Source organism: Pseudomonas sp. L5B5 (assembly GCF_020520285.1).
Lineage (GTDB): Bacteria > Pseudomonadota > Gammaproteobacteria > Pseudomonadales > Pseudomonadaceae > Aquipseudomonas.
This window is the reverse complement of record NZ_CP084742.1, coordinates 4986886-5043253: the sequence shown is the minus strand read 5'-3', so window position 1 is coordinate 5043253 and position 56368 is coordinate 4986886. Positions and strand designations below refer to the sequence as shown.

Genomic DNA, 56368 nt, shown 5'->3' with positions numbered 1-56368 from the left:
TCATGCTCAGGCTGAAGCTGGGCCGGTTGTCGGCCACCACCACTCCGTTGCGGTCGTAGATCAACCCACGGGCCGGCGGCAGGGACTGGACATGAACCCGATTGCTCTCGGATTTCGTGGAGTGGATCTCGTACTGGATCACTTGCAGGTAATACAGCCGAGCAATCAGCACGCCGATCAGGCAGACCACCAAAATGGCGCCGAACACCACCCGGTTACGTACCAGGCGGGCGTCTTTTTCATGGTCCTTGATTCGGATCGGCTGAGACATGAGGGGCGCGGGCTACTTGTGATAAGGGTGGCCGGACAGCACGGTCCAGGCACGATACAGCTGTTCGCCGATGAGGATCCGCACCAGCGGGTGCGGCAAGGTCAGCGGCGATAACGACCAGCGCTGGTCCGCCCGCGCACAGACTTCCGGCGCCAGCCCTTCCGGGCCGCCAACCATGAAGTTCACGGTGCGCGAATCGAGGCGCCAGCGATCCAGCTCCACCGCCAGTTGCTCGGTACTCCAGGGCTTGCCGTGAACCTCGAGGGTGACGACACGCTCGTTATGCCCGACCTTGGCCAGCATGGCCTCGCCCTCCTGACGGATGAAGCGGGCCACGTCAGCATTCTTGCCCCGGGTGTTGAGCGGTATCTCCACCAGTTCAAGCGCCAGCTCGGATGGCAGACGCTTGGCATACTCATGCCAACCCTCTTCCACCCACTTGGGCATGCGTGAACCGACAGCAATCAGACGCAGGCGCACAGCCGTCCCTTATTGCTGGTCTTTGTTGAGCTTGGTGAAGTGCTCGTGGCCATGCTCCGGGCTGTGATGCTTGCCATCGGCCGCACGGCTCTGTTCGGCGCCCTGCCACAGACGCTCCAGGTCGTAGAACTGACGAGCCGAGGCGGTCATCATGTGCACGATCACGTCGTCCAGGTCCAGCAGCACCCAGTCGCTGTCGCCCTTGCCTTCTTCACCCAGCGGACGCACGCCCTGGGCCTTGACCATTTCGCGGACCTTTTCCAGCATCGCGCCGATCTGGCGATTGGAGGTACCGGTGGCGATGATCATGTAGTCAGTGATGCTTTGCTTGTCGCGAACATCGATCACCAGGACGTCCTGGGCCTTGACGTCTTCCAGCGCGGCAACAGCCACCTTGACCAGATCTTCGCCTTTCATTACTTGGTTAGTCATATAAAACTCGTTCAGCTCGTATGTTTGGAGCGCCGCTCAGCACAGGCCGGCAGCGTTCCTTCAGTTCGGCGCACGGTAAAGTCCGTGTGCATCGATATAGGCCAGGACCGCGTCAGGCACCAGGAAACGTACCGACTTACCGCTGGCCAGCAGTTGACGGATCTGGGTGGCGGACACCGCAAGCGGCGTCTGCCAGACGAATGCAATGTGTCCCCCCGGCCCTTGCAGGGCCAGCGGGTCGCTCACCGAGCGCGCCGCCAGCAGGTTGCGCAAGGCATCCGGCGGTTCGCTGTCGGCATCCGGGCGTTGCAGCACCAGGATGTGGCAATGCTGGAGCAATTCTTCCCAACGATGCCAGGTGGGCAGGCCGCAAAACGCGTCCCATCCCAGTAACAGAAACAACTGGTCATCCGCGGCCAGCTCGGCCCGCATCTGCTCCAGAGTGTCGATGGTGTAGGACGGCTTGTCCCGTTTCAGCTCACGGTCGTCCACCACCAGGGGTGAAACGCCCGCCACCGCACATTCGACCATCGCCAGACGATCGAGCGCCGACACCTGCGGTGTATCCCGATGGGGCGGCCGGGCACTGGGTGCCAGGCGCAGCTCATCGAGTTGCATGGATTCCGCCACCTCCAGCGCGCCACGCAAGTGGCCGATGTGCACTGGATCGAAGGTGCCACCCAGCAGGCCGATACGTTTGCCCATCAAGTGCGCACGTGACCGTCGCCAAAGACTACGTACTTCTCGCTGGTCAGCCCTTCCAGCCCAACCGGACCACGGGCGTGCAGCTTGTCGGTGGAAATGCCGATCTCCGCACCCAGGCCGTATTCGAAACCGTCGGCGAAACGCGTCGAGGCATTGACCATGACCGAGCTGGAATCCACTTCGTTGAGGAAGCGCCGGGCGTCACTGAAGTTTTCGGTGACGATGGAGTCGGTATGGTGCGAACCGTAGGTGTTGATGTGTTCGATGGCCTGTTCCAGGCCGTCCAGCACACGAATCGACAGAATCGGCGCGGTGTATTCGGTACGCCAGTCTTCTTCGGTCGCTTGCAGCACATCGGCACCAAGGATTGCGCGGGTTTGCGCACAACCGCGCAACTCGACGCCCTTGTCGCGATAGATCGCGGCCAGTGGCGGCAGTACGCGCTCGGCAATGGCGGCATGCACCAGCAGGGTTTCCATGGTGTTGCACGGTGCGTAGCGGTGGGTCTTGGCGTTGTCGGCAATGCGAATGGCCTTGTCCAGGTCGGCCGCGACGTCGATGTACACATGGCAGACACCGTCCAGGTGCTTGATCACCGGCACCCGGGCATCGCGGCTGACCCGTTCGATCAGGCTCTTGCCGCCACGGGGCACGATGACGTCGACGAACTCGGGCATGGTGATCAACGCCCCCACCGCGGCCCGGTCAGTGGTTTCCACCACCTGTACCACATGGGCCGGCAGGTCGGCCGCCGCCAACCCCTGCTGGATGCAGGCGGCGATGGCGCGATTGGAATGAATGGCTTCGGAACCGCCGCGCAGGATGGTGGCATTGCCGGACTTCAGGCAAAGGGCCGCTGCGTCGATGGTCACATTGGGGCGCGACTCGTAGATGATCCCGATCACCCCGAGCGGTACGCGCATCTTGCCCACCTGGATGCCCGAGGGCAGGTAGCGCATATCACGGATTTCACCGATGGGGTCAGGCAGCTTGGCCACCTGACGCAGTCCTTCGATCATCTCGTCGATACGGACGGGAGTCAGTGCCAGGCGATCCAGCAGGGCAGGTTCCAGACCATTGGCCCGGCCGCTGGCCAGGTCCTGCTCGTTGGCCGCGGTCAGTTCCGGTCGCGCAGCGTCCAGCGCATCGGCAGCCGCCAGCAGCGCACGGTTCTTCTGCGCAGTGGTGGCACGGGCAATGACCCGGGAAGCCTGGCGGGCAGCGCGACCCAAGCGGGTCATGTAGTCAAGAACGGACTCAGTCATGGTCTGGTGTGGTCTTGGCAAAGAGGAAAGCGGCTGATTATAGCTGTCACGCCCGCCCACGGACAGCGGTCACGGGCGGATGGTCGAAATACTCGTGGTTCAGCTTGAATTAAGCCTGAAGTTGTTATCATTCCGTCACTTTCCCGGCCAAATCCTTCACCAACATGTCCATCCTGACCTCTGCGAAGCTGCCCAAGGCCCTGCCCGACAGCTTTTTCGACCGTGACGCTCAACTCCTGGCTCGTGAACTGCTGGGCAAAGTCATCCGCCATAAAGTCGGCAACCTGTGGTTGTCCGCGCGCATTATCGAGACTGAAGCCTATTACTGCGAGGAAAAAGGCAGCCACGCTTCCCTTGGCTTCACAGAAAAGCGTAAGGCGTTGTTTCTGGATGGCGGTCACATCTATATGTACTACGCCCGTGGTGGCGACTCGCTGAACTTCAGCGCCCAGGGCCCGGGCAACGCCGTGCTGATCAAGTCGGCCTATCCCTGGCTCGATGAGGTTTCCGGCCCCGAGGCCCTGGCGCAGATGCAGCTGAACAACCCGGATGCCCATGGCCTGCCGCGCTCTGCGCAAAAGCTCTGTGCCGGCCAGACTCTGCTGTGCAAGGCCCTGGGCCTGAAGGTTCCGGTCTGGGATGCGAAACGCTTCGATCACGAGATCCTCTTCGTCGAAGATGTCGGCAGCACCGTGCCGCAGATCATCCAGACCACCCGCCTGGGCATTCCCCATGGCCGCGACGAACACCTGATGTACCGATTCGTCGATGCCGCCTATGCCCCCTGCTGCACCCGGAACCCGCTACGCCGGGGCCAGATCCAAGGCCGCGACTACCTCATCATCGACTGACCCCGCCAGACACAGACAATGGAGTTGAACCTATGGGCCCATGGCTCGACAGCGTGACCGCCTGGCTGAGCACCCACCCGCAGTGGCTGGCTGCTGCGGTCTTCATCGTGGCCCTGGTGGAGTGCCTGGCCATCGCCGGCCTGATCGTCCCCGGCACGGTATTGCTGTTTGCAATCGCCGTGCTGGCTGGCAACGGCGCCCTGTCGCTGGGCGAGACACTGCTGCTGGGTTTCACCGCCGGGATCCTCGGCGATGTCATCTCCTATCTCCTGGGCCGACGCTTCCACCAGAGCATCCGGCGCCTGCCTGGCCTGCGCCACCACCCACAATGGATCAACGGCGCCGAAGCCTATTTCCAGCGCTACGGTACTGCCAGCCTGCTGGTTGGACGCTTCATTGGCCCGCTACGGCCGATGCTGCCAATGGTGGCGGGCATGTTCGACATGCCGTTTCCGCGTTTCTTTGCCATCAGCCTGCTGGCCGCCGCTGGCTGGTCGGTGGCCTACCTGCTACCGGGCTGGGCCACCGGCGCGGCCATTCGCCTGCCGCTGCCCGAGGGCTTCTGGCCCCAGGCCGGAGTGGTCATCGGCAGCCTCGCAGTGTTGATCGGCCTGAGCGTCAACAGCAGCCTGCGCCGCCATCGCCGAGCCACGCTGCTGATGTCCGGCCTGAGCCTGTCGCTTCTGGTCGGACTGTTCATTGGCTACCCCCATCTGGCCCAGCTTGACCAGGGCCTGATCGCCCTGGTGCAGGAGCACCGCGACCCGGCGCTGGACAAGTTCATGGTCATGGTCACCCAGATCGGCGAGTTCCGCGCCATGTTCATCATCAGCGCCGCCCTGACCCTGCTGCTGTTGCTGCTGCGACAATGGCGCCAGGCGGTATTCGCCGGCGCCACGCTCATGGGCACCGCGCTGGCCAACACCGCCAGCAAGTGGTTCTTCGCCCGGATACGTCCAGAGGTGCTGACCGAGCCACTCACCAGTTTCAGCATGCCCAGCGGCCATGCTTCTGGCTCCTTCGCCCTGTTCCTGACCCTGGCGGTGCTGGCTGGCCGTGGACAACCTCCACGGATGCGCCTGACCTGGCTCTTGCTGGGCTGCCTGCCGGCATTGTCGATCGCGCTGTCACGAGTCTACCTGGGGGCCCACTGGCCCACGGACATCCTCGCCGGGGCCATGCTCGCGGCCTGTGTCTGCGCCGCCAGCCTGACCCTGAGCCAGTGGCAGACCTCGCTCAAGCCAATGCCGGCGAAGGCCTGGTGGCTGGTGCTGCCGGTGACCCTGCTGCTGTGCATCGCCATGTCGATGCGCCACTTGCCCCAGGCATTGCTGCGCTACGCCTACTGAACCGGCAGGCGAGTCAGGCGAACAGCTCGCCCTGCAACTCGTCGAGCAGTTGCTGGATCGCATCGAGGCGCTGCTGCGGGTCATCGAGTTGCAACAGGTCGATCTTGTCCAGCTCGGGAAAGGGCAGCAGGTAGGCCAGCTGGTTGGCCAGGGACAGTTGCCCGGTAGCCTCGGCGCCCATGTCCAGGGCCTCGACCATCGGATGCTCGGCCAAGGCCTTGAGCAGCGCCACCAGGTCGGCGTCATCGTCGCGCAATGGCTGTTCTGCGGCCTCTTCGAGCCACTCCACCCGCGCCACCGTCAGTTGGTCCTTCTGCACTTCGCTGTCCAGCACGCGAAAGCGCCGCCCACCTCGGACCCGGATGCCCAGCAGCCCGTTGTCCTGCTGGTGGAAGTCGCTGATCAACGCCTCGCAGCCCACCCGGGCGTAGCCCTGGGGGGCAACGCCGGTCTCTTCGCCGTCCAGGATGCACACCACGCCGAAGCCGCTGCCCTGCTTCATGCAGCGACCGATCATGTCCAGGTAGCGTGCCTCGAAAATCTGCAAGTCGAGGACGCACCCAGGGAACAGCACGGTATTCAAGGGGAACAACGCCAGGCTCATCTCACTATCCTCAAACCAGCAAAGACACTGCCAACGGCAGCAATACCGCCGTGGCCACGCCCATCAGACTCATCGCCAGCGCCGCGAAGGCGCCACACTCGTCGCTTTCCTGCAGGGCCACCGAGGTTCCCACCGCATGGGCCGTCATGCCCAGGGCCATGCCCCGCGCTTCAGGCGCCTTGACCCCCAGACGATCCAGCAACCCGGGACCCACGATTGCCCCCAGCACACCGGTGATCAGCACGAACACCGCCGCCAGCGCCGCCACGCCGCCGATCTGCTCGGCCACCAGCATGGCAATCGGTGAGGTCACCGACTTGGGTGCCATGGTCATCAGGATCATGTGCTCGGCGCCGAACCACCAGCCCAGCACCACACCCAGGCTGGTAGCCAAGACCCCGCCCACCACCAGCGTAGTAAATATCGGCCAGAACAATTGGCGGATGCGTCGCAGGTTGAGGTACAGCGGTACCGCCAGGGCCACGGTGGCCGGGCCCAAGAGGATGCTCAGGATCTCGGTGCTCTTGCGATACTCGGCGTAGCTCAAGCCACAGCCGAGCAGCACACCGATCAACAACAGCATGGACACCAGCACCGGTTGCAGGAATATCCAGCGGGTCTTTTCGAAGGCCGCCAGCACCAGCTGATAGGCCCCCAGGGTGATGCCGATGCCGAACAGCGGGTGATGGATGACCGCCGCCCAGGCTCCCTGCCAGTCGAACGTCATTGGCCTTCCTCCCGGCGAGCCTGGCGCTTGACCAGGCGCTGCATCAACAGGCCGGCAAACGCCAGGGAGAGCACCAGCGACAACACCAGCGCGCCGACGATGGCCCAGAAGTCCGCGGCAATGTCCCGGGCATAGACCATCACCCCGACGGCAGGCGGCACCAGCAACAAGGGCAGGTAGCGCAGCAGGCTGCCGGCGGCCTGGCTCAGTGGCTCACCCACTTCACCGCGGATGATCAGGAAAACCAGCAACAGCAACAGGCCAATGATCGGGCCAGGAAGCACGGGCAACAGCAGATGATTGAGCGCCGTCCCCAGCAATTGGAACAGCACCAGCCATGTCAAACCCCGTAGCAACATACCGCCTCTCCCACCAGATCCCGTGGCGCATTATAAGCACGCAGGTGCTATGAACCGGCATTCGCCAAAAGCATGGATGTTTACCGGGACGGATCGCCATGATGATCTACAGTGGAGTTTCAAGATCGACAAACGCGGTACCGATCACCAAAACCGTTGAACCAAGGAGAGTGTCAATGCCCTATGTTCCTGTTGCAGAGCTCAAAGACTACGTAGGAAAGGAACTGGGACGTTCCGCGTGGCTCACCATCGACCAGGAGCGTATCAACCTGTTTGCCGAAGCCACGGGCGACTTCCAGTTCATCCATGTGGACCCGGTCAAGGCCGCACAGACCCCGTTCGGCAGCACCATCGCTCACGGTTTCCTGACCCTGTCGCTGATCCCCAAGCTGATGGAGGACATCCTGGTACTGCCCCAGGGCCTGAAGATGGCCATCAACTACGGCCTGGACAGTGTGCGTTTCATCCAGCCAGTGCCCGTCAACTCCAAGGTGCGGCTGAAGGTCGACCTGAGCGAGGTCACCGAGAAGAAACCGGGCCAGTGGCTGCTCAAGGCCACCGCCACCCTGGAGATCGAAGGCCAGGAAAAACCCGCCTACATTGCCGAGCCCCTGTCGCTCTGCTTCGTCTGATACACCCTCGATGCGAAACAGCTCACGCTGTTTCGCTCGGCCTCTCTATATATAAGGCACACGGCTACGGCATACTCGGACCCCTAATCATCCGGAACCCGTCATGCGCCCACTTGTTGCCCCGCTGGTTTTGACCCTCCTGCTCAGCGCTTGCGGTGATGGCGAGTCGCTGTTGCCGCCCGATGCCCGCCTGCCAGATGGCGGCCGCTATCGAGGCGACCTGGTCAACGGCCTGTTGCAGGGCCAGGGACGCATCGACTATCCCAATGGCAGCTGGTATGCCGGCCAGTTCGACAAGGGACAGTGGCACGGCCAGGGGGAATGGCACGGCAGCAATGGCGAGGTCTATCGTGGCCAGTTCCAGCAGGGCCTGTTCCACGGGCAAGGCAGCCTGACCACCAAGGACAGCAACTACACCGGCGGTTTCAAGCTGGGCCGCCGGGACGGCGAAGGCACCCTCAAGGAAGACGGCATGACCTACCGGGGCGAGTTCAAGGCCGACCTGTACTCGGGCCTGGGTCGCCTGGAGCTTGACGATGGCAGCCAGTACCAGGGCCAGTTCGCCAAGGGCAAGCCCAACGGTGAAGGCCAGCGCAGCGACTCCAGTGGCAATCAGTTCAGCGGCCATTTCGTCGATGGCCAACTGGAAGGCAACGGTACGTTCAACAGCGCCGAAGGTGACCTCTACGTCGGCGGCTTCAAGCACAACCAGCTCAATGGCAAGGGACGGTACGAGAATTCCGATGGCGATGTGTGGATCGGCCAGTTCAAGGACGGCGCCCTGGGCGGCAAGGGCGAGCTGATCGGCGCGGACGGCAGCCACTACATCGGCACCTTCAGCGACTGGCGCTTCAGCGGCGAGGGCCGCCTGAATCTCACCGACGGCAGCTTCTACATCGGTGGGTTCGACAGTGACAACTACCAGGGCCGCGGAGTGCTGGTGCTGCGCGATGGCAGTGTGCAAAGCGGAACATGGAACAGCGGCCTGCGGGTTCGCGACGCCGACGGCAAGCTGCTCCCCGACCCACTGGAAAGCGCTCTCCTGGCCCAGGGCCAGTTGCTCAAGGAAGCCCTCAATGCCGTGCCCGCCTCCACTCCGGCCATCGAACTCTACAGCCTGACCCTGGCCGGCGACGGCAAGCAGAGCGTATTCCTGCGCGAGGCCGACTACGTCAGCAACATGCTCGCCAGCCGCTTCGGTGCCCTTGGCCAGATACGCCTGGTCAACCATCGCGACCACATGATGAGCCGGCCCATGGCCACCCGGGAAAACCTGCGCCGCGCCGCCCAGACCCTGGCCGAACGCAGCGGCCCCGAAGACCTGGTGTTCATCTACCTCACCAGCCATGGCACCAGCGAACACGAACTGGTGCTCGACCAGCCGCGCCTGGAACTGGCAGACCTGCCGGCCGACGAACTGGCCAGCGTCCTGGCGCCCTTGAAGAACCGCGACAAGATCATTGTCATCTCGGCCTGTTATTCCGGCGGTTTCATCCCGGCCCTCAAGGACGAGCGGACCCTGATCATGACAGCCTCCAAGGCAGACCGGGTGTCCTTCGGCTGCTCGGAAGAAGCTGACTTCACCTACTTCGGCGACGCCCTGTTCGCCCAGGCACTGAACCAGACCGACGACCTGGAACACGCCTTCATGCTGGCCAAGGCAACCGTGGCCGAGCGCGAGCAAGCGGACAACTTCGATCCTTCCGAACCGCAGATCTGGGCCCCCAAGGGCGTCATCACCCACTGGCAGCAGTTGCGTAAACAGCAGGCACGAAAAGCGCTGCAGAGTGTCTCTATCAGCAGCAAGGAAACACAAAGCAACTAAGCTGAAACAGTAAAAAGGGGGAATGACCATGTACTTGACGCCTCAGTACATCCTGCTGGCCGGCGCTTCCGGCCTGACCGGAGAACAACTGCTCGACCGCCTGCTCAACGAACCGACCGTCAGCCGCGTCCTGGCCCCCAGCAGACGCCCGTTGAGCCAGCACCCCCGGCTGGAAAACCCGGTTGGCGACCCGGCGGTGGTCCTGCCACAACTGGGAGGCAAAGTGGAAATCGCCTTTTGCTGCCTGGGCACCACCATCAAGCAGGCCGGCTCCGAAGCGGCGTTCCGCGCCGTTGACCTGGACCTGGTCGTGGCATTCGGCAAGCGTGCGCTGGACATGGGCGCGCGGCACCTGGTGGTGATCAGCGCCCTGGGCGCCGACCCCAAGTCGTCGATCTTCTACAACCGGGTCAAGGGTGAAATGGAAGAAGCCCTGAAACGCCAGGGCTGGCCGCAACTGACCCTCTGCCGGCCCTCGCTGCTGCTTGGAGACCGGATCGAGCCACGGCTTGGCGAACAACTGGCCGGCCCACTGTCACGACTGATCCCTGGCAAGTACCACGGCATCGAAGCCTGCCAACTGGCCCGCGCCATGTGGCGCCTCGCGCTGGAAGAACAGAGCGGCACCCGGGTCGTGGAGTCCGACGAACTGCGCAAGCTCGGCAAGTGACCCGCCGGGCCAGCCCTTGCGGAACCGGCCCGGCATCCCCGCGCTACAATCCTCCCGTGGCGCGAAACCCCACCCCCAGCGCCGTCAGTACCGACAGGGGCAACAACAAGGTATCGAGCAAGGCGCTGGCCGGCAGGTCCAGCCCCGGATAGCCGGGGGCCTGGGCACCAAAGCGGTCCATCGGACAGCAACCGCCCTGCAAGGCATACAGATCCAGGCGTGTCCCCGAATACACCAACGGCGCCCCGGGTTTTGCCGCGTCCAGGGTGCGGGCCGTGGCGCATCCGCCCAGTTGCAGGGCGGCCAGCAGCATCACCAGGGTTCTACTCATCGCTGCTCAAATGATGTTCGCCCCAGCGGGGCAGCATGTCCTGGGGAATGTTCAGCAGATTGAGGATCCGCGCCACCACGAAGTCCACCAGGTCATCGATGGTCTGTGGCTGGTGATAGAAACCGGGCGAAGCCGGCAAAATGGTCACGCCCAGGTTCGACAGCTTGAGCATGTGCTCCAGGTGAATGCTGGAGTACGGTGCCTCGCGCGGCACCAGGATCAGTTGCCGGCGTTCCTTGAGGGTGACGTCAGCTGCGCGCTCGATCAGGTTGTTGCAGGCCCCGGTGGCGATCGCCGACAGCGTGCCGGTAGAACAAGGCACTACCACCATCGCCGCCGGCGAGCCGGAGCCGGAGGCCACCGGCGACATCCAGTCCTCCTTGCCATAGACCCGGACCTGCCCCGCCGCCGCCCCGGTGTATTCGGTCAGGAACGCCTGCATCAACTGCGGCTTGGCCGGCAGGGTCACGTCGGTCTCGGTGGCCATGACCAGTTGCGCGGCCTTGGAGATCAGGAAATGCACCTCCCGGTCTTCGCGCACCAGGCAGTCGAGCAGGCGCAGGCCATACTGGGCGCCGGAAGCCCCGGTCATGGCCAGGGTGATGCGCTCCGGACCGTTGTTCATTGCAGGGCCTCGGCCAGCTTGCCGTGCAGGCCACCGAAGCCGCCGTTGCTCATGATCACCACCTGGGTCCCGGGTTTGGCCTGGCTCTTCACGCGTTCAATGATGCCGTCCAACGAGTCGCTGACGATCGAGGGCACTGTGCACTGGGCTGCCGTGGCCGCCAGGTCCCAGCCCAGGTTGGCTGGCGCGTACCAGATCACCTGGTCGGCCTGGTTGACGCTTTGCGGCAGACCGTCGCGATGGGCACCGAGCTTCATGGAATTGGAGCGAGGCTCGATGATGGCGATCACCGGCGCGTCGCCGACGCGCTTGCGCAGGCCGTCCAGGGTCGTGGCGATGGCGGTCGGGTGGTGGGCAAAGTCGTCGTAGATGGTCACGCCATGCACTTGGGCAACCTTCTCCATCCGCCGCTTGACGCTCTTGAACGCGCTCAGGCCGGCAATCCCCATCGATGGCACCACGCCCACATGGCGGGCGGCAGCCAGGGTAGCCAAGGCATTGGCGACGTTGTGCTGGCCGGTCAGTTCCCACTCCACCACGCCCTGACTCACGCCTTCGAACATCACTTCAAAAGCCGAACCGTCAGCGCTCAGCAGCTTGACCTGCCACTGGCCACCGGCACCGGTGGTCTGCACCGGTGTCCAGCAGCCCATCTCGACCACCCTCTGCAAGGCCGGCTCGGTGGTGGGATGGATCACCAGGCCTTCGCTGGGAATAGTCCGCACCAAGTGGTGGAACTGCCGCTCGATGGCTGGCAGGTCCGGGAAGATATCCGCGTGGTCGAACTCGAGGTTGTTGAGGATCGCGGTGCGCGGACGGTAATGGACGAACTTCGAGCGCTTGTCGAAAAAGGCGCTGTCGTACTCGTCGGCCTCGATCACGAAGAACGGCGTACCGCCCAGGCGCGCCGAAACCGCGAAGTTCTGCGGCACGCCACCGATGAGGAAACCCGGGCTCATGCCGGCGTGTTCCAGCACCCAGGCCAGCATGCTGCTGGTGGTGGTCTTGCCATGGGTGCCGGCGACGGCCAGCACCCAGCGCCCCTGCAATACGTGGTCCGCCAGCCACTGCGGGCCGGACACGTAGGGCAACCCCTTGTTCAGTACATATTCCACTGCCGGGTTGCCCCGGGACATGGCATTGCCGATCACCACCAGGTCCGGTGCCGGGTCCAGCTGGGCCGGATCATAACCTTGAGTCAGCTCGATGCCCTGGGCTTGCAGCTGGGTGCTCATCGGCGGATAGACGTTGGCGTCGGAACCGGTGACGTGATGACCCAGCTCTTTGGCCAGAACCGCCATCGACCCCATGAAAGTGCCGCAGATACCGAGAATATGGATGTGCATAGTCGACCTCATAAAACATCGGCGCAGGTTAGCCTAGAGGGCTGCAAATCGCACCCTTTAGCTGACGGGGAGATACCGCCGTGGCGCGGGCCACGGCGGGCGATGGACGAGCCGGACTCAGCGCGAGATGCCGTGCTTGCGCAGCTTCCTGTACAGGGTGTTGCGGCTGACACCCAATTGCTCGGCGGTGTGGGTCATGTGCCAGCGCTGTTGCTCCAGCGCCGCCAGCAAGGCAACGCGCTCGGCGTCCTCGAGGGGGCGTTCCGGTTGTGCCTCGAGCGGCTCGCCGACCACGGCCGGACGACGGCCCTGGCGAATCATCGGCGGCAGGTCGTCGATGCCGATCCGGCCGTCTTCGCACAGCGCCGCCAGGGTCCGCAGGACATTGCGCAATTGCCGCACGTTGCCCGGCCAGGCGTAGTCCAGCAAGCTCTGGCGCGCGGCCTCGTCCAGGGCCACCGGTTGCGCCCCTGCTTCCTCGGCCAGGAGAAAGTCCAGCAACTGGGATTTGTCGCTGCGCTCACGCAGTGCCGGCAGGGCGATTTCCAGGCCATTGAGCCGGTAGTACAAGTCCTCGCGGAAGCTGCCGTCACGCACCCGCTCCTGCAAGTCGCGGTGCGTGGCGCTGATGATGCGCACATTGACGGGCTGCGGCTCGCCACCGATGGGCACCACCAGGCGGTCCTCCAGGACGCGCAACAAGCGGGTCTGCAGGGCCAGGGGCATGTCGCCGATTTCGTCGAGGAACAAGGTGCCGCCGTCGGCCTGCTGCAGCTTGCCGCGCATGCCCTCCTTGCGGGCCCCGGTGAAACTGCCGCCGCGGTAACCGAACAGCTCGCTCTCGATCAGGCTTTCGGGGATCGCCGCGCAATTGAGGGCGACAAAGGCCTTGTCCGCCCGGACGCTGCCCTGGTGCACGGCCTTGGCGAACGCCTCCTTGCCGGAACCGGTCTCGCCATTGATCAGCAACGGTACATCGCGCTCGAAGACCCGCGAGGCCCGGCGAAAATCGTTCTGCAAGCCGTTATCGCCCAGGCAAATGCCCGGGGCGCGAGGCTGGACGACTTCCCGCGCAGGGCGCAACGACGGTTGCGACAGCGGTTGCGGCGCCCCCCGCAACAAGGCGAACAGCCGTCGTCCATCCCGGGTGCGCAACGGCCAGCTGGCGCTGGCGTTGAGGCTGGCCCGGCCAAACAACTCGTCCAGGGAGCAGTCGAAAAAGCTTTCCACCGGCTTGCCCAGCAAGCCTCCGCGAATATGCCCCAGCAGGTTCAGGGCACTCTGGTTCACGGCGCAGATCCGCCCCTCGCCATCGAACGCCAGCAGCCCCTCGCTGAACAGCCCCACCGATTCGGCCTGCAGGTGAAAGCGCAACAGCCACTGGTTTTCGAAGTAGCGCAGGAAATAGCAGCTCTCGATCATCTTCGCCGAGAGATTGACCATGGCCATGGTGTGGAACTGGCTCTGGCGGGAGACGTCCTGGCGCGCCGACGATACATCCAGCACCGCCAGCAGCTCGCCATGGGGATCGAATACCGGGCTTGCGGAGCAGGTCAGGCCGGTGTGTCGCCCGCGAAAGTGCTCGCCCTGGTGGATCGTCAGGGACTGGCGCTCCACCAGGCAGGTACCGATGCCGTTGGTGCCCTCCCGGGCCTCGCTCCAGTCGGCCCCCAGCCAGAGGCCGGCATGCTCGAAGATCTTGCGTTCGCTGGGCGCGGTGATGCAGTTGAGGATCACCCCGCGGGCATCGGTCAACAACACTGCGTGGCCAGCGCCGGACAACTGCTGGTGCAGGTTGGCCATCTCGGTACCGGCGATCTGCAAGACATCACGCAGGCGCTCGCGACTCTCCAGCAGGCGACCGTGCTCGAGCACCGTGGGGGCCATGGAAAGAGCCGGATCGAGGTGATAGTCCTCAAGACAGCGCAGCCAGGAGCGCGCGATGGAAGGATCGCTGCCGGGCCCCTGCAAGTGCGCCTTGCCCCGGGCCACCGTCAGCACTTGCTGGGCATGGCGGGTCAGATGATTACTGCTGTGCATTTCTTATTTTTCTCCTGCTGTACTGACACGCGCGGGCGCCATCCTGTAGCCGCCGAAAGTCCGGGAATCGCTGCCAATCGGCGAAAAATCCGAGAGACCCCGGATTTGTCCGACAAGATTCGACACGCGGACCAGCATCCTCCAGCCGTCCTTGCATTGCAACGCCAGCTTGACCCGCAGGTCACAGGTTGTGCCATCTACGTTACAAACTGTCACTCAGTGCTGCGCCAGATGTGTCACACCCCGACGCCAAGGGGCGCGACAAATCGTCACAAGGCCTTGATTCACCTGGCGTGCGGCACACTGGCCCGGGCTTTGCTCTACGCTGGACATGCGCTACAGCGCGTCCTCCCCCATAAGCATAAAAGCCAGGAGATACCCCATGCGTTACGCACACCCCGGTACTGAAGGCGCTATCGTTTCGTTCAAGAGCAAGTACGGCAACTACATCAACGGCGAATTCGTCGCGCCGGTCAAAGGCCAGTACTTCACCAATACTTCGCCGGTCAATGGCAAGCCGATTGCCGAATTCCCGCGCTCCACTGCCGAAGACATCGAGAAGGCCCTGGACGCCGCCCATGCTGCTGCCGACGCCTGGGGCGCGACCTCGGTCCAGGCTCGCTCGCTGGCCCTGTTGAAGATCGCCGATCGCATCGAACAGAACCTCGAATTGCTGGCCATCACCGAAACCTGGGACAACGGCAAGGCCGTGCGTGAAACCCTGAACGCCGACATCCCCCTGGCCGCCGACCACTTCCGCTACTTCGCCGGCTGCCTGCGTGCCCAGGAAGGCAGCGCCGCGGAAATCGACGGCAATACCGTTGCCTATCACATCCATGAGCCCCTGGGTGTGGTCGGCCAGATCATCCCGTGGAACTTCCCGATCCTGATGGCTGCCTGGAAGCTGGCTCCGGCCCTGGCCGCCGGCAACTGCGTGGTGCTCAAGCCCGCCGAGCAGACCCCACTAGGCATCACCGTGCTGATGGAAGTGATCGGCGACCTGCTGCCACCTGGCGTGCTCAACGTGGTCCAGGGTTTTGGCCGCGAAGCCGGCGAGGCCCTGGCCACTAGCAAGCGCATCGCCAAGATCGCCTTCACCGGCTCGACCCCGGTGGGCTCGCACATCATGAAATGCGCCGCCGAGAACATCATCCCGTCCACCGTGGAGCTGGGCGGCAAGTCGCCGAACATCTTCTTCGAAGACATCATGCAGGCCGAACCCAAGTTCATCGAAAAGGCCGCCGAAGGCCTGGTGCTGGCGTTCTTCAACCAGGGTGAAGTCTGCACCTGCCCATCCCGCGCCCTGGTGCAGGAGTCGATCTACGACGAATTCATGCAGGCGGTGATGAAGAAGATCGAGCAGATCAAGCGCGGCGACCCGCTGGACACCGACACCATGGTCGGCGCCCAGGCGTCCGAGCAGCAGTTCGACAAGATCCTGTCCTACCTCGACATCGCCAAGAACGAAGGTGCACAGCTGCTCACCGGCGGCAAGGTGGAGAAACTTGAAGGCGACCTGGCCACCGGCTACTACATCCAGCCGACCCTGCTCAAGGGCACCAACCAGATGCGCGTGTTCCAGGAAGAAATCTTCGGCCCGGTGGTGAGCATCACCACCTTCAAGGACGAAGCCGAAGCCCTGGCGATCGCCAACGACACCGAGTTCGGCCTGGGTGCCGGCGTCTGGACCCGCGATATCAACCGCGCCTATCGCATGGGCCGCGGCATCAAGGCCGGTCGCGTGTGGACCAACTGCTACCACCTGTATCCGGCGCACGCCGCGTTCGGTGGCTACAAGAAATCCGGCGTGGGCCGCGAGACCCACAAGATGATGCTCGACCACTACCAGCAGACCAAGAACCTGCTGGTGAGCTACGACATCAACCCACTGGGCTTCTTCTGATCGACCCTCCCGGCGACCCCAGGTCGCCGGGAGGTCTTTTTGCGGCCCTGCCGCACATCTCCACCTTCGTGGTCCGGTGCCACTGGCTTGCCGGACGGGACGCTGCTGTCGGAAGTTCTGAGTCAACGACCTCGCGCGCACAGCCCCGGGCTTGAACAAGAGCCTTGAAAAACAATAAGACAAGGGAGCAAAGCAATGGACCAGATCGGCAACTACGTGCTCTACCTCATCATGCTCTGCGCCGTACTCGGCGCCTTCGCCGCTATCTATGACAGCGAGCGCGGACTGGGCAAGGAATTCATGGAAGGCATCCACGCCACGGGCTACATCTTCGTGCCAGCGGCGGGGATCATGGCCTCCATCCCCTATCTCACCGTACTGATCGAATCGGTCTTCGGGCCGTTCTTCGAGTCCCTGGGCGCCGACCCGGCCCTGGCGGCGACGATGATCATCGCCTCGGACATGGGGGGCTATCACCTGGCCTCCGCCCTGGCGGCCAGCAAGGAAGCGCTGGTGATGGCACTGATCACCGGCTTCATGGGTGGCGCCACCATCGTCTTCTCGATCCCCATGGGCCTGGCGATGCTCGACAAGCGTGACCACAAGTACATGGCGCTGGGAATCATGTCCGGCATCCTGACCATCCCGGTCGGGGTGATGGTGGCCAGCCTGATCCTGGCCTTCAGCAATCCCATGGTGCGCGAGCTGGTGAGCACCAACTCCGAGGCCAGTTACCAACTGGCGCTGGCCGTGGGCGGCCTGTTCGCCAACCTGCTGCCGATCCTGATCTTCGTCGTGGCGCTGGCCCTGGGCCTGCGGTTCCTGCCGGACCTGATGATCAAGGGCTTCATCATCTTCGGCCGGACCCTGGACGCGGTGATCAAGCTGGTGCTGGTGGCCTCGATCGTCCAGCACTTCACCGGTGTGTTCACCACGGTGTTCGGCAGTTGGGGCTTCCACCCGATCATCGCCGACGCCGAAGACCAGACCCGCGCCCTGGAAACCGCCGGCTACATCGGCATCATGCTGGCCGGGGCCTTCCCGATGGTCTACCTGCTGCGTAAATACCTGGGCAAGCCCCTGGAAAGCCTGGGTGGCAAGGTCGGCCTGAGCGCCGTGGGCAGCGCCGGCATGCTGGCCACCATCGCCAATATCCTGGCCATGTTCCGCCTGGTGCGCTACATGCCGCCAAAGGACAAGGTGATCAACATCGCCTTCGGCGTCTGCGCAGCTTTCCTGCTGGGCGACCACCTGTCCTTCACCGCCAACTTCCAGCCGACCATCATCCTGCCCGTGCTGATCGGCAAGCTTAGCGCCGGTTTCGTCGCGGTGGGCCTGGCCTACTGGCTGTCGGTGCCCAAGGCCCTGCAACTGGAGGCCCAGGACCGGGCGGCCGGGATCATCGCCGAAGGCGAATACCTGGGGGACACCACGCAAGAGTCGCCTGTACGGCCAGGGCAAAAGGCTACAGCCTGAGCCCGGCGCGGCGAGGAACGCCTGCATGCAAGCCATCACGGGCGGCGCACCGGTATTGCTGCTGGGGCTGGACTTCGGGTCCACCACCAGCAGCGCGCTGATCGCCCAGGCCAGCCTCAGCAGCCATTGCGTTACCGGACGCATGGCCCTCAATGAACCCCGGGTGCTGTTTCGCGGCGACCCGGTGTTCACCCCATTCAGGAACGAGATCATTGATGAGGACGCCATCGGCAACCTGATCCAGGACTGGCTGGAACAGGCCGGGATCGACTCTCGCTCGTTGTTCTCCGGGGGAGTGATCATCACTGGCCTGGCCGCCCGGCGGCACAATGCCCAGGCGTTGGCGAACCTGGTGGGGCAACTGATCGGCAACGCGCTGGTCACCCGGGCCAACGACGGCGGCCTGGAGTCCTGGCTGGCGTTCATGGGCAGTTGCTCGGCCCTGAGCCGTTTCCATCGCCAGCAACCTTTGCTCAACCTGGATATCGGCGGCGGCACCACCAACGCCGCCTGGGGCCTGGATGGCAATGTCCTGGCCAGCGGCTGCCATTTCATCGGCGCCCGCCACTTGCAGTTCGAGCCCGGCAGCTATCGGATTCGTGAGGTCTCGGAGTTCGGCCAGGCCCTGCTGCAACATCTGACGATCACCAAGGTGCCCGGCCAGGTACTCGTTCCGGCAGAACGGGACGCCGTGGTGGGCTGGTACACCGACGCGCTGCTGGCCATCGCCGAAGGCGACCGGGCGTTCTTCGCAAGCCCGCTGGGTCGCCTGACCGAGCAACTGCCGCTGGCCCTCCCCCAGGGACAGGGGGGCGCCGCGCTGACCTTTTCCGGCGGTGTCGGCGAGTTGCTCTACCGCCACCTGCAAGGCGAGCCGCTACCCGGCACCACCTTCTATGGCGACCTGGGCATCGACCTGGCCCTGGCCATCGCCCGCCAGCCCAGGCTGGTGCGGGACACTACCCGGCTGGTGCCGGAAAACCGCGGCCGGGCCACGGTCTATGGCCTGACCCTGCACAACACCGAAATCTCCGGCAGCACCCTGTTCCTGCCCCAGCCGCAGGTGCTGCCACTCAAGGACCTGCCCATTGTCGCCCGCCTGCCCATCGACGCCAGCGTACGCCAGCTGAACGATGCCCTGGGCCTGGCCCTGGGCAGTCGCGACGGGGCCTGCCTGCAATTGCTCGATGGCGGCCAGCCCCCCGGGCTGGAGCAGGTGCGCCAACTGGGCTCGCGCCTGTCCCGGGCGCTGGAGGCAGCACGCCCGCCCGCCCAATGGCCGCTGGTGCTGTTGCTGGAAAGCAATATCGGCAAGGTCCTGGGCAACTACGCCACGGACTGGGGACGCAGTCCCTGCAACCTGATCGTCATCGACGAGGTACGCGAGCGCTCGGCGCACTTCATCAACCTGGGAAAACCCCATCAACACATCGTGCCCGTCGCCTTCTACGGCGTGCACTGAGGCGATGCGAACCAAGGAGAGTCCTGTCATGTCACTCACCGTACTCCAGCACATCCGCCTTCCCGAGGTGCCCGCCGAGCGCAGCTACAGCACTCGGGTCCTGGATCGCGCGATCCGCTTCCCCAGCCTCAAGGCCGTCCTCGGCGCCGCCGATATCAGCAAGGCCGGAGACCGCGTGGCCGGCCTTTCGGCCGCCGACGAAATCACCCGTGAGGCGGCCCGCAAGGTGCTCTCGGAGCTGACCCTGGGCCACTATTTCGATCATCCCCTGACCGATCGCCATGGCCGCATCGACAGCGTCATGCAGGTCAACTACGACATCGATCACCAGGTCTTCGAGGAGATCGCCGGACTGACCCTGGGCGCCCTGAAGGATCGCCTGCTGCGCAGCCATGGCAGTGAAATACGCCGTATCGGCACGGCCCTGACGGGAGTGATGGCGGCAGCCCTGGCCAAGCTGCTCGACGTGCACGAACTGATCCTGCTGTCCAAGAAGCTCAAGAGCGGTGCGGCGGCCAAGGCCCGGACCCTGGTGGGCCTGCCCGGCACCCTGTCGTCGCGCTTGCAGCCCAACCACCCCACCGACAACCTCAGCGGCATCACCCTGCTGGTATATACCGGGCTGAGCATGGGCTCGGGGGACGCGCTGATCGGCCTCAACCCGGCCATCGACACCGTCGACAATATCAGCGCCACCCTGCACCACCTGGACAAGCTGCGCCGGGAAACCGGGGCGCCCACGCAAATCTGCGTGTTGTCGCACATCAAGACCCAGCTGGCCTGCCTGGACCAGGGCGCACCGGTGGAGATCATGTTCCAGAGCCTGGCGGGCACCGAGCGCACCCTGACCGACGAGTTCGACGTCACCGTGCAACTGCTCGACCAGGCCTGGCAGGCCATGGCCGAGCGCGGCCCGCTGCGGGACGTGGCGGAAAACTTCATGTACTTCGAGACCGGCCAGGGCAGCGAGCTGACCTACGGCAAGCACGAAGGCATCGACATGACCACCTGCGAGGCCCTGTGCTACGGCCTGGCCCGGCGCTACCGGCCGTACATGGTGAACAACGTCACGGGTTTCATCGGCCCGGAAACCCACCTCGACAACTTCGAGATGACCTACGCCTGCCTGCAGGACCAGTTCATGGGCAAGCTGCTGGGCCTGCCCATGGGCATGGCGCCTTGCTACACCCTGCACTCCCAGGTGACCCTGGAAGGCCAGCAGATGGCCACCGAGCTGCTGACCGCCGCCGGTGCCAACTTCTTCATGGACGTGTACCTGAGCACCGACCGCATGCTCGCCTACTTCGACACCAGCGCCCACGACAACCAGACCCTGCGGGAGGTCCACGACCTGGCGCCGGCTCCGGAGTACCTGCGCTGGGCCCTGGGCAAGGGCATCTTCCAGGAGGACGCCCACGGCAACGTCGAGCGCGGGCCGAACTGGGGCAACCCACGGATCTTCTGCGAGTCGGACATCGACTTCCAGCGCCTGCTGGAATCCACCCCTGCCACCTATGGATTCGACAACGCCGGGCCACGCCCGGCCAACACCGTCTCGCGCATCGTGCGGGCCAACCTGGCGGTGGCCCGGGAAGCGATCTACGTCGACCTGCGCCCGGCCGAGATCGGCGACATTCCCCTGCGCGAGCTGCGTACCGCCGCCCCGGACAAGCTTGCCCACCTGCAGGACCCGGAGCTTGGCGCACGCCTGACCGAAGAGGTGCTGCGCCAGCTGCAACCGGAATACAACGACGTGCAGATCGTGATTTCCGACGGTCTCAGCGCCGAGGCCATCCATCACAACATTCCCGAGCTGTTGCCCGTGTTGATGGACGGCCTGCGCAGCCGCGAACTGCGGGTCGGCCAGCCGATACTGGCGCCCTATGGCCGGGTCAAGCTGGCGGAGTCGGTGGGCGAGGCCCTGCAACCGCAACTGATCATCGTGCTGATCGGCGAACGGCCCGGCGGCGATGCCCTGGCCTCGCGGAGCATGTCCGCCTACCTGGGCTACCGCCTGCCGGACGACCAGGCCCGCCGCGCCGCCGCGCAGTTCAGCGGCAATGCCGACATTCGCTATGAATACACAGTGATTTCAAACATCTACAGCGGCGGCCTGCCCCCGCTGGAAGGCGGCAGCCTGGTGGCGGAGAAGGCCTTCGCCATCCTGCATCACCGGGCTGCCGGCAACCGCCTGGAAAACCTGCTGAAGAAGGTGGCATCCTGATGATCCGCCAGCACTCGGCAACGCCCCTACATCGTTGAAACGGAGACTGAGATGGCCCAATTTTCCCACAGCGTAGGTTCTCAGACCTATCGCTTCGACAGCCTCAAGGAAGTCATGGCCAAGGCCAGCCCGGCCCGTTCCGGGGATTTCCTGGCCGGCGTCGCCGCCCTCAACGACGGCGAGCGGGTGGCCGCCCAGATGACCCTGGCCGACATCCCCCTCAAGCATTTTCTCGAAGAGGTGCTGATCCCCTACGAGTCCGACGAAGTCACCCGCCTGATCATCGACAGCCACGACAAGGCAGCCTTCGCCACCGTCAGCCACCTGACCGTGGGCGGCTTCCGTGACTGGCTGCTCAGCGACGCCGCCGACGAGCAGAGCCTGCGGGCCCTGGCCCCGGGCCTGACCCCGGAAATGGCCGCCGCGGTGTCGAAGATCATGCGCGTGCAGGACCTGATCCTGGTGGCGCAGAAGATCCGCGTGGTGACAAAGTTCCGCGGCACCCTGGGGCTGCGTGGACGCCTGTCCACCCGCCTGCAGCCCAACCACCCTACCGACGAGCCGGCCGGTATCGCCGCGAGCATTCTCGACGGCCTGCTCTATGGCAACGGCGACGCCATGATCGGCATCAACCCGGCCACCGACAGCATCGCCTCGATCTGCGCCATGCTGGAGATGCTCGACGCCATCATCCAGCGCTATGAAATTCCCACCCAGGCCTGCGTGCTGACCCACGTCACCACTTCCATCGAGGCGATCAACCGTGGCGTGCCCCTGGACCTGGTGTTCCAGTCGATCGCCGGCACCGAGGCGGCCAACGCCAGCTTCGGCATCAACCTGAACATCCTCAAGGAAGGCTACGAGGCCGGGCTGAGCCTGAACCGCGGCACCCTGGGGCAGAACCTGATGTACTTCGAGACCGGCCAGGGCAGCGCGCTGTCGGCCAACGCCCACTTCGGCATCGACCAGCAGACCTGCGAAACCCGCGCCTATGCCGTGGCCCGGCACTTCAAGCCGTTCCTGGTCAACACCGTGGTCGGCTTCATCGGGCCGGAGTACCTGTACAACGGCAAGCAGATCATCCGCGCCGGCCTGGAAGATCACTTCTGCGGCAAGCTGCTGGGCGTGCCCATGGGCTGTGACATCTGCTACACCAACCACGCCGAAGCCGACCAGGACGACATGGATAACCTGCTGACCCTGCTGGGGGTGGCAGGAATCAACTTCATCATGGGCATCCCGGGCTCGGACGACATCATGCTCAACTACCAGACCACGTCCTTCCACGACGCGCTCTATGCTCGCCAGACCCTTGGCCTGAAGCCCGCTCCCGAATTCGAGCAATGGCTGGCCAGGACCGGGATCTTCACCCAGGCCGACGGCAAGGTGCATTTCGGCAACAACCTGCCGCCGGCTTTCCGCCAGGCGCTGGCCCAGTTGGGATAAGGAACAGGCTCATGCAAAAACACCCGACCGATTCGCAGAACCCATGGCTGGAACTGCGCCGCCTGACTCCGGCACGCATTGCCCTGGGCCGCACCGGCACCAGCCTGCCCACTGGCGCCCAGCTGGATTTCCAGTTCGCCCATGCCCAGGCCCGGGACGCCGTGCACCTGCCATTCGACCATGCCGGCCTCAGCGCCCAGCTGGCCGAGCGTGGCCGCGACAGTCTCTTGTTGCACAGCGCCGCCACCGACCGCCACAGCTACCTGCAACGCCCCGACCTGGGGCGCCGGCTCAGCGATGACTCGGCCCAGGCCTTGCGCGAATATGCCCAGGCCCACCCCGGCGGGGTCGACCTGGCGGTCGTGGTGGCCGACGGCCTGTCGGCCCTGGCAGTGCATCGCCATACCCTGCCATTCCTGGCACGCATGGAGGAACAGACCGCCGCCGAAGGCTGGTCGCTGTCGCCCGTGGTGCTGGTGGAACAGGGCCGGGTGGCGGTCGCCGACGAGGTCGGACAGCTGCTGGGGGCGCAGATGACGGTAATCCTGATCGGTGAACGTCCGGGGCTCAGTTCTCCCGACAGCCTGGGGCTGTATTTCACCTACCAGCCAAAGGTCGGGCTCACCGATGCCTACCGCAACTGCATCTCCAACGTGCGCCTGGAGGGGCTGAGCTATGGCATGGCTGCCCATCGGCTGCTGTACCTGATGCGCGAAGCCTGCCGTCGACAATTGTCGGGGGTCAACCTCAAGGACGAAGCACAAGTGCAGACCCTGGACAGCGATTCGCCCGCGGACATGAAGGGCAACTTCCTCCTGGGGCCACCCCAAGTGTGATTTTACAAGACGATTGCGCTTTTTAACCGCTTTGGGCAGCATCGGAACGCGGCTGCCCGAGTCATCCAACCTGTGCCGTCACATCCACTTGAAGTTGAGAGCCACCATGCGGATTACTCAAGCAACCCTCGAGCACCTGGATCTGTTGACCCCGCTATTCGTCAAATACCGCGAGTTCTATGGCGCCCTGCCCTATCCGGACTCCTCCCGGGCGTTCCTGGAAAAGCGCCTGCGGCGCAAGGAGTCGGTGATCTACCTGGCCCTGGCCGATGACGACAGCAGCAAGCTGCTGGGCTTCTGCCAGCTCTACCCGAGCTTTTCCTCCCTGTCCCTCAAGCGCGTGTGGATCCTCAATGACATCTATGTCGCCGAGGATGCCCGGCGCCAGCTAGTGGCCGACAACCTGATGCGTACCGCAAAGAAAATGGCCAAGGACACCCAGGCGGTGCGCATGCGCGTGTCCACCAGCAGCGACAACGAAGTGGCACGCAAGACCTATGAGTCCATGGGGTTTCGCGAGGATAGCGAGTTCAAGAACTACATCCTGCCCATCAGTGAAGGCTGAGAGCGCCCCCCGGGCCTGACCCGTCAGTTAAGCAAGGTCATCCCCTGTAGGAGCGAAGCTTGCTCGCGAGGGTCGTCAACGGTATGGCGCATGTTTACTGGAAACGCAGCGCCCTGGAGTCCATCGCGGGCAAGCCTCGCTCCTACCCTTTCCTTAACTGCTCGGCGTTAGCCCCGGGCCGCTTTTCAATGGCCGGGCTCCTGCCCCTCGGCGGCAGGAAGAGGGCCTGCCCCGGTCCCAGACTGCTGGTTCTGTCAGCGTGCCGACAGGTTGCGGATCGACATGTGCCGCTACAATCTGAACACGCATTTCACCTCCCACCCTTTATAATGCCGACCTTTTCCGCTTCCCAGAAAAGTCGCACACCCCTTAAGTCCTTTTCTCAAAGCTATCGCACAGGCCTGCCGAGCCAGGCCACCACTACAGGTGCCTCAATGGATTTCAACCCGATCGACCTCATCCTTCATCTCGACGTGTATCTCGACATGTTGGTGACCAACTACGGGCCCTGGATCTACGCCATTCTGTTCCTGGTGATCTTCTGCGAGACCGGCCTGGTGGTGATGCCATTTCTGCCCGGGGATTCGCTGCTGTTCATTGCCGGCGCCGTGGCCGCCGGCGGTGGCATGGACCCGGTGCTGCTGGGGGGCCTGCTGATGCTCGCGGCGATCCTGGGCGACAGTACCAACTACGTAATCGGACGAACGGCCGGGGAACGCCTGTTCAGCAATCCCGACTCGAAGATCTTCCGCCGCGACTATCTGCAGAAAACCCACGATTTCTATGAAAAACACGGTGGCAAGACCGTGACCCTGGCGCGTTTCCTGCCCATCATCCGCACCTTCGCCCCGTTTGTTGCCGGCGTTGCCAGGATGCCCTACGCGCGCTTCTTCGCCTTCAGCGTGGCCGGTACCATCCTGTGGGTCGGCGGCCTGGTGACCCTGGGCTACTTCTTCGGCAACGTACCATTCATCAAGAAAAACCTGTCGCTGCTGGTGGTAGCCATCATTCTCCTGTCCCTGGTGCCGATGATCATCGGCGTGCTGCGCAGCCGCTTCGGCCGCAACGCCGAGAAAGCCGGAAGCCGTTGACCGGCATGTGGTCATTGAGCGCCTGGCGGCGCAAGCGCCGGCTGGCCAGGCACCCGGTCAGCGACCAGGCCTGGCAGCGGATACGCCAGCAGTTGCCCTTCCTCGACGGCATCAGCGCCACCGAGGACCAGTGGCTGCGCGAGGCCAGCGTGCTGTTTCTGGACGACAAGCACCTGACCGCCCTGCCGGGCGTGGAACTGCATCAGGAACAACGCCTGCTGCTGGCGGCCCAGGCGCAACTGCCACTGCTGCACCTGGGCAACCTGAACTGGTACCAGGGCTTCCACGAGATCATCCTTTACCCCGACGACTTCCTCAGTCCCCAGCGCCATCGCGATGCCAGCGGCATCGAACATGAATGGGACGGCGAACACAGTGGCGAAGCCTGGCAGCAGGGTCCCGTCATCCTGGCCTGGCCTGGGGTCCTGGCCAGCGGCGGCTGGGAAGCCTATAACCTGGTGATCCACGAACTGGCCCACAAGCTGGACATGCTCAACGGCGACGCCAACGGCCTGCCGCCACTGCACAGCGACATGCGAGTCAGCGACTGGGCGCAAGTCATGCAAGGTGCCTACGACGACCTCAATCGCCAGCTGGATGAAGACCCGGACACCGAGACGGCCATCGACCCCTATGCCGCGGAAAACCCCGCGGAATTCTTTGCGGTGACCAGCGAGTACTTCTTCAGCGCCCCGGACCTGCTGGCGGCGGCCTACCCCAGCGTCTACGAGCAACTGCAGCTGTTCTACCGGCAAAATCCGCTGGCCCGGCTGCAGCAACTTCAGGCACAGGATCCGGTCTATCAGACTCAACACTAATGTCTTGCCAGGCCATTACGTTGTTCATCTAAAGACGCCCAGACAAGACATTGCATCCAGGGCTCTACGACCCTTGGTACGTGGCATCGATAGCGGAGTGTGTCTATAATCGGCGCCACTTTTTGGTCAATCCGGCCAAGTCATTTGGTCAATTAACGGGGGCAACGCCCAATGAGCTACAGCAAGATTCCGGCGGGCAAAGACCTGCCGAACGACATCTACGTCGCGATCGAAATCCCGGCCAACCACGCGCCGATCAAATACGAAATCGACAAAGACAGCGATTGCCTGTTCGTTGACCGTTTCATGGCCACCCCGATGTTCTACCCGGCCAACTACGGTTTTATCCCCAATACCCTGGCTGACGACGGCGATCCCCTGGACGTGCTGGTCGTGACGCCTTACCCGGTAGCCCCAGGCTCGGTAATCCGCGCCCGTCCGGTTGGCATCCTGAACATGACCGACGACGGCGGCGGCGATGCCAAGGTCATCGCAGTTCCTCACGACAAGCTGTCCCAGCTGTATGTCGACGTGAAGGAATACACCGACCTGCCAGCGCTGCTGCTGGAGCAGATCAAGCACTTCTTCGAGAACTACAAGGATCTCGAGAAAGGCAAGTGGGTGAAGATCGATGGCTGGGGCAACGCTGAAGCGGCCCGTGCCGAGATCCTGAAGTCGGTTGCCGCCTACAAAGGCTAAGAAGCAGCTACAAGCTTCGAGCTACAAGCTTCAAGAAAAAGCCCCGAGTGATCGGGGCTTTTTTGTACCTGCCTGCGCCGCTGGAGTCGGCTTGCCGATGAAAAGATCTATCCGGCCATGCATCCTGCAACAGGCCACTGCGCATTAATTTTGCCCTAGAGGCCTCTGGATCGCGCTTCACACTGGGAATTCTCGGCGAACATGCGTATGCTGCGCCCCACCTTTGCGCATCGGCCCTCATGGCCAGATCGCCCGACGAAGCGGATGACTTTCCCGCCTAGTTCCACAGCCAGCCGCAAGAGCTGGGTGTACGTTTTGCAGGCTGGTGCGGTTTACCAAAAATAAGCCAAGCCAGTCCCCGAGAAGCCGGCCACAAGCCGGCTTTTTAATGCCTGGTGCTTTATCCCCCTTCCCGACAGCGTGAGAAACTTACGTGATTGTTCACGACTTGTGCCATTGCGCTTTCAAAACATTCATTTCTTAATTACAACTGCACCGGCCCTTATCTCGGTGCATGCCCAAACCTCGACCAAACTGATAAACCTCCCCTTACATAGTCCTCCATCCTGGTACACACCAGACAATAGTGAACCACCACCCAAAGCGTCATGAAAAGGCACTTCGCCAGTATTCCCGCCCTCCTACAGCAAGAATAAAATCGCCACTTTCCAGGACTCTCGGATGACAAGGAATGTGGAATAAAGAGACTGCTGTAAGTCACTTGAACAGCCATGCCCACGCTGGCAGCACGGGGCGTTGTGCGGCCTACACCCGGCAAGCCATTGAAGCCGGTGGCGGTGGCGTTGTTCTGCATCGCCGGCATTCGGCCAAGGACTTTGGCTCATCGCTGACCGCCGCGGGTTTTGTCGAACAGCCGGTCGGCCAGGCCCCACAGGCCGGTGACGTGGTCATCATCCAGCCCATTCCCGGCCACCCCCACGGCCACATGGCCATGTTCAATGGCAAGCTTTGGGTCTCAGACTTCAAGCAGATGCACGGTTTTTACCCCGGCCACTCCTATCGAGTGAAGAAACCCGACTACAAAATCTACCGCCATCCGTAAGGAGTGCCCCATGAGAATGCTCTTATGTTCGCTGCTGGCTGCCATCGCGCTGTACCAGCCACTGGCACTGGCCGACTGCGCCAGTGCGCCCAAGCCTGCGGCCCAGGCATTTTACAGCTGGTATCTGCAGACCTACAGCCAGGACAAGGACCCGGTGACCGACAACGCCCCCGAAATGAAGAAGTATGTCTCGGATTCACTGGTCACCAAGATCAAGAAACAGATGGCCAGCCCCGATGGCCTGGAAGAGGACTACTTCCTCAAGGCCCAGGACTACATGGATGAGTGGCTGACCCAGATCCAGGTCAGCGAGCCACAGGTCCAGGGCTCCACCGCCAAGGAACAGGTAACCCTGGGCAACACGCCCGATACCACCCAGATCGTCGATGTGCGCATGGTCAAGGACAAGGGCTGCTGGAAGATCGACGAAGTGATTTCCACCGCCGACCAGAGCGATTGACCCCTCCCACGTCGTCCGGCCAGCACGCCGCTGGTCGGGCCGCCAACAGCGGCCCTCTACCAGAGTCCTCCTGCTGGCCAGCTGCCGGCCGATGGCTGCCGGCTCATGGCAGGGAGCCGGAGCCGATCACGGATAACTGAAGCTGCGCACCAAGGTCAGTTCGCCGGGAGCGCGCATGGGCACGATGAACGACTCGTTCTTCTCATCCGGAGTACCTTCTTCGGTGATCACCGTGATCTGGGCAGTAGTCAGGGGTTGCACGGCGTTATCCTGGCCACCGTCCCCGTCGTCATCGCTGCGATAGCCACCACCGTAGTAGTTCACATACACCAGGTACTGGCCCTTGAGCGGTGCTGGCATGGAGAAGATCTCCGGGCCGTAGCCCGTGGTCACGTCCACATCCAGCGCAGCGCCATTGGCAACTGCCCGATCGCCGTACCAGATATGGGCGCCGTCGGGGGTCACCAGATGCAGGTCCAAGTCGGTGTTGTCGCTGTCCCAGGACAGCAGCACCCGCAGCTTGGGCGGCGTGACACCACCACCGGTATTGAGGAACTGCACGCGTTGGCGTTGCTGGCCGTCGGGGCTGCGCACTTCGACGCTGTTGCTGCCATCGGGGAACGAGTAGGGTCGGTCGAACCCGCCCTGCTCGTCCACCTTGAGCGGCATGCTGACGCCGTTGACGATCAGCTTGCCCGGCTGCGAAGACTTGGGCGCACCCTTGATCTGGCCGCGGATACGCGCGGTATCGGCCTGGCCCTGCGGGGTGTTTACCGAGGAGGCCGGGTAGTTGACGCTCTGGCGGTACTGCTCGCCGTCGTCGGCGCGGGTGCGCCAGCCGCCCTTGGGGGTGTCGAGCTGGATACCACTGTCGGCCAGGGCCGCAGGCAGGCTGAACATTCCGCAAAGGAACAGGAGCACCGGGGTAGCAGGAAATTTCATGGCCTATTCCAATAAGAGATGGCGGGCGAGCCCTTCGATGTAGGTTTCATCCTGGCCATTGGGATGGGCTTCAAAGGCCAGGTGCAGGTATTCGTGGGTCAAATCGAGGCGATCTTGCAACGACAGCACGCCACGCACGTAGATGCGCTGGCGCTCGCGGTCGACGTAAGGCCGACCGAAGCCCAGGCGGCAGACGGCGAACTGGCTGATTTCGTTGTAGCCCACCTCTTGCTCCAGAGGCTGGCGCCAGCGCCGTCGCTGTTTCATCAGCCAGTCCTGGGCAGCCGGCAAGGGTTCGCAGGACGCCACCGGGTTGTCCCAACGGCTGAGGCTGGCACGTGGATAGGCATGCAACAGGATGGCGTCGTAGCGCTGGCCGGCACCGGCCTGCGCCACCGCCTGCTGCCAGGACAGCTTGTCCGGTGCCTGCAGGTCCGAGTGATAAGTGACCTGGGTCCCGGCCAGCACCAGTTCGTCGGTCCAGGCGGCGACTGCACGGGCGTCGGCAGTGGCCGGACGCGGGGCAACCCGCTGGCGGCTACTGCTGTCATCGATGCTCAGGCATTCGCCGCTGCGCCCGGAGTTCTGCAGCAGGTAGGTGCGGATCGCCACCGCCAGGGCCTTGGCTGCCTCACGCGGCTCGCTGCTGGCTTCGCGCTGCAGCACGCGGGCCACGTACTCTTCACGATCCAGGCGCGCCACCAGGCGTTGGGCAGAAGCCTCTTCTTGCAGGAACAGCTCGCCCGCGCTGTGGATATCCAGTTGGTTGCCATTGGCGAACGCTACCCGGTAATCCCCTTGCAGCGCTCCGGGCCTGGCAGGCTGGCCATTCTGGCTCACGCCCTTGAGCGGATAGCGGGAAAACAGCCTGACCTCCACACAACGCCCTTTATCCATTGGCATGTTGACGGGTAGCAGTTGGTCCAGGGCCTGGGCGTGGTCCTTGAGAACCCGCTGACTGGTGCCCCGCCCTCCTACCCACAATGGCGTACCGTCCACCAGCCAACCGGCAAAGCCACCCTGGCGCGACTGCGGATCGTGGTCGGCCAGCCAGCTCCAGGTCTTGACCCGCAGCCGACCGCCCAGGGCGCCCACCACGCTGCCATCACCGGCGTTGAGCACCACATCCAGCAGCACCCGGCGCGCGGTCTCCTGGGCCGGCAAGCGGGCCAGAACCTGTAGCAGATCCGCTACCGGAACTCGGGTCTGCGGCTGCAGCTGGCTCAGGTCCTGCAACCAGGCCGGGGCATTGCGGGCTTGCCAATAATCGCGCCAGTCGGTGGCGGACAGCTGCAAGCGCTGCGGCTCGAAATACAACCCGCAGGAACGTACCAAAGCCTGATCGCGGGCAATGCTGGCGCCCACCGAACAGCAGTAGACCTCTTCCTTGGACTTGCCCTGGCAGGCATAGGCCGGTTCCTGGGCGCCGGTGTCCACCAGCCAGGCGTAGACGAAGAGTTTCCAGACACTGCCCAGGGGCGCTAGCAAGTCCTCGGGCAGCGGTTCGCGGGCCAGTACCTGGGTCCTGGAAAGGCTCACCAGTTCACTGTCAGGGGCGCCTTTCCAGGCCAGGCGCAAAGGTTCTTCCTGGGCCATCACCAGCCCAGGAAGAAAACACCAAAACAGCCAGGCCCAACGTCGCAACATGCTACTTGACCGAAATCTGGCCCAGGGCCGGAGTGCGCTCCTGCGCCTGGTGCTCCGGTGCGTAGACCTGGTAGAAGCGTGCCGGCGGCAGGTTGAACTGGCCCTTCTGGGAGAAGCGGACCAGGTGGCGCAGGCGCACTTCACTGCTGTCGTTCAGCGCATCCAGTGGCACCCGGTAACTCATCTGCCCCGGCTCGGCGCGAGCCTTTTCCAGGGACGCCGCCTCACTGCCCGCCGGACCAGCCAGCTTGATGCCCCAGGTAGTGCGTTCAACATCGGCACCCGGCGGCAGCGGCACATCCAGCATGCCGTAGAGCAGCGGGCGCTTGCCCTCATTGGCGAGGATCACTTCATCCAGGTACAGGCCATCGCTGGCGATCGGCTTGTTGCCCACCGGCTCCAGCTTGAAGGTGAAGGCTTCGTCGCCCGGTACCAGGCGCAGCAGGCGGCGAGTGATGTTCACCGGTGCCGGGGTACCGGCCTCCTGTTTGCTCAGGTAGCTCACCGAGGCGCGCAGCGCACGCTCCGGCACCCCATTGAGGGTCAGCACCGTAGGCACTTGCGCGCCCTGCCATTGCCAGTAGCTTTCGCCGCTGGCGCCCTGGCGCTGTTGCCAGCCTTGTCCCGGGTTCAGCGTCAGGGCTGGCGCCGACTGGGCCACGCTATGTTGCAGCCAGGTCAGGGCCAGGGCCCGCTCCAGGGTCGACTGCGATGGCAGCAGGCGCTGTAGCAAGGTTCGCGCTGCCGCCTGGTCGAACGGTTTGAGCGACAAGCCAAGAGCCTGAGTGAACGCCAGCGAGCTGATTTCCATCTGCTGTTGCGCCGCGTCCAGTTGGGCGACAAACGCCGGGGGCGGGGTGACCTTCGCTTCCCGTGCCAGCGCTGCGGTCAGCACCCGGGCACTGGCCAGGCCCAGGGCAGAGTCCGGGCTGTCCATCACCAGGCTGTCGCCGCTGTCGTCCTGCAGGCTGGCGTCCGGTCCCTGGCCAGCCTTGGCCAGGTCGCCCATCAGACCGCTGACCAGGGTATTGATCGGCAGCTTCATCTCACGGGCAAAGGACAGGATCAGCGCTCGCTGCAGCAACGGCGTATTGCCAGCCTGCTTGGCATAGACCTCCAACACTCGCTGCCAGTGTTCCGGCGGCAGATTCAGGTCCATCACCTTGCTGGCATTCCAGTCGGCGTAATAGGCATAGGCGGTGAGGAAGGCATCCGGATCATCGCCCTCGCCCCACCAGGTGAATGCCGCTTCCGGGCCGGCCATGTGCACCAGGCGCAGACGGCTGTTCTGCATCATCAGGCGCAGGCGGTCGCGCACCTGTGGATTGCTGGCCAGGGCCGGATAGGCGACGCTCAGCGGCAACAGTTGGCTGGCAGTCTGCTCGACACCCCCGTAGGGGTATTCCAGCAAGTCATCCAGGGCTGCGCGGAACAGTGCCTGCGAGCTGTCGTCCAGACGCAGGCGAATCTCCCCGGCATCGGCCGGCAGGCCCAGCGGCGTACTGTTGGTGACCACGTCCAGGCTCTGGGTCTGCACGGTCTGCCAGCCGGCCGCGTTGCTGGCCAGGCGCACCGCCAGGGTGTCCACGGTCTTGCCGGACTGCACCAGCTCGGCAGTCCATTCGCCATTGCCCGGGGCAATGGCCGGCAGGGCCACATAGTTGATGCCGCTGTTGAGCGTCAACGGCAGGCGCTGGGACTCCCCGGCGTAATGCACCACCAGTTCGGCCTTGGTCGGCTGTTCGGCCTGGCTGAAGGCAAAGACCCCCAGGTCCGGCTTGTCGCCCGCGCGGAAGCGAGTCGGGCCGCTCCACTTCAGGTACAGGGCCTTCTCGGAACGCACGAACTGTTTCTTCTGACCGACCTGGCCATCATCGGCGATGGCCCGGGCGGTAATGCGCCAGCGCGTCAGGGAATCGGGCATGCGGAAGGTGAAACGCGCCTTGCCACTGCCATCGGTAACCAGTTCCGGCTGCCAGGCTGCGGTGTCGACATCTTCACGGCGCGGCCGCTCCAGCACCTTGACCCCACGCTCGCTGCGGTTGGCCTTGCCCGGCGCGGTGGGGCTGCCTGGCAGGGCCACGTCGTAGCTGATGAACGACAGGCTGGCACTGGTGCGCACATTGTTGCGTCGTGGGTGATAGAAGAACTGATCGATGCTCGGCGCCACTTCCGGCTGCAGGGCATAGACCATCTCGTCCACCACGCTGACCGTCAGGTGGGCCGGCACCGGCTTGCCGGCGAACTGGGTGGACAGGTCCACCGTCACCATGTCGCCCGGCTGGTACTTGTCCTTGTCAGTGTGGATGGCCACGTCGATCTGCGGCGTCAGCACCTTGATCCCGGCGTTCTGGAAACTGTATTCGCCGCCCTTGGTGTAGAGCACGGAGAAGGTCAGGTTCGGCGCGAAACTGTCCTTGACCGGTACCCGGGCGCGGTACTGGGTCGGGCTGAGTTTTTCCACCTTCAGCCAGTCGCTGCCCTGGGACAGCAATGCCGTGGCTTCGACCTTGTCGCGTTCCAACGACAGCAGCGCGTCGCTGATCGGTTCAGGGAAAGTGATCAGCGCCAGGGCTTCTTCACCGGCCTTGTATTCGGGCTTGTCGAGGACGATTTCCACCGTGCCCGGCACGGCCTTGACCCCTTCGCCGGTGACCGAGTGGCTGGTACCACCCACGACTCGGTCATGGTCATCGCGCAAGGTCAGGTTGTAGGTACCCGGGCGCTCGAAGGCCAGGGGGAAACCGCTGTCGCCGGCAGCCAGCTTGCCCTCGCCGGTGGACTGGTCCTCCATGCGCACCCAGCTGTAGCGGCTGGGCTTGACGTTCTTGCTCTGCTCGCTGGTGTTCTGGTTGGTGTAGCTGAACTGCACCTTGTCGCCCACCGCGCTGAAACGCTGCGGGGCACCCAGGCTGAAGCTTGCGGCGCCACGCTCGATGAGGATTTCCTTAGTGGTCTTGACCCGATAGGCCGCACCATCGCTGGCGAACACAGTGAGCATGTAGCGGCTGGGTTTGTCCGCCGCCGGCAGGTCAAGGCTGGCACTGCCCTTGGAGTCGGTGGTCAGCTCGGCGCTGGTCAGTTCCACCGGGAACTGCCCCATGTACTGCAGTTCGTTGTCTACCATCGACAGCTGCTGGGCCCGCAGGGTCAGTTGCAGGCGCGCATTGGCCACTGGCTTGCCATCGGGATAGAGCAGCACCAGGTTGCCCTTCACCGCTTCGCCGGTCTTGAAGTCCGGCTTGGCCAGGCTCAGGGAAATCTCGAAGTGCGGCTTGATGTACTCGGCCACGCGAAAGGCGCTGCTGTAGACCTGGTCCTTGTAGCGCAGGCGCAACTCATAACCACCGGCTACCGCATTCTCCGGCAGTTGGAAGCGGCCCTGGGTGCCGGATCTGGAATCCAGGTTCAGGGTCAGGTTCTGCAGCGCGGTGCCTGCAGCATCCAGCACGCTCACGTTCACCGTGCCGGCACCGGGCAAGACCGAGTCCCGGGCGTTCTTGAACTCGCGGCCAACGACCTTCAACGATACCCAGTCCCCCGGGCGATACAGCGGTCGGTCGGTAAAGGCATAGAGCTTGGTGTCGTAGATTTCGCTGTCGTAGTAGAAGTTCTCGGAGACGAACACCCCGCCTTCCTGATCTTCGCCGATCACGTAGGAACGCTCCGGGCTGACATGCTTGAGCCGCACCAGACCCTGTTCGTCGGTAGCGCCGCTGTTCATCACCCCCAGGCCATCGGTCCACAGCACATTGACCTTGGGCACCGAGTTGCCGGCATGCTTGCCTGCGGCCCAGACCAGCAGTTCATCACCGGCAATCTTGCTCACGGCCACAGTGTTGGAGACGAACACCATGGTGGTGGCGCGGTACTTGCCCACCAGGGCTTCGACCAGGTACAGGCCCGGCTTCAGTTGCCCCAGCGGAATGTAGACGTTGCCCGGGGCGACGTTGATGAAATCACTGGAAGAACCCGCCAGGTTGACCCCCGCCGGCGGCTGGATCGGCTTGGCCTGCCATAGCGGATAACGGAACTGGGTCACCAGGGGCAGCCCCGGAATCAGGCCGAATTGCGGCTGGGCGTCATAGGGTGTCGGCGCCAGCAGCGAGTTGCCGACCTTCAATTCCGGCACCTCCTCGGTCACCTGCTTGCGTGACTCATAGGAGAACGCGCGCTGCATCACCCGGCGCGACTTGCGGTACCAGTTGTCCCACAGGTAGGCCAGGGTGTTGGACAGGCCCTCACCCTTGAACTGGCCATCGCTGACCACCCGGTGCAGGTTCTTCTGGCGCTTGAGGAAGTCCAGTGGCTGGTTGATCCGGTAGACCCGGATATCCGCACCGCCATAGGGCTCCATGCGAAAGCGCCGGTAGTCACGACCCGGCGCCTCGAGGCGCACCATGGCCTGCTCGTCGCTGGCAAAACTGCTGTCGGACAGCAGGAAGAAACTCTCCCCGGAGACCGCCGCGTAGTCGCTGGCGGGCACCGTGTCTTCGGCATTGACCAGGGCCACGGGGGCCAGCAGGGTCAAGGCCAGGGTCAGGCGAAACAGAAAACGGGGCATGCGCGGTTCACTCATTGGGTGAGGAAGTTCAGTCGATAGATGCCGATGAAGTTGGGGTTGGCGGGGTCGGGTATCCATCGGGTGTCCTTCCATGTCATCAGTTGCTGCACGCTGGCCGAGCGCATGCCGTTATCGGTGGGGGTGGTGGTGCCGGTGTGATAGGCGATGTTGCGGCCCATCCAGATCATCAGGTGCTGGTCGTCGCCCTGGTCGAAGAACAGCAGGTCGCCGGGGCGTGCCTGACCCAGGTCGCGGCTCACCAGGTGGCTGTTGAACTGGATCAGCTTGATGGCATTGACGTAAGGCCCGACCTTGCCGCCGCCCTGCTGCCACTGCTGGGCCAGGCCACGCTGGCCTTCGCTCAGCTGCAGCTCCGGCGGCAGGTAGCGATTGGACAGGCCATTGGCCCGCAGCCATTTGCTGTCATGGGTCTTGAGCGCCTCGTTGGCGGCAAAACGCACCAGCCCTGCGCAGTCCTGCTGGTACCAGCGCGGGCTTGGCCCCTGGCTCAGCTGTTCCTGGGCGATGCGCACGAACCAGGCACGAAACACCTGGGACTGCTGCACGTCCAGCGGCGCAACGGTGGTCGCGCCCACTGCGCCGCTAAGCAACAGGGCCAGCAGGCCAAGGCTGGTCAAGCCGTGGCGCAAGGCTCTCACAGCGCTTGCCATTGCAAGGGCAGCCACTGCCAATGGCCGTTGGGTTCACTGCCCTCAGGCAGGGTCAGGGCGTACTTGCCATAACCGCCGAGGGTGCGCAGCTTGGGCACCAGGTAGGTTTGCGCGGCGTTGTTGAACACCGGCTCCATATCCTGGGGCAGGCTGTCGAAGGTTTCCTGCTGGACCAGCTGTGCCAGGGACTGCGGCCCCAGGTAGATCGGCATCAGGGTGTCCTTGGGCACCACATCGGCCAGGGGCGGGAAGCGCTTGTCCAGGGTGCCCAGGGCCTTGGTCACCAGCTTGTCATCCAGGGAGAACACCAGGGTCGAGCCATGGCGGGCCAGGCTGACCTGCATGAAGGCACGACCGGTGATGGCCTGCGGGTCCTTGGCCTGCCTGGCCGGGTACGGGCCGAAGTTCGAGCTGACCTGGCGCTGCCACTGGTGCACGTCGCCATCGTGCTGCTCCACCACCGGGAAGATCCGCTCTGCAACCTTGCTTTCACGCGAGCCCACCATGGAGCCGAACAACTTGCCCAGGTCGGCATCGAGCTTGGCGCTGTCCTTGTCCTTGAGGCCGGCCACCAGCAACGGCGTGTACAACCGCGAGTCGGCGTACCAGCACAGCCCGGCGGTGCCGGCCATGTGTTCGGTCAGCGCCTGGGCCACCGACTCCTCGGCGCCGAGCTTGACCAGCAGCGGCCTCTGTTGCTGCGCCGCCAGGGGCAGCGCCACGCAAGCACTGGCGCCCATGGGCATGGCCTGCCAGATCGGCTTGAAGTCGAAGTCTGGCTGGTCCTCTTGTTCTTCCATGGCCAGGTAGCTGTGCCAACCCTTGTCGTCCATATCGAAGCGCAGGCCGGCGAAGTTGGGGATGAAGCGCTGGTAACCCATGGCCAGGACGCTGGAGTTGACCGCCAGGCGCTGCTGCACCTCAGGCTTGCGCGCCTCCAGGCCGAAGGCCTCGGGGAATAGCTTGTCACCCTTGAGCAGGGCTTCCAGGGCCGCGGTGGAGACCGCGCCATGCACGTCGCTGAGGCCGGAGGCCAGGTCATACAGCTGGACCGGATTGGACAGCACTACCAGCTTGTCGCCATGGGAGGCAAAAGCCAGGGACCTGTTGGCGTTGAAGTTCAGCTGGTACAGGGTCACCGCATCACCACCGACCTTGAGCTCCGCCAGCTTGCTCAGCTGGCTGTCGTCCAGGGCGGCCTTGGCCAGGGGCTCGAGCAGCTTGGCCAGGCCACCGCGATCCATCACCAGCAGGAAATCCTTGAGACGTCCGTCTACGCCGCGCCACAGGGCGATGTCCGCCGGCTGGTCGAGCAGTTGCTCGATCAGGCTGTCCTGCAACTTCAGGTCATGCTCGTAGATGATCCGGCGCAGGCTGCCGATCAGGCCCAGGCGGTCGGCATGGGCCTGGTAATAGAAGACGAAATCCTCGGTCAGGGTATCGCGCAGGAAAGGTACGGCCAGCAGGTCCTTGGGCAACTGGGCCAATGAATGGGTCTCCAGCAGACCGTCGGGGCGACTCAGTCCCAGCTTGTCGCCAGGCAGCTCGGCCACCGAGGTCTTGGGCTTGCAACCCACGCCAGTGACTGCGGCCGCCACCAGGCACAGGCCCACGAGCAGGGCCGGCCAGCGCCGCTTGCTGCCGGGTTGTTCGCTACCGGGGACGCCGGCCGACGGGAATGCTGTGTTTTCGCTCATGATTCACAAAGCCCAATTCATCCGTGGTGCGGGATGTTCAATAGTTGAAAGACTTGACCAGCAACAGGTCGCCGATGGCCCGCATGGGCACGATGAAGGTCTCGCGTTTCTCATCGACGGTGTTTTCGTTAAGGATCAGGTTGATCTGCGAGGTGATCACTTCGTTCTGGTTGCTGCCTTCGTCGAAGTTGTACCCGCCACTGCCAAAGTTGCCCCAGTAGTTGACGTAGACCAGGTAAGTGCCGCGCAGGGGGGCGGTCATGGTGAACATTTCCGGCCCTGGGCCATCGACGCCATCGGGGTCCAGGCCTCCGCCATTGGTCAGGCCGGGGTGGCCGAAGAACGCATGCTGGCCGTCAGGGGTAATGATGTGCATGTCCAGCTCGGCCTTGGGATCGTCCCAGCCCAGCACCACACGGATTCGCGGCGGGGTCTTGTTCGGGTTGGCCTCGTAGAACTGCACGCGCTTGAGCGACTTGCCCTCGGAGCTGCGCACTTCAACGCTGTTGGAGCCGGCACCGAAGGCATACGGCCGACCGAAGCGCCCCTGCTCGTCGGTATAGAGATTGAGCGGATTGCCGTTGACCGACAGGCTGTGGGGTTGGCGCAGATGGCCGATGGCCTTGAGCTGGCCCTCGATCATGGTGCGGTTGCGCTGGATGCCACGGTCGATGGGCGGTGTCGGGTAAGCCACCCGGTCCTGTTCGGTGCGGTCGAGCAATCCGGAATAACGCCAGCCGGCCAGGGGTTCCTGCAACTCGGCAGAAGGCTCGGCACAGGCGCCGGCGGCCGCCAACAGGGTCAGCAGAAGGAAGGAAAAAGCGCGCATGTAGTGCGTCCTGCCATGCATGGGGAAACCCTGGCGCCAGATCCTCGGCGCAGCTGCGAAACATTCGGAATGTCGCCCGATCAAAGTGGGCGCTGGAAAGGCCGCAGATTAGCGATTTGCCGCCTGTAGCACAATTGGGGAAAAGGGATTTTGCGAGGGAGTAGGCACCGGCCTGGAGCCCGCGCCGTACATGCCATTACGGTGCTATCACCCTTTCGTCATCGAATAAGACTGCTTGAGAGAGATGCCACTGCTCGAAACGCTTTCGATGCAGCCTGTGCTCCCTCTATTCAGCCCTCCTGGGCAAAGCTTCAGCGAAGCCGATCGCCCCGGGGTTCCTGCCGCGCACGCACGTGCCGGAGAACGTGCCAGCGAGCGCTTCTCATTTGCCCGCAACCCCGGTGTCTGCTAGTGTCGCGCCGGTTTAACGCCACCCGGGATAGCCGCCATGGCCCGCAAAAAAGCTGCCTTAGATTTCGAACAATCCCTCGCCGATCTGCAAACCCTGGTCGAGCGTCTGGAGAACGGCGAGCTGTCGCTGGAAGACTCGTTGACCGCCTTCGAACAAGGCATCGGCCTGACCCGTGATTGCCAGGCCGCCCTGGCCCAGGCCGAACAGAAGGTGCAGATCCTGCTGGAGCGCGATGGCGAGCTGGCGGAACAGCCCTTCGATGCGGAACAGCCAGAATGATCGCCATTTACCAGGCCAACAGCCAGGCCCGTGTCGACGCCGCGATGCAGTCGCTGTTCGAGGCCCCCGGCCCCGAGCTGGCCCGCCTCTATGAAGCCATGCGCTACAGCGTGATGAATGGCGGCAAGCGCGTGCGCCCGCTGCTGGCCTACGCGGCTTGCGAAGCCCTGGGTGGCCAGCCGGAACAGGCCAACGGCGCGGCCTGCGCGGTGGAACTGATCCACGCTTACTCCCTGGTGCACGACGATCTGCCGGCCATGGACGACGACGACCTGCGTCGCGGCCAGCCCACTACCCACAAGGCCTTCGACGAAGCCTGTGCAATCCTTGCCGGCGACGGCCTGCAGAGCCTGGCTTTCAGCGCCCTGCTGGATCCGCGCCTGAGCGATGCCAGCGCCGAGATCCGCCTGCGCATGGTCACTACCCTGGCCCAGGCTGCAGGCCCTGCGGGCATGGTTGGCGGCCAGGCCATCGACCTGGGTTCGGTAGGACTCAAGCTCGACCAGCAAGCCCTGGAGTACATGCATCGGCACAAGACCGGTGCCTTGATCGAGGCCAGCGTCATCCTCGGTGCCCTGGCCAGCGGCCGGGCCGAGAAGGACGAGCTCAAGGCCTTGCAAGCCTATGCCCGGGCCATCGGCCTGGCATTCCAGGTCCAGGACGACATTCTCGACGTCGAGAGCGATACCGCGACCCTGGGCAAGCGCCAGGGCGCCGATATCGCCCGGGACAAGCCGACCTACCCGTCGCTGCTGGGCCTGGAGGCCGCCAAGGCCTACGCCCTGGAGCTGCGTGACCAGGCGTTGCACGCCCTGCGCCCGTTTGACGCAGCAGCCGAGCCGCTGCGCGAGCTGGCGCGGTATATCGTCGAGCGCCGCAACTGACCGACGGCGGTTTCCAGGACCGCATATCGGCCAAGTTCGGTGCTCTGCGTGGGCAGCTTGCGATGCATAAGGTAAACTGCCGCCTCTTTCTACACCTATAACGATTCGCCTGATGCCCACGACGTTTCATGAGATTCCCCGCAAACGCCCGACCACGCCGCTGCTCGACCGTGCCCAGACGCCGGACGGCCTGCGCCGGTTAGGCGAATCCGAGCTGGAGACCCTGGCCGATGAGTTGCGCCTGGAACTGCTCTATACGGTCGGCCAGACCGGTGGGCATTTCGGTGCCGGCCTCGGCGTCATCGAGCTGACCATCGCCCTGCACTACGTCTTCGACACCCCGGACGACCGCCTTGTCTGGGACGTGGGCCATCAGGCGTATCCGCACAAGATCCTGACCGGTCGTCGCGAACAGATGGCCTCCTTGCGCCAGAAGGACGGCCTGGCCGCCTTCCCGCGGCGCTCGGAGAGCGAGTACGACACCTTCGGCGTCGGCCACTCGAGCACCTCCATCAGCGCCGCCCTGGGCATGGCCATCGCCGCCCGCCTGCAGAACAGCGACCGCAAGGCTATCGCGGTAATCGGCGACGGTGCGCTGACCGCGGGCATGGCCTTCGAGGCCCTGAACCACGCGCCGGAAGTGGACGCCAACATGCTGGTGATCCTCAACGACAACGACATGTCGATCTCGCGCAATGTCGGCGGCCTGTCCAACTACCTGGCCAAGATTCTCTCCAGCCGCACCTACGCCAGCATGCGCGAAGGCAGCAAGAAAGTGCTGTCGCGCCTGCCCGGAGCCTGGGAAATCGCCCGCCGTACCGAAGAGTATGCCAAGGGCATGCTGGTCCCCGGGACCTTGTTCGAAGAGCTGGGCTGGAACTACATCGGCCCGATCGACGGCCACGACCTGCCGACCCTGATCGCCACCCTGCGCAACATGCGTGACCTCAAGGGCCCGCAGTTCCTGCATGTGGTGACCAAGAAGGGCAAGGGTTTCGCCCCGGCGGAAGTCGACCCCATCGGTTACCACGCCATCACCAAGCTCGAACCCCTGGACGCTCCGGCCAGCGCGCCGAAGAAAGCCGGCGGACCGAAGTACTCCGGCGTGTTCGGCGAATGGCTGTGCGACATGGCGGCCGCCGACTCGCGCCTGGTGGGCATCACCCCGGCGATGAAGGAAGGCTCCGACCTGGTGGACTTCAGCGAGCGCTTCCCGCTGCGCTACTTCGACGTGGCGATTGCCGAGCAGCACGCGGTGACCCTGGCGGCGGGCATGGCCTGCGAAGGCGCCAAGCCAGTGGTGGCGATCTATTCGACCTTCCTGCAGCGTGGCTACGACCAACTGGTGCATGACGTAGCGGTGCAGAACCTCGACGTCCTGTTCGCCATCGATCGCGCCGGCCTGGTGGGCGAGGACGGCCCGACCCACGCCGGCAGCTTCGATTTGTCCTACCTGCGCTGCATCCCCGGGATGGTGGTGATGACGCCGAGCGACGAGAACGAACTGCGCAAGATGCTCAACACCGGCCACCTCTACAACGGCCCGGCAGCGGTGCGCTACCCACGCGGCAGCGGCCCCAATGCGCCGATCGACAAGGACCTGGAGCCGATCGAGATCGGCAAGGGCCTGGTCCGTCGCCAGGGCAAGCAAGTGGCGTTGCTGGTTTTCGGCGTGCAAATGGCCGAAGCGCTTAAGGTGGCCGAGAAACTCGACGCCACCGTGGTCGACATGCGTTTCGTCAAACCCCTGGACGAAGCCCTGGTGCGCGAGATCGCCGGCAGCCACGAGCTGCTGGTGACCATCGAGGAAAACGCCATCATGGGTGGCGCCGGCAGCGCGGTCAGCGAGTTCCTGGCCCTGGAGGGCCTGCTCAAGCAGGTTCTGCACCTGGGCCTGCCCGACACCTACGTCGAACATGCCAAGCCGGCACAGATGCTTGCCGAGTGCGGCCTCGACGAAGCCGGTATCGAAGCCTCGATCCGCCAGCGCCTGCAACGACTGGGCCTGACGTGATTCACAGCGGCTCGCTGTAGCCGCTGCAACAGGTTGTGAGCGCCCGCCCTGCGGGCGTTCCTGCATCTGGCGCCCTGGCCGCGCCCACCCAACGGACTGGACCCGCCATGACACGCTCTCGCCTTGCCTTGCTCCTCCTGCTCCCGGCTAGCGACTTGCTGGCCGACACTGCCAGCCGTGACCACGCACTGAAACTGTCGGATACCCTGATCAGCGCCAACCGCCAGGTCGAAGCCCGCAACGACAGCAGCGCGGCCAACACGGTGTTCACACGGGAGGACATCGATCGCCTGCAACCCACCAGCCTGACCGACCTGCTGCAACGGGTTCCCGGGGTGCAGGTTGCTCAGAGTGGCGGACGCGGCAGCCTGCCGAACATTTTCATTCGCGGCACCAACTCGGCCCAAAGCCTAGTGCTGGTGGATGGTCAACGCATCGGCAGTTCATCCAGCGGCGACAGCAACCTGCAGTTCATCAGCGTCGAGCAGATCGAGCGGGTGGAAGTGCTGCGTGGCTCGCGCTCGGTGATCTACGGCAGCGACGCCATTGGCGGGGTGATCCAAATCTTCACCCGCCGCAGTGCCGACTCGGGACTGCATGGGCGCATGCGCGTTGCCGCTGGTAGCAACCAGACCTGGGAGCGCAGCCTGGGACTGTCTGGCGGCGACCAGCGGACCCGCTTCAGCCTCGGCGCCAACCTGGATGAAAGTGTCGGAATCGACTGGACCCACGCCTCCTACCCCAGCGATACAGATCACGATGGCTACCGCAACCAATCCCTGAGTTTCACCCTAAGCCATGCCCTCAGCGACGACCTGGAAGTGGGCTTCAACCTGCTGGATAACCGAGGCCGCAGCCGTTATGACAACCCTTTCGCCGCGGAGCAGGACCCTTATACCGACTTCACCGTCAGCAGCGTCAGCGGCTTTATCGATGCGACGGTCAATGACCGCTGGCAGTCTCGACTGGAACTGGGTCACAGCGAAAACCGCGACCTCAAGCGCAATAAGCTCAGCGACGAGCGTAGCGTGTTCAACACTTACCGCGACTCACTCGCCTGGCAAAACGATCTGCGCCTGACTGCGCAACACAGCCTGATCCTTGGCGCCGACTGGTACGAGGACCGACTCAATACCGGCCCGGCCTTTTTCATCGGCAGCACCCCGCAGTACTTCGCCGAAGACAGCCGCTGGAATCGTGCGGCCTTTATCCAGCATCGGTTCCAAGGCGACAGCTTCTCCACCGAACTGGGCCTGCGCCATGACCAGAACCAGCAGTTCGGCAGCCAGAACACCTGGAGCGGCACCCTGACCCTGCCACTGAACCCGGACAACGATCTGCTGCTGTCCTACAGCGAAGGCTTTCGGGCACCGAACTTCAGTGATCTGTACTACCCAGACAGCAGCAACCCACAGCTCAAGCCAGAACACTCCAAAAGCTACGAACTGCAATGGCGTAGCCAACTGACCCCAGATAGTCGCCTGGAGACTTCTCTCTATCGCATCGATCTCAAGGACGCGATCATCTACAACATCAGTGCACGGCGACCAGAAAACATAGGCTCGGCGCGAATCAATGGCCTGGAAACAGCCCTGAAACAGGAATGGTTCGGCTGGCAGACCAGCGCAGGCGTCGCCATCATCGATCCACGCAATCGCCAGAGCGGAGAGCAACTACCACGCCGGGCCAAGCGCACCCTGAACCTGGATCTGGACCGTCAGTTCGAGCGGCTGGCATTCGGTGCCAGCTGGCAACTGGTGAGCAGTAGTCGTGAAAATCGCTTCGGACAGAAGCAGGCACAGCTTGGTGGTTATGGCCTGTTCGGCCTGCGCAGCAGTTGGGCAGTCAACCAGGAGCTCAAGCTGGACCTCAAGCTCGACAATGTCTTCGACAAGTCCTATTCCCGTGCGCTCTACAACCACCAGGGCAGCGACTACGGCTACCGCGAAGAAGGTCGGACCTGGATGCTCGGTGTGACCTGGACCCCAGAGCTGTAGAACCGGCTCAGCGCTCGGGCGCGATCAATGCACACAGCTTGGCCACTGCGCCGACCATCTGCCCACTGGGCCGCTCCAGGCCCTTGTCCGTCACCAGCAACAAACGCCCCTGCTTGACCGCGGCGATCTGCGGCCAAGCTCTCCAGGCATCCAACTGGCCCTGGGCCGTGGCCAGGATCGCCTGCGGGTTGCGCTGCAGCACCGCCTCGATACTGACCTGGGGCGCCGGCAGCGCTTGATCGGCAAATACATTGCGCGCCCCGCAGACCGCCAGGGCGTCGCTGATGATCTGCCCGCCACCCACGGTGTACAGCGGGCGATCCCAGATCTGGTAGAACACCGGCAGGGGCGACGCCCGACGATAGCGCTGGCGCAACTGCGCGAGTCGCTGGTCCAGCTGGACCGCCAATGCCTGACCGGCTTGCGGGCGGCCCAGGCGCTCGCCGATCTCGGCGATCTGCGCGGTCAGCTGCGAAAGATCATGGGGTTCGGCAACAACGGTGGGAATGCCCAGACGCGCCAATTGCTCTTTCTGGGCCGGACCGACACTGCCCGGCCAGAGCAACAAAAGATCGGGTTGCAGGCTCAGCAGGCGCTCGATGTCCAGCTGGCCGTAGCGCCCTACCGACGGTAGGCCCTGCAACGACGCAGGACGTTCGCCGGCATCCAGCACGCCCACCAGCAGGTCGGCTGCGCCCAGTTCAACGACGATTTCCGACAGCGACGGTGCCAGGCTGACAACGCGCGATGCCGCCAGCGCCGGGCCGGCGACCAGCAGGCCCAGGACCGCCAACCAGCGCAGCATCAGCCGAGCTGGCGAGGGATGCGGTAGAGGTAGAACAGCACGGCGCTGGACAGTGCCAGCAGCATCAGCGGCACCGCTTCCAGGCCAACGAAGACCGCCAGGGCACCGATCCAGGCCGGCAACGAGGCCGCCAGAAACGCCGCGCGCCGGCGAGCCGCCAGGGTGATCCAGGCAGCGGGTTCCTCAGGGGTGTCCAGGGCTTTGCCGGTGGCGATCAACGCATGCTTGTAGCCGTTGAAGAAACGCAGGCTGACGAACATCGAAGCCGTGCCGGCAATGAAGAATGGCATCGCCAGCACCGGCATGATCGCCTCGCCCTGGCCGAACACCGCGTTGATCACGAACAGAGGCAGCAAGGCCAAGGCCAGGTACTGCCACCAACTGACGGTCAGGCGTCGTTTCACTTGCCCCCGGGTCACGCGCGGTCGACCTCGCCCTGGTGCTCGTTGCCCATCATGTGGTCGAGCTTGCTGGCCTTGGTGGCCAGGTACAGCTTGTTGTGCGGGTTATGGCCGGTGTGCAGCGGCACGCGCTCGGCGACCTGGATACCCATCTCGGTCAAGGCCTTGACCTTGCGCGGGTTGTTGGTCATCAGCCTCAGGGCCTTGACGCCCAGGTGCTCGAGCATCGGCAGGCACATGGCGTAATCGCGCTGGTCGGCGGCAAAACCCAGGCGCTCGTTGGCTTCCACGGTATCGGCTCCACCGTCCTGCAACTCATAGGCGCGGATCTTGTTCAGCAGGCCGATGCCCCGGCCTTCCTGGCGCAGGTACAGCAGTACCCCGCGACCTTCACGGGCAATGGCCCGCAGGGCGGCTTCGAGCTGCGAGCCGCAGTCACAGCGCTGGCTGAACAGGGCATCACCGGTCAGGCATTCGGAGTGCAGCCGACCGAGCACTGGAGCGCCGTCGGCGATGTCGCCCAGGCTGAGCACCACGTGCTCGCGGCCGGTGGCTTCATCGAGGAAACCGTGCATGGTGAATTGCGCAAAGGGAGTGGGCAGCTTGGAAGCGGCAACAAAAACAACGGGCACTGTTGTGCTCCTGATCTGTATGGGGACTGGAGATTCGCAGAGGCGGCATTGTAGCAGCAGCCTCCATTGGGCGCTTAGGCTGAATTATCGCGGATAAAGATCGATAAGTTCGATCACCGGACCGCCGGCCGGGGGGAATCACCGAAAGGGTAAGGTTGCTTCCAGTGTTGGAAGATAGCCCGCAGGCCACCGCTCTTCACCAACTGCTCCATGCGCTGGTCGTACAGGGCCAGCAGGGCACGCCCCCGGGGAGTATCGGCAAACCCCAGGTACAAAGGCAGCTCCACCAGGTGCGAACGCTTGAACCGACTGGGATCGTCGGCCTGCCCGAGCACGTAGTCGACTTCGGTCTGGCCATCGATGTAGTAGTCGGCGCGGCTGTAGAGCAGCATCGGCAGGATCCCCACCCGGCGGCGGATCTCATTGTAGCGGTGGATGTTGGGCAGGTAGTCCTCGTACTTGTAGCCACGCACCCAGACCAGGCGATAGTTGCCCAGGGTCGCCAGCGTCAGATCGGGGTTGCTGGCCAGGCCCAGGGCGTAGACGTGATCATTGTCGTAGTTCCAGTGCGGGTACAGCACGCCCGGGGACTCGTTGCGATAGGCACCGGCCTGGGCATCCACCTCGCCGCGCTGCACCAGCCCGACCGAACGGGTGTACGGCATGCTCAGGCACTCGACCCTGATGCCCAGGGGCTCGAAGACCTCTCGCAGGATGTCCCAGGACAACCCCTGGCCGTCGGCCTCGCTGTACTGGTTCCACTCCTCGCTGGCGATACGAATCGACCTGGGCGCTACTGGCGTCTCACCCGCCCAGCCCTCGCCGCAACTGCAGACAACCAGCAATACCAGTAGTGCGCGACAGACACCCATGCCTTGTCCCTCAGCCCAAGCACCACACCAGCCCCTGCATTGCCAGCCAGGCGAACACGCCGGCCAGGATATCATCGAGCATGATCCCGACACCGCCATGCACATGCCGGTCTATCCAGCGAATCGGCCACGGCTTGAGAATGTCGAAGAAGCGGAACATCAGGAACCCCGCCAACAGCCACTGCCAGCCTTCGGGCACCAGCCACAGGGTGATCCACATGCCGACCATCTCGTCCCAGACGATGCCTTCGTGGTCATGCACCCGCAGGTCGTCAGCCACCTTGCCGCACAGCCAGAAGCCGAACAGCATGGTGACGCCCAGCATCAGCCAGTAGCCCCAGTCCGGCAACATCTGCCACAGCGGGATAAAGGGTAGCGCAACCAGCGAACCCCAGGTGCCCGGAGCCTTGGGCAAGGTGCCAGAACCGAAGCCGAATGCGAGGAAATGCCAGGGATTGCGCCAGACCGATGGCGGCACGAACTCCGCCGGGACTTGCTTGGGATGATCTGTCACGGTGTCTCCGGAAAATGTTGATAGCCCCGGATGCCGGGGGTGATGTCTTGTCCATCGGCATCCAGCAGCGTCACGCCCTGCCCGACCACTGCCCGCCCCACGACGTGCACCGGCCAGCCTGCGGCCAGCAGCGGCGCCAGCTCGGCGGGGGGCAAGGTGAACGCCAGCACGTAGTCGTCACCACCGCTCAAGGCCGCGGCGCGAGCGCCTTCCAGGCCGAGAAAGGCCAGCAGGGACGACGACAGGGGCAGCTTCTCAATCTCCACCTGCAACCCGACCGCAGACGCGGCGGCGATATGCCCGCAATCGGCCAGCAACCCGTCGGAGATATCCAGGGCTGCAGTGGCCTTGCCTCGCAGGGCCTGGCCCAAGGCCAGTTGTGGTCGCGGCGACCAGTAATGGGCCAGCAGCGGCTCGGCAATGCCGGGTTCGGCATCACGCAGCCCCAGTACCAGCGGCAAGGCGCCGGCAGCATTGCCCAGCGGGCCACCAACACACAGCAGGTCGCCGGGATGGGCCGCGCTGCGGGTCAGGGCCTGGCCGGCAGGCACGCGACCGAATACGGTCATGGTCAAGGTCAGGGGGCCACGGGTGGTATCGCCACCAATCAGGCGCACACCACACTCCTGGGCCATGGTGTTCAAGCCACGGGCATAGGCCTGCAGCCAATCGGCACTCACCGTCGGCAGGGTCAGAGCAAGGGTGAAGGCCAGCGGCGTGGCGCCCATGGCGGCCAGGTCGCTGACGGCCACCGCCAGGGAGCGTTGGCCAAGAAGAAACGGCTCGCAGGGATCGGCGAAATGCACACCGGCCACCAGGGTGTCGGTGGAAATCGCCAACTGTTCGCCGGGAGCAACCGCCAACAGGGCGCAGTCATCACCAATTCCCAGGGCAACGCCCTCGCCGCCCTGCGCACAAGGCGCGGCGGCGAAGAAATTGCGGATCAGTTCAAACTCGCCCATGGCAGCTGCAAGCGCGGATCAGCGCTTGAATGCCTTCACTTCTGCTTCACGCAGGCGTGGGGCCAGCTTGTCGAGTACACCGTTGACGAACTTGTGGCCGTCGGTGGAACCGAAGACCTTGGCCAGTTCGATGCCCTCGTTGATCACCACGCGGTACGGCACGTCGACACGCTTGAGCAGCTCCCAGGTGGACAGGCGCAGGACCGCCAGTTCCACAGGGTCCAACTCGTCGATGGCCAGGTCCAGGCAAGGCACGAGCGCGTTGTCGATCTCGTTCTTGTTGGCGGGCACTCCGTGCAGGATCTCGCGGAAGTAGGCGCCATCGATGTCGGTGAAATCGTTGTCGACCCGGAACTGCGCTTCGATCTCGTTCAGCGAATGCTTGGCCATGTGCCATTGGTACAGCGCCTGGGTCGCGAGCTGACGAGCTTCGCGACGCTTGGCGCTCTTGGATGGCTTGCCGGCGTCGGCAGGCTTGGGATCGCGCGGGTTGAAACGATCGCTATCGTCGCTAATCACTTGGCCTCCAACTGCGCCAGCAGACTGACCATTTCCAGGGCGGACAAGGCAGCTTCTGCCCCTTTGTTACCGGCCTTGGTGCCGGAACGCTCGATGGCTTGCTCGATCGAATCGACAGTCAGTACGCCGAAGGCCACCGGTACGCCGAACTCCATCGACACCTGGGCCAGGCCCTTGGTGCATTCGCCAGCCACGTATTCGAAGTGCGGGGTGCCGCCACGAATGACCGCGCCCAGGGCGACGATCGCCGCGAACTCGCCCTTCTGCGCGACCTTCTGCGCCACCAGGGGAATCTCGAAGGCGCCAGGTGCACGGATGATGGTGATGTCGCTTTCGCTCACGCCATGGCGAACCAGGGCGTCAACCGCGCCGCTGACCAGGCTTTCGACGACGAAGCTGTTGAAACGGCCGACCACCAGGGCATAGCGGCCTTTAGGGGCGATGAAGGTACCTTCGATGGTCTTCAGGGTCATTCGACAAATCTCTTAAAGAGCTGGAGCGTGTCTAGCACACGCTCCTGAGTGATGTTTTAACCGCGAATTTCAAGCTGGCAACGACCGGCTTTTATTCGGAGGGCACGTATTCTACAACTTCCAGGTCGAAACCGGATATCGCGTTGAACTTCATCGGCGCACTCATCAGGCGCATCTTGCGCACGCCCAGGTCACGCAGGATCTGCGAACCGGCACCGACAATGCTGTAGGTGGTCGGTTTCTTCGCAGGCGCGTGCTCCGCGGTTTCGCGGATATGCGCCAGCAGCACGTCGCCATCGAGCGGGTGGCCCAGCAACAGCACCACGCCACTGCCCGCCTCGGCTACGGTGGCCATGGCCGCCCGCAGGCTCCAGCGCCCCGGTTGCTTGACCATCAACAGGTCGCGCAGCGGGTCCATGTTGTGCACCCGCACCAGGGTCGGCTCTTCAGCGCAGATCTCGCCCAGGGTCAGGGCCATGTGCACGTCGCCTTCCACGGAATCACGATAGGTCACCAGGTTGAACTGGCCCAGTTCGCTGTCCAGCGGCTGCTCGGCAATCCGCTGAACGGTACGTTCGTGGATCATCCGGTAGTGAATCAGGTCAGCGATGGTGCCGATCTTGATGCCGTGCTCGACAGCGAAGGCTTCCAGCTCGGTACGACGGGACATGGTGCCATCGTCGTTCATCACTTCGCAGATCACCCCGGTGGGCTCGAAACCAGCCATGCGCGCCAGGTCGCAAGCCGCCTCGGTGTGGCCGGCACGGGCCAGGGTGCCGCCAGGCTGGGCCATCAGCGGGAAGATGTGGCCCGGGCTGACGATATCCTCGGCCTTGGCATCCTTGGCCGCAGCCGCCTGCACGGTGCGAGCGCGGTCAGCGGCGGAAATGCCGGTGGTCACGCCTTCGGTGGCTTCGATGGACACGGTGAACTTGGTGCCGAAGCCGGAGCCGTTGCGGGGCGACATCAGCGGCAGCTTGAGCAGTTCGCAGCGCTCGCGGCTCATGGGCATGCAGATCAGGCCGCGGGCGTGCTTGGCCATGAAGTTGATGTGCGCAGGCGTGCAGCACTCGGCGGCCATGATCAGGTCGCCTTCGTTCTCGCGGTCTTCGTCATCCATGAGGATGACCATCTTGCCTTGGCGGATGTCTTCGACCAGTTCTTCGATGCTGTTGAGCGCCACTCGGCACCCCCCTTCTTTCAAAATTTGAGGTTCAGGATTTGAGATAGCCGTTAGCGGCCAGGAAGCTTTCGGTAATGGTGCTGCCCGTGGCCTCGGCGGCCTTGTCGCCCAGCAGCAGGCGCTCCAGGTAACGCGCCAGCAGGTCGACCTCGAGGTTGACCTGACGACCTGGCCGGTAGTCGGCCATGATGGTTTCCGCCAGCGTATGGGGCACGATGGTCAGCTCGAACTCGGCGCCATTCACCGCGTTGACCGTCAGGCTGGTGCCATCGACGGTGATCGACCCCTTGTGGGCGATGTACTTGGCAAGTTCCTTCGGTGCACGGATGCGGAACTGGATGGCCCGGGCGTTCTCATCCCGCGCCACCACCTCGCCGACGCCATCGACGTGACCGCTGACCAGGTGGCCACCCAGGCGGGTAGTCGGGGTCAGGGCCTTCTCCAGGTTGACCCGGCTGCCGGCCTTCAACTGGTTGAAGGCGGTGCAGTCCAGGGTTTCGCGACTGACATCGGCCCAGAACCCATCGCCGGGCAATTCGACGGCGGTCAGGCAGACGCCGTTCACCGAGATGCTGTCGCCCAGTTTGACGTCGGCCAGATCAAGCTTGCCGGTTTCTACATAGACCCGCACATCTCCGCCTTTTGGGGTCAATGCGCGAATGCTGCCGATGGATTCGATGATGCCAGTGAACATGGAGTCCTCCTCGAGAACAGGGCCGCCGGGTAGGCGAAGGTCGGGAATTATACGCTCGCTGGCGGGGCAGGAATGGCAGTGACTCGCCAGTCATCGCCGACCGCGCGCATTTCAATGATCTTGAGCAATGGCGCCTCGCTCATCTGCGCCAGGGGCCAGTCCAGCAACGGCCGCGCCGAGGAGCCGAGGAACTTGCCGGCGACGAATATCTGATATTCGTCCACCAGCCCTTGCCGGGCAAAGGCCCCGGCCAGGCGCGGCCCCGCCTCCACCAGCACCTCGTTGACGCCCCGGGCGGCCAGCTCCAGGAGCAGGCGGTGCAGGTCCACCTGGCCATCGGGGCCGGGCACGATCAGGCATTCGGGACCGTTGGCGTACTGTTCCTCTACCGCGGCGCAAGTCGCCACCAGGGCGGGGCCGGCCTTGAAGAACGGCGCATCGAGCGGCACTCGCAAGCGTCCGTCGATCAGCACCCGCAGCGGCGGACGCGTCATGGCCAGGGCCGTCAGCTCGGCATCCAGGCCCAGTTCGGCGGCGCGCACCGTCAGCCTGGCGCCATCGGCCAGCACCGTGTCGGCGCCAGTCAGCACCACACTGGACTCGGCTCGCAAGCGTTGCACGGCAGAGCGCGCGGCGGGACCGGTGATCCACTGGCTCTCGCCACTGGCCATGGCGGTACGACCGTCGAGACTCATGGCCAGCTTGACCCGGACATAAGGCAGGCCATGCTCCATGCGTTTGAGGAAACCCTTGTTGATCGCCCGCGCCTCGTGTTCCAGCACCCCGTCGTGGACCGCTATGCCAGCCTCGGCCAGGCGCCGCATGCCACGTCCGGCGACTTGCGGATTGGGGTCCTGCATCGCCGCCACCACCCGCGCCACGCCGGCGGTAACCAGGGCATCGGCGCACGGCGGCGTACGGCCGTGATGGCTGCAGGGCTCCAGGGTCACATAGGCGGTAGCGCCACGTGCCTTGTCCCCGGCGGCGCGCAAGGCGTGCACCTCGGCGTGGGGCTCGCCCGCCCGCACGTGCCAGCCTTCGCCCACCACCTCGCCGTCGCGCACGATGACGCAACCGACACGGGGATTGGGATGGGTGGTGTAACGGCCCTTGCGCGCCAGTTCCAGCGCGCGAGCCATGTAGTGGGCGTCGAGTACCGCTTGTTCCGCAGGCTGGCTCATTGCTTGGCCGGCTCACGGGCGAGACGGTCGATCTCCTCGCGGAATTCGTCGAGGTCCTGGAAACGCCGGTAGACCGATGCGAAGCGGATGTAGGCGACCTCATCGAGCTTCTGCAGCTCGCTCATCACCAACTCACCGACGACCAGCGACTTGATCTCACGCTCGCCAGTGGCCCGCAGCTTGTGCTTGATGTGCGCCAGCGCCGCTTCCAGGCGCTCGACGCTCACCGGGCGTTTTTCCAGGGCGCGTTGCATGCCCGCGCGCAGTTTGTCTTCGTCGAAGGGCTGGCGGCTGCCGTCGGTCTTGATCAGGCGCGGCATCACCAGTTCGGCGGTTTCGAAGGTGGTGAAACGTTCACCACAGGCCAGGCATTCACGCCGGCGGCGGACCTGTTCGCCCTCGGCGACCAGACGCGAGTCGATGACCTTGGTGTCGTTGGCACCGCAGAAGGGACAGTGCATGGTGGCAGGCAACAAAAAAAGGGAGGGCCATGGTAGCGCATCCCACTGGCAAGACAAGCCATAGCCTTTACGGTATACAGACCGACTATTATGTTTCGCACATGGAAATCTGCCTCGTTGGAGCTTCAAATGCCGCTCAGACCGCTCGTTTTGCTCAGCCTTGTCAGCCTGCTGGTCGCCTGCAGCAGCGATGCCCCGAAACCTGCGGCCAGCGCCTCCTCCACGCCACAAACCGTGCAGAAGCCCCAGGAGCCGGTCGATCTTGGTCCCTTGCCCGCCTACCAGCGCGAGCTGAGCGGCAGCCTCAATGGTGTGCCCGGCGGTGCCGACGTCGAGTTGGCGCTACTGGTGGTCGATGAGCGCGGCCGTCCGCAGCGCCTGCTGGCCAGCAGCAACCTGACCGGCACCGCTCGGGTCCTGCCGTTTCGCCTGCGCTTCGCCCCCGAGGCCTTCCCCGCCGGTGCCCGAGTCGAACTGCGCGGCCGCGCCAGCCAGTCCGGGCAACTGATCCTGCACCTGCCGGCGCAACGCATCGACCAGCCCATCACCCAGGCCCTGGGCCAACTGCAATTCGTCAAAGCCCCATGACCCCACCGCTCGAACTGCAGGCGGCCCTCGGCGAACTGCTGGGGGACGCGCAACTGGTGGCCTGCGAGCTGCCCGAGACCGAACTGCGGCTGTGGCTGATCGACGAGCGCAACATGGACCGGGCCTTCACGCCCGAGGAAACCCGGCGCATCCTCCACGAACCGCCCTACTGGAGTTTCTGCTGGGCCAGCGGCCTGGCCCTGGCGCGCTACCTGGCCGAGCACCCGCACTGGGTACGAGGCAAGCGTGTGCTGGACTTCGGTGCCGGCTCCGGCGTGGCAGCCATTGCCGCAGCCAGGGCCGGCGCCCTGGAAGTGGTGGCCTGCGACCTGGACCCGTTGGCCATCGCCGCATGCCGGGCCAATGCCGAGCTCAACCAGGTCGAGCTGGGGTACTGCGCGGACTTTTTCGCCGAAACCGATCGCTTCGACCTGATCCTGGTGGCCGATGTGCTCTACGACCGCGCCAACCTGCCGCTGCTGGACCAGTTTCTCAGCCGGGGCCGGCAAGCCCTGGTGGCGGATTCGCGGGTCCGGGACTTCCAGCATCCGCTGTACCGGCGCCTGGAGATGCTCCAGGCCCTCACCCTGCCGGACCTGGCCGAACCCTGGGAGTTTCGCAGCGTGAGCCTGTATCACGCACAACGACCAGGCGCCGTTGCAGCGGCCGCACCGACGATGGCGATCCACCCCGGGCAAGCCTTATAGTGGCGCCATTGCCGCTTATTCGAGATACCCCATGAGTCAGGACACGCCGTACATCTTCGATGCCCACACCGCCGACTTCGACCAGTCGGTGATCGAGAACTCCTTCCACAAGCCGGTCCTGGTGGACTTCTGGGCCGAGTGGTGCGCGCCCTGCAAGGCGTTGATGCCGATGCTGCAACAGATTGCCGAGAGCTATCAGGGTGAACTGCTGCTGGCCAAGGTCAACTGCGACATCGAGCAGGACATCGTCGCCCGCTTCGGCATCCGCAGCCTGCCCACCGTGGTGCTGTTCAAGGACGGCCAGCCGGTGGACGGTTTCGCCGGCGCCCAGCCGGAGTCGGCGGTACGCGCCATGCTCGAGCCCCACGTACAGATGCCACCGCCGTCTGCGGCCGATCCGCTGGAACAGGCCGAGACCCTGTTCGGCGAAGGTCGTATCGGCGACGCCGAAGCCGTCCTCAAGGCCCTGCTGAGCGAAGACAACAGCAATGCCAAGGCCCTGATCCTCTACGCCCGCTGCCTGGCCGAACGCGGTGAACTGGGCGAGGCCCAGACCGTGCTCGACGCGGTCAAGAGCGATGAACACAAGGCAGCCCTGGCCGGGGCCAAGGCACAGATCACCTTCCTCAAGCAGGCCGCGACCCTGCCGGATGCCGCCGACCTCAAGGCGCGCCTGGCCAAGGACCCCCAGGACGACGAGGCGGCCTACCAGTTGGCGATCCAGCAACTGTCCCGCCAGCAGTACGAGGCGGCCCTGGAGGGCCTGCTCAAGCTGTTCATGCGCAACCGCAGCTACAGCGAAGGCATTGCCCACAAGACCTTGCTGCAAGTCTTCGACCTGCTGGGCAACGACCATCCGCTGGTGACCACCTACCGGCGCAAGCTCTTCGCCGCGCTGTACTGATCACTGCCGGGCCGGCCTGCCAGTCGATGCGTGGCAGCACCGGCCCGGCAGCTCGCCTCGCTCAGGGTATCCAGCTGTAGATCGGCGTATCCACGCCGCTGACCACCTTCACCTGGGCGCAGTGGCGCAGGCGCACCAGTAGCCGCTTGCCTGCCGCCGCACTACCGGTCAAAGCCTCCAGTTGCTCCAGCAACTCCGGCCCGCTGAGCTGGCCAGCCTGGCGCAGCAGGTCCTTGGCGGTCAGCCACAAGGTGTCGTCCTGGCTTGCCGGCTTGCCCACCACCCCGGTGGGCGCCGGCTGGGCCGGATTGGCCACCTGCAATTGCGCGCCCAACTGCCCTGCCAGCTGCGCCCAGTCGCCTTCGTCCAGCTCCAGGGTCAAATCCACCGGCCAGTCGCCGATGTTTCCACGAATCCGCACCATCGTCGTGCTCCCGAAAATTTCTGACGAGCATGCTCCCACGCGTCTTGCGCAACGCCAAGCGGGCGGTCAAACTCTGCCGCCAACAGCGTTATAAGATTACATAACATTTATTTCACTTGCGTCCCGGAGACTTGCCATGCGCCGCCTGCTACTCGCCTTGCCATTCGCCCTGTTGCCACTGGCCGTTACCCAGGCCGCGCAAGCCCATGACCACGAACACGAGCATGAACACGCAAGCCTTGGCGCCCATGAGCATGGCGTGGCCCGGTTGAATGCGGTGCTCGACGGCCAAGCCCTGGAGCTGGAGCTGCAAAGCCCGGCGATGAACCTGGTGGGTTTCGAGCATGCACCCGGCACCGATGCCGACAAGGCCAAGGTTGCCGCTGCACGCAAGCAGCTGGAGCAACCCCTGGTGCTGTTCAACCTGCCCAGGGCCGCGGCGTGCGTGGTGGCCAAGCAGGAATTGGAGAGCCCGCTGTTCGGCGACAAGCCTGACGCCGATGATCACGATGACGACGAAGAGGCCAAGGACGCCGATGGTCACGAGCATCACCATG

56 protein-coding genes (2 of these 56 running past the window's edge) are annotated in these 56368 nt (G+C 64.2%); 25 read left to right on the top strand and 31 right to left on the bottom strand.

All coding sequences use genetic code 11. The features are described 5' to 3' along the window. The 5 genes in view from mrdA to LGQ10_RS23025 are tightly spaced (at most 60 nt apart) and all read right to left on the bottom strand, a layout consistent with a single transcriptional unit that may run on beyond the window. Positions 1-271 carry the start of a penicillin-binding protein 2 gene (gene mrdA / locus LGQ10_RS23045; RefSeq protein ID WP_226523295.1) on the bottom strand. It extends 1625 nt beyond the left edge of the window, so only the first 271 of its 1896 coding nucleotides appear in the window; its start codon is at positions 269-271; its stop codon lies off the left edge, out of view. Positions 272-283: 12 nt separating this feature from the next. Continuing rightward, positions 284-751: a 23S rRNA (pseudouridine(1915)-N(3))-methyltransferase RlmH gene (gene rlmH / locus LGQ10_RS23040; RefSeq protein ID WP_095181903.1), complete on the bottom strand. Its 468-nt coding sequence runs from the start codon at positions 749-751 to the stop codon at positions 284-286. Between the two features lie 9 nt (positions 752-760). Further along, positions 761-1183: a ribosome silencing factor gene (rsfS, locus tag LGQ10_RS23035; protein WP_015637171.1), complete on the bottom strand. Its 423-nt coding sequence runs from the start codon at positions 1181-1183 to the stop codon at positions 761-763. Between the two features lie 60 nt (positions 1184-1243). Further along, on the bottom strand, positions 1244-1888 hold the full coding sequence (gene nadD / locus LGQ10_RS23030) for a nicotinate-nucleotide adenylyltransferase (protein ID WP_058436106.1): 645 nt from the start codon (positions 1886-1888) through the stop codon (positions 1244-1246). Continuing rightward, the gene (locus LGQ10_RS23025) at positions 1888-3153 is read right to left on the bottom strand and encodes a glutamate-5-semialdehyde dehydrogenase (protein WP_058436107.1); all 1266 of its coding nucleotides are present in this window, start codon (positions 3151-3153) and stop codon (positions 1888-1890) included. The genes nadD and LGQ10_RS23025 overlap by 1 nt, the downstream gene beginning before the upstream one ends. Positions 3154-3317: 164 nt before the next feature. Between LGQ10_RS23025 and LGQ10_RS23020 the strand changes: the two genes are divergently transcribed. Both LGQ10_RS23020 and LGQ10_RS23015 read left to right on the top strand, forming a co-directional pair. Then, entirely contained in the window at positions 3318-4004 is a 687-nt protein-coding gene (locus LGQ10_RS23020; RefSeq protein WP_058436108.1) for a DNA-3-methyladenine glycosylase, read from the top strand. Between the two features lie 32 nt (positions 4005-4036). After that, a complete protein-coding gene (locus LGQ10_RS23015) occupies positions 4037-5353 on the top strand; it encodes a bifunctional DedA family/phosphatase PAP2 family protein (protein ID WP_226523294.1) in 1317 nt (438 codons plus the stop codon). A 13-nt stretch (positions 5354-5366) separates the two neighbouring features. On the opposite strand, the gene LGQ10_RS23010 is transcribed toward LGQ10_RS23015, so the two are convergent. The 3 genes from LGQ10_RS23010 to LGQ10_RS23000 are packed head-to-tail and all read right to left on the bottom strand — an operon-like array spanning position 5367 to position 7043. Further along, on the bottom strand, positions 5367-5957 hold the full coding sequence (locus LGQ10_RS23010) for an LON peptidase substrate-binding domain-containing protein (RefSeq protein ID WP_226523293.1): 591 nt from the start codon (positions 5955-5957) through the stop codon (positions 5367-5369). A 10-nt stretch (positions 5958-5967) separates the two neighbouring features. Further along, complete coding sequence (locus tag LGQ10_RS23005; RefSeq protein ID WP_226523292.1) at positions 5968-6684, bottom strand: LrgB family protein; 717 nt, start codon at positions 6682-6684, stop codon at positions 5968-5970. Further along, positions 6681-7043, bottom strand: a complete 363-nt coding sequence (locus LGQ10_RS23000) for a CidA/LrgA family protein (RefSeq protein WP_226523291.1) — start codon at positions 7041-7043, stop codon at positions 6681-6683. Before LGQ10_RS23000 ends, LGQ10_RS23005 begins: the two co-directional genes overlap by 4 nt. Positions 7044-7219: 176 nt before the next feature. On the opposite strand from LGQ10_RS23000, the gene LGQ10_RS22995 reads away from it, so the two are divergent. From LGQ10_RS22995 to LGQ10_RS22985, 3 genes are all read left to right on the top strand, one after another. Continuing rightward, positions 7220-7675 (top strand): MaoC family dehydratase, encoded by a 456-nt coding sequence (locus LGQ10_RS22995; RefSeq protein WP_058436514.1) that lies wholly within the window; start codon positions 7220-7222, stop codon positions 7673-7675. A gap of 103 nt (positions 7676-7778) precedes the next feature. Further along, positions 7779-9500, top strand: coding sequence for a C13 family peptidase (locus LGQ10_RS22990; protein WP_226523290.1), 1722 nt, complete (start codon positions 7779-7781; stop codon positions 9498-9500). A 28-nt stretch (positions 9501-9528) separates the two neighbouring features. Next, positions 9529-10170: an oxidoreductase gene (locus LGQ10_RS22985; protein WP_058436518.1), complete on the top strand. Its 642-nt coding sequence runs from the start codon at positions 9529-9531 to the stop codon at positions 10168-10170. A 43-nt stretch (positions 10171-10213) separates the two neighbouring features. On the opposite strand, the gene LGQ10_RS22980 is transcribed toward LGQ10_RS22985, so the two are convergent. From LGQ10_RS22980 to LGQ10_RS22965, 4 genes are all read right to left on the bottom strand, one after another. Beyond that, positions 10214-10501, bottom strand: a complete 288-nt coding sequence (locus tag LGQ10_RS22980; protein ID WP_058436516.1) for a YceK/YidQ family lipoprotein — start codon at positions 10499-10501, stop codon at positions 10214-10216. Further along, on the bottom strand, positions 10494-11126 hold the full coding sequence (gene ubiX / locus LGQ10_RS22975) for a flavin prenyltransferase UbiX (RefSeq protein ID WP_226523289.1): 633 nt from the start codon (positions 11124-11126) through the stop codon (positions 10494-10496). The genes LGQ10_RS22980 and ubiX overlap by 8 nt, the downstream gene beginning before the upstream one ends. Continuing rightward, positions 11123-12472, bottom strand: coding sequence for a UDP-N-acetylmuramate:L-alanyl-gamma-D-glutamyl-meso-diaminopimelate ligase (mpl, locus tag LGQ10_RS22970; RefSeq protein ID WP_226523288.1), 1350 nt, complete (start codon positions 12470-12472; stop codon positions 11123-11125). The genes ubiX and mpl overlap by 4 nt, the downstream gene beginning before the upstream one ends. 117 nt (positions 12473-12589) lie before the next feature. Continuing rightward, positions 12590-14512, bottom strand: coding sequence for a sigma-54-dependent Fis family transcriptional regulator (locus LGQ10_RS22965; RefSeq protein WP_226523287.1), 1923 nt, complete (start codon positions 14510-14512; stop codon positions 12590-12592). Positions 14513-14894: 382 nt separating this feature from the next. Here LGQ10_RS22965 and LGQ10_RS22960 point away from each other — a divergent pair, with 382 nt between their 5' ends. The 12 genes from LGQ10_RS22960 to LGQ10_RS22905 all read left to right on the top strand — a co-directional run bounded on the left by LGQ10_RS22960 (position 14895) and on the right by LGQ10_RS22905 (position 28555). Next, on the top strand, positions 14895-16415 hold the full coding sequence (locus LGQ10_RS22960; protein WP_226523286.1) for an aldehyde dehydrogenase family protein: 1521 nt from the start codon (positions 14895-14897) through the stop codon (positions 16413-16415). 195 nt (positions 16416-16610) lie between these two features. Then, positions 16611-17891, top strand: coding sequence for an ethanolamine utilization protein EutH (gene eutH / locus LGQ10_RS22955; protein ID WP_058436485.1), 1281 nt, complete (start codon positions 16611-16613; stop codon positions 17889-17891). A 25-nt stretch (positions 17892-17916) separates the two neighbouring features. Then, positions 17917-19353: an ethanolamine ammonia-lyase reactivating factor EutA gene (locus LGQ10_RS22950; protein ID WP_226523285.1), complete on the top strand. Its 1437-nt coding sequence runs from the start codon at positions 17917-17919 to the stop codon at positions 19351-19353. 28 nt (positions 19354-19381) lie between these two features. Continuing rightward, positions 19382-21577 carry an ethanolamine ammonia-lyase gene (locus LGQ10_RS22945; RefSeq protein ID WP_226523284.1) on the top strand — a complete coding sequence of 732 codons (2196 nt, stop codon included), beginning with the start codon at positions 19382-19384 and terminating at the stop codon, positions 21575-21577. Between the two features lie 51 nt (positions 21578-21628). Beyond that, complete coding sequence (locus tag LGQ10_RS22940) at positions 21629-23023, top strand: ethanolamine ammonia-lyase subunit EutB (RefSeq protein ID WP_058437417.1); 1395 nt, start codon at positions 21629-21631, stop codon at positions 23021-23023. 11 nt (positions 23024-23034) lie between these two features. Continuing rightward, complete coding sequence (eutC, locus tag LGQ10_RS22935) at positions 23035-23859, top strand: ethanolamine ammonia-lyase subunit EutC (protein WP_226523283.1); 825 nt, start codon at positions 23035-23037, stop codon at positions 23857-23859. 106 nt (positions 23860-23965) lie between these two features. Further along, on the top strand, positions 23966-24424 hold the full coding sequence (locus LGQ10_RS22930; protein WP_226523282.1) for a GNAT family N-acetyltransferase: 459 nt from the start codon (positions 23966-23968) through the stop codon (positions 24422-24424). A 434-nt stretch (positions 24425-24858) separates the two neighbouring features. After that, positions 24859-25515: a DedA family protein gene (locus LGQ10_RS22925; protein WP_226523281.1), complete on the top strand. Its 657-nt coding sequence runs from the start codon at positions 24859-24861 to the stop codon at positions 25513-25515. Positions 25516-25520: 5 nt separating this feature from the next. Further along, positions 25521-26333 (top strand): zinc-dependent peptidase, encoded by an 813-nt coding sequence (locus LGQ10_RS22920; protein ID WP_226523280.1) that lies wholly within the window; start codon positions 25521-25523, stop codon positions 26331-26333. A gap of 171 nt (positions 26334-26504) precedes the next feature. Then, positions 26505-27032 carry an inorganic diphosphatase gene (ppa, locus tag LGQ10_RS22915; RefSeq protein WP_226523279.1) on the top strand — a complete coding sequence of 176 codons (528 nt, stop codon included), beginning with the start codon at positions 26505-26507 and terminating at the stop codon, positions 27030-27032. A gap of 721 nt (positions 27033-27753) precedes the next feature. Then, the gene (locus LGQ10_RS22910) at positions 27754-28095 is read left to right on the top strand and encodes a CHAP domain-containing protein (RefSeq protein WP_226523278.1); all 342 of its coding nucleotides are present in this window, start codon (positions 27754-27756) and stop codon (positions 28093-28095) included. Between the two features lie 10 nt (positions 28096-28105). Beyond that, complete coding sequence (locus LGQ10_RS22905) at positions 28106-28555, top strand: DUF3828 domain-containing protein (protein ID WP_226523277.1); 450 nt, start codon at positions 28106-28108, stop codon at positions 28553-28555. A 126-nt stretch (positions 28556-28681) separates the two neighbouring features. Here the strand turns inward: LGQ10_RS22905 and LGQ10_RS22900 are convergent, their stop codons facing one another. Genes LGQ10_RS22900 through LGQ10_RS22875 form a run of 6 tightly spaced genes read right to left on the bottom strand, consistent with a single transcriptional unit; the run spans position 28682 to position 38905 of the window. Beyond that, positions 28682-29497: a YfaP family protein gene (locus tag LGQ10_RS22900; protein ID WP_226523276.1), complete on the bottom strand. Its 816-nt coding sequence runs from the start codon at positions 29495-29497 to the stop codon at positions 28682-28684. A gap of 3 nt (positions 29498-29500) precedes the next feature. After that, positions 29501-31144 (bottom strand): DUF2300 domain-containing protein, encoded by a 1644-nt coding sequence (locus tag LGQ10_RS22895; protein WP_226523275.1) that lies wholly within the window; start codon positions 31142-31144, stop codon positions 29501-29503. A 1-nt stretch (position 31145) separates the two neighbouring features. Continuing rightward, a complete protein-coding gene (locus LGQ10_RS22890) occupies positions 31146-35723 on the bottom strand; it encodes an alpha-2-macroglobulin family protein (protein WP_226523274.1) in 4578 nt (1525 codons plus the stop codon). Then, positions 35720-36379 carry a DUF1175 domain-containing protein gene (locus tag LGQ10_RS22885; protein ID WP_058437677.1) on the bottom strand — a complete coding sequence of 220 codons (660 nt, stop codon included), beginning with the start codon at positions 36377-36379 and terminating at the stop codon, positions 35720-35722. The genes LGQ10_RS22890 and LGQ10_RS22885 overlap by 4 nt, the downstream gene beginning before the upstream one ends. Beyond that, positions 36364-38076 carry a DUF2138 domain-containing protein gene (locus LGQ10_RS22880; protein ID WP_226523273.1) on the bottom strand — a complete coding sequence of 571 codons (1713 nt, stop codon included), beginning with the start codon at positions 38074-38076 and terminating at the stop codon, positions 36364-36366. Before LGQ10_RS22880 ends, LGQ10_RS22885 begins: the two co-directional genes overlap by 16 nt. Positions 38077-38113: 37 nt before the next feature. Continuing rightward, positions 38114-38905, bottom strand: coding sequence for a YfaP family protein (locus LGQ10_RS22875; RefSeq protein ID WP_226523272.1), 792 nt, complete (start codon positions 38903-38905; stop codon positions 38114-38116). A 448-nt stretch (positions 38906-39353) separates the two neighbouring features. Between LGQ10_RS22875 and LGQ10_RS22870 the strand changes: the two genes are divergently transcribed. From LGQ10_RS22870 to LGQ10_RS22855, 4 genes are all read left to right on the top strand, one after another. Then, on the top strand, positions 39354-39596 hold the full coding sequence (locus LGQ10_RS22870; RefSeq protein WP_011063724.1) for an exodeoxyribonuclease VII small subunit: 243 nt from the start codon (positions 39354-39356) through the stop codon (positions 39594-39596). Then, positions 39593-40480 (top strand): (2E,6E)-farnesyl diphosphate synthase, encoded by an 888-nt coding sequence (gene ispA / locus LGQ10_RS22865; RefSeq protein WP_058438481.1) that lies wholly within the window; start codon positions 39593-39595, stop codon positions 40478-40480. Before LGQ10_RS22870 ends, ispA begins: the two co-directional genes overlap by 4 nt. 112 nt (positions 40481-40592) lie before the next feature. Further along, positions 40593-42494 carry a 1-deoxy-D-xylulose-5-phosphate synthase gene (dxs, locus tag LGQ10_RS22860; protein ID WP_226523271.1) on the top strand — a complete coding sequence of 634 codons (1902 nt, stop codon included), beginning with the start codon at positions 40593-40595 and terminating at the stop codon, positions 42492-42494. Positions 42495-42601: 107 nt separating this feature from the next. Next, the gene (locus tag LGQ10_RS22855) at positions 42602-44491 is read left to right on the top strand and encodes a TonB-dependent receptor domain-containing protein (RefSeq protein ID WP_226523270.1); all 1890 of its coding nucleotides are present in this window, start codon (positions 42602-42604) and stop codon (positions 44489-44491) included. A gap of 7 nt (positions 44492-44498) precedes the next feature. Here the strand turns inward: LGQ10_RS22855 and LGQ10_RS22850 are convergent, their stop codons facing one another. The 12 genes from LGQ10_RS22850 to nrdR form a co-directional block, all read right to left on the bottom strand. Beyond that, positions 44499-45296, bottom strand: a complete 798-nt coding sequence (locus tag LGQ10_RS22850) for a cobalamin-binding protein (protein WP_226523269.1) — start codon at positions 45294-45296, stop codon at positions 44499-44501. Beyond that, positions 45296-45715, bottom strand: a complete 420-nt coding sequence (locus tag LGQ10_RS22845) for a hypothetical protein (protein WP_058435132.1) — start codon at positions 45713-45715, stop codon at positions 45296-45298. Before LGQ10_RS22845 ends, LGQ10_RS22850 begins: the two co-directional genes overlap by 1 nt. Beyond that, complete coding sequence (ribA, locus tag LGQ10_RS22840) at positions 45712-46329, bottom strand: GTP cyclohydrolase II (RefSeq protein ID WP_022641266.1); 618 nt, start codon at positions 46327-46329, stop codon at positions 45712-45714. Before ribA ends, LGQ10_RS22845 begins: the two co-directional genes overlap by 4 nt. 113 nt (positions 46330-46442) lie before the next feature. Further along, the gene (locus LGQ10_RS22835) at positions 46443-47201 is read right to left on the bottom strand and encodes a substrate-binding periplasmic protein (protein ID WP_058435130.1); all 759 of its coding nucleotides are present in this window, start codon (positions 47199-47201) and stop codon (positions 46443-46445) included. Positions 47202-47211: 10 nt separating this feature from the next. Continuing rightward, the gene (locus tag LGQ10_RS22830; protein WP_058435129.1) at positions 47212-47715 is read right to left on the bottom strand and encodes a phosphatidylglycerophosphatase A; all 504 of its coding nucleotides are present in this window, start codon (positions 47713-47715) and stop codon (positions 47212-47214) included. Beyond that, entirely contained in the window at positions 47712-48677 is a 966-nt protein-coding gene (gene thiL / locus LGQ10_RS22825; RefSeq protein WP_226523268.1) for a thiamine-phosphate kinase, read from the bottom strand. The genes LGQ10_RS22830 and thiL overlap by 4 nt, the downstream gene beginning before the upstream one ends. 18 nt (positions 48678-48695) lie before the next feature. Then, positions 48696-49196: a transcription antitermination factor NusB gene (gene nusB / locus LGQ10_RS22820; RefSeq protein WP_058438951.1), complete on the bottom strand. Its 501-nt coding sequence runs from the start codon at positions 49194-49196 to the stop codon at positions 48696-48698. Continuing rightward, positions 49193-49669 carry a 6,7-dimethyl-8-ribityllumazine synthase gene (ribE, locus tag LGQ10_RS22815; protein WP_011063735.1) on the bottom strand — a complete coding sequence of 159 codons (477 nt, stop codon included), beginning with the start codon at positions 49667-49669 and terminating at the stop codon, positions 49193-49195. The genes nusB and ribE overlap by 4 nt, the downstream gene beginning before the upstream one ends. Before the next feature lie 91 nt (positions 49670-49760). Beyond that, the gene (gene ribBA, locus LGQ10_RS22810; RefSeq protein ID WP_226523267.1) at positions 49761-50852 is read right to left on the bottom strand and encodes a bifunctional 3,4-dihydroxy-2-butanone-4-phosphate synthase/GTP cyclohydrolase II; all 1092 of its coding nucleotides are present in this window, start codon (positions 50850-50852) and stop codon (positions 49761-49763) included. Positions 50853-50883: 31 nt separating this feature from the next. Next, a complete protein-coding gene (locus LGQ10_RS22805; RefSeq protein WP_226523266.1) occupies positions 50884-51546 on the bottom strand; it encodes a riboflavin synthase in 663 nt (220 codons plus the stop codon). A gap of 47 nt (positions 51547-51593) precedes the next feature. After that, positions 51594-52727, bottom strand: coding sequence for a bifunctional diaminohydroxyphosphoribosylaminopyrimidine deaminase/5-amino-6-(5-phosphoribosylamino)uracil reductase RibD (ribD, locus tag LGQ10_RS22800; RefSeq protein WP_058435355.1), 1134 nt, complete (start codon positions 52725-52727; stop codon positions 51594-51596). Beyond that, positions 52724-53188: a transcriptional regulator NrdR gene (gene nrdR / locus LGQ10_RS22795; RefSeq protein ID WP_058435354.1), complete on the bottom strand. Its 465-nt coding sequence runs from the start codon at positions 53186-53188 to the stop codon at positions 52724-52726. The genes ribD and nrdR overlap by 4 nt, the downstream gene beginning before the upstream one ends. 129 nt (positions 53189-53317) lie before the next feature. Here nrdR and LGQ10_RS22790 point away from each other — a divergent pair, with 129 nt between their 5' ends. Genes LGQ10_RS22790 through trxA form a run of 3 tightly spaced genes read left to right on the top strand, consistent with a single transcriptional unit; the run spans position 53318 to position 55387 of the window. Then, on the top strand, positions 53318-53776 hold the full coding sequence (locus LGQ10_RS22790) for a hypothetical protein (protein WP_058435353.1): 459 nt from the start codon (positions 53318-53320) through the stop codon (positions 53774-53776). Next, complete coding sequence (locus LGQ10_RS22785) at positions 53773-54483, top strand: class I SAM-dependent methyltransferase (protein WP_058435352.1); 711 nt, start codon at positions 53773-53775, stop codon at positions 54481-54483. Before LGQ10_RS22790 ends, LGQ10_RS22785 begins: the two co-directional genes overlap by 4 nt. Positions 54484-54514: 31 nt before the next feature. Continuing rightward, positions 54515-55387, top strand: coding sequence for a thioredoxin (gene trxA, locus LGQ10_RS22780; RefSeq protein WP_058435351.1), 873 nt, complete (start codon positions 54515-54517; stop codon positions 55385-55387). 61 nt (positions 55388-55448) lie between these two features. Here trxA and LGQ10_RS22775 read toward each other — a convergent pair whose 3' ends face one another. Then, positions 55449-55811 carry a hypothetical protein gene (locus LGQ10_RS22775; RefSeq protein WP_226523265.1) on the bottom strand — a complete coding sequence of 121 codons (363 nt, stop codon included), beginning with the start codon at positions 55809-55811 and terminating at the stop codon, positions 55449-55451. 136 nt (positions 55812-55947) lie between these two features. On the opposite strand from LGQ10_RS22775, the gene LGQ10_RS22770 reads away from it, so the two are divergent. Beyond that, positions 55948-56368: the 5' portion of a DUF2796 domain-containing protein gene (locus LGQ10_RS22770; protein ID WP_226523264.1), read on the top strand. The gene runs 185 nt beyond the window's last position; the window shows 421 of its 606 coding nt (coding positions 1-421); it begins with the start codon at positions 55948-55950; its stop codon lies off the right edge, out of view.

Coding starts and splice junctions, on each gene's coding strand:
- ribE (WP_011063735.1), bottom strand. CDS start 49,669: ATGACCCTGAAGACCATCGAAGGTACCTTCATCGCCCCTAAAGGCCGC.
- thiL (WP_226523268.1), bottom strand. CDS start 48,677: ATGGGCGAGTTTGAACTGATCCGCAATTTCTTCGCCGCCGCGCCTTGT.
- LGQ10_RS22940 (WP_058437417.1), top strand. CDS start 21,629: ATGGCCCAATTTTCCCACAGCGTAGGTTCTCAGACCTATCGCTTCGAC.
- LGQ10_RS22965 (WP_226523287.1), bottom strand. CDS start 14,512: ATGCACAGCAGTAATCATCTGACCCGCCATGCCCAGCAAGTGCTGACG.
- ribD (WP_058435355.1), bottom strand. CDS start 52,727: ATGAGCCAGCCTGCGGAACAAGCGGTACTCGACGCCCACTACATGGCT.
- ubiX (WP_226523289.1), bottom strand. CDS start 11,126: ATGAACAACGGTCCGGAGCGCATCACCCTGGCCATGACCGGGGCTTCC.
- rsfS (WP_015637171.1), bottom strand. CDS start 1,183: ATGACTAACCAAGTAATGAAAGGCGAAGATCTGGTCAAGGTGGCTGTT.
- LGQ10_RS22985 (WP_058436518.1), top strand. CDS start 9,529: ATGTACTTGACGCCTCAGTACATCCTGCTGGCCGGCGCTTCCGGCCTG.
- LGQ10_RS22995 (WP_058436514.1), top strand. CDS start 7,220: ATGCCCTATGTTCCTGTTGCAGAGCTCAAAGACTACGTAGGAAAGGAA.
- LGQ10_RS23010 (WP_226523293.1), bottom strand. CDS start 5,957: ATGAGCCTGGCGTTGTTCCCCTTGAATACCGTGCTGTTCCCTGGGTGC.
- LGQ10_RS22945 (WP_226523284.1), top strand. CDS start 19,382: ATGTCACTCACCGTACTCCAGCACATCCGCCTTCCCGAGGTGCCCGCC.
- LGQ10_RS23000 (WP_226523291.1), bottom strand. CDS start 7,043: ATGTTGCTACGGGGTTTGACATGGCTGGTGCTGTTCCAATTGCTGGGG.
- LGQ10_RS22920 (WP_226523280.1), top strand. CDS start 25,521: ATGTGGTCATTGAGCGCCTGGCGGCGCAAGCGCCGGCTGGCCAGGCAC.
- LGQ10_RS22950 (WP_226523285.1), top strand. CDS start 17,917: ATGCAAGCCATCACGGGCGGCGCACCGGTATTGCTGCTGGGGCTGGAC.
- ispA (WP_058438481.1), top strand. CDS start 39,593: ATGATCGCCATTTACCAGGCCAACAGCCAGGCCCGTGTCGACGCCGCG.
- eutC (WP_226523283.1), top strand. CDS start 23,035: ATGCAAAAACACCCGACCGATTCGCAGAACCCATGGCTGGAACTGCGC.
- LGQ10_RS22790 (WP_058435353.1), top strand. CDS start 53,318: ATGCCGCTCAGACCGCTCGTTTTGCTCAGCCTTGTCAGCCTGCTGGTC.
- LGQ10_RS22785 (WP_058435352.1), top strand. CDS start 53,773: ATGACCCCACCGCTCGAACTGCAGGCGGCCCTCGGCGAACTGCTGGGG.
- mpl (WP_226523288.1), bottom strand. CDS start 12,472: ATGCACATCCATATTCTCGGTATCTGCGGCACTTTCATGGGGTCGATG.
- nadD (WP_058436106.1), bottom strand. CDS start 1,888: ATGGGCAAACGTATCGGCCTGCTGGGTGGCACCTTCGATCCAGTGCAC.
- LGQ10_RS22870 (WP_011063724.1), top strand. CDS start 39,354: ATGGCCCGCAAAAAAGCTGCCTTAGATTTCGAACAATCCCTCGCCGAT.
- LGQ10_RS23025 (WP_058436107.1), bottom strand. CDS start 3,153: ATGACTGAGTCCGTTCTTGACTACATGACCCGCTTGGGTCGCGCTGCC.
- LGQ10_RS22850 (WP_226523269.1), bottom strand. CDS start 45,296: ATGCTGCGCTGGTTGGCGGTCCTGGGCCTGCTGGTCGCCGGCCCGGCG.
- LGQ10_RS22895 (WP_226523275.1), bottom strand. CDS start 31,144: ATGTTGCGACGTTGGGCCTGGCTGTTTTGGTGTTTTCTTCCTGGGCTG.
- LGQ10_RS23015 (WP_226523294.1), top strand. CDS start 4,037: ATGGGCCCATGGCTCGACAGCGTGACCGCCTGGCTGAGCACCCACCCG.
- eutH (WP_058436485.1), top strand. CDS start 16,611: ATGGACCAGATCGGCAACTACGTGCTCTACCTCATCATGCTCTGCGCC.
- LGQ10_RS22835 (WP_058435130.1), bottom strand. CDS start 47,201: ATGGGTGTCTGTCGCGCACTACTGGTATTGCTGGTTGTCTGCAGTTGC.
- LGQ10_RS22925 (WP_226523281.1), top strand. CDS start 24,859: ATGGATTTCAACCCGATCGACCTCATCCTTCATCTCGACGTGTATCTC.
- LGQ10_RS22855 (WP_226523270.1), top strand. CDS start 42,602: ATGACACGCTCTCGCCTTGCCTTGCTCCTCCTGCTCCCGGCTAGCGAC.
- LGQ10_RS22805 (WP_226523266.1), bottom strand. CDS start 51,546: ATGTTCACTGGCATCATCGAATCCATCGGCAGCATTCGCGCATTGACC.
- dxs (WP_226523271.1), top strand. CDS start 40,593: ATGCCCACGACGTTTCATGAGATTCCCCGCAAACGCCCGACCACGCCG.
- ppa (WP_226523279.1), top strand. CDS start 26,505: ATGAGCTACAGCAAGATTCCGGCGGGCAAAGACCTGCCGAACGACATC.
- LGQ10_RS23005 (WP_226523292.1), bottom strand. CDS start 6,684: ATGACGTTCGACTGGCAGGGAGCCTGGGCGGCGGTCATCCATCACCCG.
- nrdR (WP_058435354.1), bottom strand. CDS start 53,188: ATGCACTGTCCCTTCTGCGGTGCCAACGACACCAAGGTCATCGACTCG.
- LGQ10_RS22875 (WP_226523272.1), bottom strand. CDS start 38,905: ATGCGCGCTTTTTCCTTCCTTCTGCTGACCCTGTTGGCGGCCGCCGGC.
- LGQ10_RS22990 (WP_226523290.1), top strand. CDS start 7,779: ATGCGCCCACTTGTTGCCCCGCTGGTTTTGACCCTCCTGCTCAGCGCT.
- LGQ10_RS22885 (WP_058437677.1), bottom strand. CDS start 36,379: ATGGCAAGCGCTGTGAGAGCCTTGCGCCACGGCTTGACCAGCCTTGGC.
- LGQ10_RS22890 (WP_226523274.1), bottom strand. CDS start 35,723: ATGAGTGAACCGCGCATGCCCCGTTTTCTGTTTCGCCTGACCCTGGCC.
- LGQ10_RS22930 (WP_226523282.1), top strand. CDS start 23,966: ATGCGGATTACTCAAGCAACCCTCGAGCACCTGGATCTGTTGACCCCG.
- LGQ10_RS22900 (WP_226523276.1), bottom strand. CDS start 29,497: ATGAAATTTCCTGCTACCCCGGTGCTCCTGTTCCTTTGCGGAATGTTC.
- LGQ10_RS22905 (WP_226523277.1), top strand. CDS start 28,106: ATGAGAATGCTCTTATGTTCGCTGCTGGCTGCCATCGCGCTGTACCAG.
- LGQ10_RS22960 (WP_226523286.1), top strand. CDS start 14,895: ATGCGTTACGCACACCCCGGTACTGAAGGCGCTATCGTTTCGTTCAAG.
- LGQ10_RS22880 (WP_226523273.1), bottom strand. CDS start 38,076: ATGAGCGAAAACACAGCATTCCCGTCGGCCGGCGTCCCCGGTAGCGAA.
- LGQ10_RS22980 (WP_058436516.1), bottom strand. CDS start 10,501: ATGAGTAGAACCCTGGTGATGCTGCTGGCCGCCCTGCAACTGGGCGGA.
- LGQ10_RS23020 (WP_058436108.1), top strand. CDS start 3,318: ATGTCCATCCTGACCTCTGCGAAGCTGCCCAAGGCCCTGCCCGACAGC.
- trxA (WP_058435351.1), top strand. CDS start 54,515: ATGAGTCAGGACACGCCGTACATCTTCGATGCCCACACCGCCGACTTC.
- LGQ10_RS22775 (WP_226523265.1), bottom strand. CDS start 55,811: ATGGTGCGGATTCGTGGAAACATCGGCGACTGGCCGGTGGATTTGACC.